This window comes from Streptomyces sp. yr375 (genome assembly GCF_900110755.1).
GTDB lineage: Bacteria > Actinomycetota > Actinomycetes > Streptomycetales > Streptomycetaceae > Streptomyces.
Map to the genome: position 1 here is coordinate 56,317 of NZ_FOFF01000006.1, position 56,949 is coordinate 113,265.

The window sequence follows — 56,949 nt, forward strand, 5'->3', positions numbered from 1 at the left end:
CGCGGAAGAAGTCCGTGTACGCCGCCGCCAGCACCCGCAGTGGGAAGAACACCGGGCCGCGCAGGGTCCGGGCGACGGCGATGAGCATGCCGAGGACCAGCACGGCGACGCCGCAGATCAGCAGCAGCCGGACGTTCAGCCACAGCCCTTCGAGGACCTTGGGGAACGCCTCGCGCGCGTACTGCCCGTTGAAGAAGGTCTCCTTGGTGCGCGGCCAGCCGGGCGCGCCGACGACGACCAGGTACAGCACGACACCCGTGACCAGGGTCGAGAGCGCCGCGATCGCCGTGGCGCGGCGGGCACGCGCGCGTTTGTGGCGCTCGCGCTCCAGCCGCCGCCGCGACGGGGTGTAGCCGTCCGCGGGAGCGCCCTTGTCGCCCTCGGCCAGGCCACCCCCGGTCATGTCGCCCTTGTCGTCCGCGTCTTCCCGGCCGGACTCGTCTTTCGTGACCGTCACTTGAGCACAGGGGCGTCGACGGCGTCCGAGAGCCACTGCTGCTCGATCTTCGCCAGGGTGCCGTTCGCGCGGAGGGCGTCCACGGCGCCGCTGACGCAGGAGGTGAGCGCGCTGCCCTTGTCGAGCACGAGGCCGAACTGCTCCGGCGCGGCGCCCTGGTTCTGGAACTGGCCGACGATCTCGGCGTCCGTCACCTCGGCGGCGGTGATGTAGAAGGCGGTGGGCAGGTCGACCACGATGGCGTCGACCTGGCCGTTCTTCAGCGCGGACTTGGCCTGGTCGTTCTTGGCGTAGACGGCGGCCTGCCGGGTCGGCTTCACCAGGTCGTCGATGTAGTCAAGGCTGGTCGTGCCGACCTGGGCGCCGAGCTTGAGGCCCTTGAGGTCCGCGACGGTCGTCGCCTTGGCGGCCTTCGTGCCCTTCAGGGCGATGACGGCCTGGCGCACGTCGTAGTAGCCGGACGAGAAGTCCACGGCCTTCTTGCGCTCGGCGCTGATCGACACCTGGTTGATGTCGAAGTCGAAGGTCTTCTCGCCCGGCGCGAAAGCCTTGTTGAACGGCACGCTCTGCCAGACCACGGCGCTCTTGTCGTAACCGAGCTGCTGCGCGACGGCGTACGCGATGGCCGACTCGAAGCCCTTGCCGTTGGCGGGCTTGTCGTCCTTGAACCACGGCTCGTACGCGGGCTCGTCGGTCGCGATCGTCAGCTTGCCGGAGGACTGGGTGGCGAGTTTGCCCTTGGCGCAGGTGTTCGCGCTCGAACCGGAAGGCATGGCAGCCGTTTTGTCCTCAGGCTGCGGAGCGCAGCCGACGGCGGTCGCGAGCAGGGCTACGGTGGCGCCGGCTACGGCGCGGCGCAGAACACGTGGGGCGAGGTGCATGGCGGGAGAGTGGCAGCGAAATCCCTGTTTGTCGAGGTCACACCATCAGGTGTCCGCATTCTGGGAACGGGTGTTGCGTTCTCGTGAACACGATGCACACGGGGCGCGCATTCGACGACACACGCCAACACGCGCCCCCTGTAGGGACGGCGGGGAAGACCGCCGTCCGCGAACTCACCACCCGCGCGCGTGCCACTCCGGAAGGTGCGGCCGCTCGGCGCCCAGCGTGGTGTCGTCGCCGTGTCCCGGATAGACCCAGGTCTCGTCCGGCAGCGCGTCGAAGATCTTCGTCTGGACGTCGTGGATCAGGCTGGCGAACGCCTTCGGATCCTTACGGGTGTTGCCCACGCCGCCGGGGAACAGGCAGTCGCCGGTGAACACATGGGGGTGGCCGTGCGGGTCGTCGTAGACCAGGGCGATCGAACCGGGCGTGTGCCCGACCAGATGGCGCGCGGTGAGTTCCACGTTCCCCACCCGGATGACGTCGCCGTCGTCGACCGGGACGTCGGTCGGTACGGGGATGCCGTCGGCGTCCTCCCGGCCGGCGTAGGTACGCGCGCGCGTGGCCGCCACGATCTCGGCGAGCGCCTGCCAGTGGTCGCCGTGCTGATGGGTGGTGACGACGGACGCGATGCCGTCGTCACCGATCGTGCGGAGCAGGGCCTCCGCGTCGTTGGCCGCGTCGATCAGCAACTGCTCGTCCGTGGCCCGGCACCGCAGCAGATAGGCGTTGTTGTTCATCGGGCCGACCGCGATCTTGGTGATCATCAGGTCCTTGAGCTCGTGCACGTCCGCCGGTCCGCCGACCGTCACCTCTCCGCTGTACGTCATGACGGCAGCCTATAGCGGAGGGAGGGCCGGCAGGGGCCCTCCTTCGACAGTCAGTGCGGATCCGTCGCGGCGCCCGGCGAGCCAGCCCAGGAGGTCCGCGGGGGAGCCGGTGACGGTCACCTCGGGATCGCCGTCGGGATCGCCGGCCTTCCGGCCCGTGTGCCACGCGCGCGTGCCGTCCGTCAGGCGCGTCGGCGGTACGTCGGAGTGCCCGGCGAACCGCTCTGCCAGGAACTCGGTCTCCCGCGCGGTGAACTTCTCGGGCAGGTCCTCCAGCTCGTAGCCGATGCCCAGGTCCACGTGGTGCAGCTCGACCTCGACCCACCGCCGGAACGGCAGGCGGGCCGCCGAGTCGACGACCCCGTTGCGCAGCAGTACCGTGCGCGACCAGTCCGCGGGCGCCGCCCCCGCCGCCTGGAAACGGGCCCCGCTCTCCCGTACGTCCGCGAGCTGGACGTCCAGGGGGCGCGGGGCGTCCCGCTCGATGTCGGCGTCGCGGACCTGCGCGTCGGCGTACATGGGGCGGCCCTCGAGGACGTTCACGAGAGCGTCCGCGTTTCGCGCGACATGGGCGAGGACGTGACCGCGGCTCCAGCCGGGCAGCCGTGACGGCTCGGCCACCGCCGCGTTGTCCAGTCCGGCGACCGCGGTGAGCAGCCGCTCGGTCGCGCCATGTACAGACTCCAGGTCATGAGCGTGATCAATCATGCTGCTGACCCTAGCCCCGCCACCCCTTCGGGTGAAGGTGGCCGACCAGAGCCCAAAATCGAATGCACGTGCTATATGGTCGGTGGCGGCGTCGGGCATGCTGGAAGGCCGGGGATTGTTGTGAACCGGTGAATCCCGACCGGCGTTGTCAGTGGCTCCCCCTAGTCTGAGAAGGACGGGGGCCCTGCCCCTGTCCTTCTCTCAAGAAAGGTGCGGACCGGCGTGGCCGACCGTCTCATCGTCCGTGGCGCGCGCGAGCACAACCTCAAGAATGTCTCGCTCGACCTGCCACGCGACTCGCTCATCGTCTTCACGGGCCTGTCGGGGTCGGGCAAGTCCTCGCTGGCCTTCGACACCATCTTCGCCGAGGGCCAGCGGCGCTACGTCGAATCCCTCTCCTCGTACGCCCGCCAGTTCCTCGGCCAGATGGACAAGCCGGACGTCGACTTCATCGAGGGGCTGTCCCCGGCCGTCTCCATCGACCAGAAGTCGACCTCGCGCAACCCGCGCTCCACCGTCGGCACCATCACCGAGGTCTACGACTACCTGCGCCTGCTCTTCGCGCGCATCGGCAAGCCGCACTGCCCCGAGTGCGGCCGGCCGATCGCGCGGCAGTCGCCGCAGGCCATCGTCGACAAGGTGCTGGAGCTGCCGGAGGGCAGCCGCTTCCAGGTGCTGTCGCCGCTGGTGCGCGAGCGCAAGGGCGAGTTCGTCGACCTGTTCGCCGACCTCCAGACCAAGGGCTACTCCCGCGCGCGGGTCGACGGCGAGACCATCCAGCTCTCCAACCCGCCCACGCTGAAGAAGCAGGAGAAGCACACCATCGAGGTGGTCATCGACCGCCTCACGGTGAAGGGGTCCGCCAAGCGCCGCCTCACCGACTCGGTGGAGACCGCCCTCGGCCTCGCCGGCGGCATGGTCGTGCTCGACTTCGTCGACCTCCCCGAGGACGACCCCGAGCGCGAGCGCATGTTCTCGGAGCACCTGTACTGCACGTACGACGACCTGTCCTTCGAGGAGCTGGAGCCCCGCTCCTTCTCCTTCAACTCGCCCTTCGGCGCCTGCCCCGAGTGCTCCGGCATCGGCACGCGCATGGAGGTCGATGCCGAGCTGATCGTTCCGGACGAGGACAAGTCCCTCGACGAGGGCGCCATCCACCCCTGGTCGCACGGCCACACCAAGGACTACTTCGGCCGCCTGATCGGCGCCCTCGCGGACGCGCTCGGCTTCCGCACCGACATCCCCTTCGCGGGCCTGCCGCAGCGCGCCAGGAAGGCCCTGCTGTACGGCCACAAGACGCAGATCGAGGTCCGCTACCGCAACAGGTACGGCCGCGAGCGCGTGTACACGACGCCCTTCGAGGGCGCTGTCCCGTTCGTGAAGCGCCGGCACGGCGAGGCCGAGAGCGACGCCAGCCGTGAGCGCTTCGAGGGCTACATGCGCGAGGTGCCCTGCCCCACCTGCGAGGGCACGCGCCTCAAGCCGCTGGTCCTGGCGGTCACGGTCATGGACAAGTCCATCGCCGAGGTCTCCGGCATGTCCATCAGCGACTGCGCGGACTTCCTGGGCGAGTTGAAGCTCAACGCCCGCGACAAGAAGATCGCCGAGCGGGTGCTGAAGGAGGTCAACGAGCGACTCAAGTTCCTGGTCGACGTCGGCCTGGACTACCTCTCCCTCAACCGCGCGGCCGGCACGCTCTCCGGCGGCGAGGCCCAGCGCATCCGCCTGGCCACCCAGATCGGCTCCGGCCTCGTCGGCGTGCTGTACGTCCTCGACGAGCCGTCCATCGGTCTGCACCAGCGCGACAACCACCGGCTGATCGAGACCCTCGTCCGGCTGCGCGACATGGGCAACACGCTCATCGTCGTCGAGCACGACGAGGACACCATCAAGATCGCCGACTGGATCGTCGACATCGGCCCCGGCGCAGGCGAGCACGGCGGCAAGGTCGTGCACAGCGGCTCCCTGAAGGAGCTGCTCGCCAACCCCGAGTCGCAGACCGGGCAGTACCTGTCCGGCAAGAAGGTCATCCCGCTGCCCGACATCCGGCGCCCACGCGACCTGTCCCGGCAGCTCACCGTGCACGGCGCCCGCGAGAACAACCTCCAGGACATCGACGTCTCGTTCCCGCTGGGCGTGTTCACCGCGGTTACCGGCGTCTCGGGATCCGGTAAGTCGACGCTGGTCAACGACATCCTGTACACGCACCTGGCCCGCGAACTGAACGGCGCGAGGAACGTTCCGGGACGCCACACGCGCGTGGACGGCGACGACCTCGTCGACAAGGTCGTGCACGTCGACCAATCGCCCATCGGCCGCACCCCCCGCTCCAACCCGGCCACCTACACGGGCGTCTTCGACCACGTCCGCAAGCTGTTCGCGGAGACCACCGAGGCGAAGGTCCGCGGCTATCTCCCCGGCCGCTTCTCCTTCAACGTCAAGGGCGGCCGCTGCGAGAACTGCGCGGGCGACGGCACCATCAAGATCGAGATGAACTTCCTCCCGGACGTCTACGTCCCGTGCGAGGTCTGCCACGGCGCCCGCTACAACCGGGAGACCCTGGAGGTCCACTACAAGGGCAAGTCCATCGCCGACGTCCTGAACATGCCGATCGAGGAGGCCACCGAGTTCTTCGAGGCCGTCCCCGCGATCGCCCGCCACCTCAACACCCTGAAGGACGTCGGCCTCGGCTACGTCCGGCTCGGCCAGTCCGCGACCACGCTGTCCGGCGGTGAGGCCCAGCGCGTCAAGCTCGCCAGCGAGCTCCAGCGCCGCTCCACCGGCCGCACGGTCTACGTCCTGGACGAGCCGACGACGGGTCTGCACTTCGAGGACATCAGCAAGCTCCTGAAGGTGCTCGCCGGCCTCGTCGACAAGGGCAACACGGTCATCGTCATCGAGCACAACCTCGACGTGATCAAGACCGCCGACTGGGTCGTCGACATGGGCCCCGAGGGCGGCGCAGGTGGCGGTCTCGTCATCGCCGAGGGCACGCCCGAGGAGGTCGCCGGGGTGTCGACCAGCCACACCGGCAAGTTCCTGCGGGACGTCCTCGGCGCCGACCGGATCAGCGACGCGGCTCCGGCGAAGGCCCCGGCCCCGCGCAAGACGGCGGCGAAGAAGACGGCCGCGGCGCGGAAGACGGCGACCGCGAACAACACGGCGACCAGGAAGGCCGCCGGGGCGACGACGAAGGCGACCCCGGCGAAGAAGACGACCCGGGCCCGCAAGGCCTGACGAGTACATGGGCCGCAAGGCCTGACGGGCTCGACAGACGGACGGCGCCCTACGGGAACTCCCCGCAGGGCGCCGTCCGTTGTCCCAGCAGTCCGTTTGTCCCGGCAGCGCCAGTTGCCCCGACAGCCGCTAGAAGACGCCGAGTTCGTAGCCGTACGGCGGTTCCGCGCCCGCTCGGGAGCAGGTGATCGCCGCCGCGCGGGCCGCGTACCGCAGGAGGTGCCGCCAGCCGGCGGTGCCCATGAGCTGGAGCGCTGCCGGCGACAGCGCGTCGAGCACCGAGAGGCCGTGCAGCAGGGCCGCGTTCACGGTGTCCCCGGCCCCGATGGTGTCCACGACGTCCGCCTCCTCAGCCGGTACCGGGTGTACGACGCCGTCCCGGGTGAAGGCGGTCAGTCCGTCGCCGCCCTGGGTGATCACGACGGCCGAGGGACCGGCGGACAGCCAGTCGCGCGGGTTCCCGCCCAGCCACTCGGCGTCCTCCTCGGAGAGCTTGAGCAGGGACACCGAGGGCAGCCAGCTCTTGAAGCGGGCCCGGTAGGCGTCGGCGTCGCGGATCAGCCCGGGGCGGATGTTCGGGTCGAGCGTGGTGAACAGGCCTTGCGCCGCGGCGGACCGCAGCAACTCCTCGTACGCGCTCGCACCCGGCTCCAGGACGAGCGAGCAGGTGCCGAAGGACACCGCGCGGGTCCCCGTGGGCAGCGCTGCCGGGACCGTGAACAGGCGGTCGGCGGTGCCGTCGACGTAGAAGGAGTAGGCGGCCGAACCGTTCCCGTCGATCGTGGCGACCGCGAGGGTGGTCGGCTCCGGACCGCGCTGCACCGTGGACACGTCCACGCCCGACTCCCGCAGCCTGCCGAGCAGCGCCTCGCCGAAGGCGTCCCGCGAGGTGCGGGAGCAGAAGGCCGTGGGGGAGCCGAGGCGGCTCAGCGCGACGGCCGTGTTGTAGGGGCCGCCGCCGAGCGCCGGCTGTAATCCCGCGAGGGCACCCGTGCCCTGCGGTACCAGGTCGATCAGGGCCTCACCGGCGACGACGATCACAGGACGGTTCCTTTCGCATGCTTCTCGCGGTTCGCGTGCCGCCCGGACGGCGCGGGCCGCTCCTCGGCAGGGTCGTCCGGGCAGCCGCACGACGTGCGGTGGACGAAGGAGCAGGCGAGCCGCACGGTCCGCGCCGGGCGGGCGGGTGCGCCGAGGCGTTCGAGGAGCGTCCGGACGGCGAGGGCGCCCAGCTCCCTGCCGGGCCGGGCGATGGCGGTGAGCCGGGGGGAGAACAGGTCCGCCCAGGGGAAGTCGTCGAGGCAGCACAGCGCGATGTCCTCGGGCACGGACAGGCCGCGTTCGCGCAGGATGCGCAGGGCGCCGATGGTCATCGCGTGGTCGCCGGTGACGAGCGCGGTCGGCGGCGCGGCCAGGGCGAGCAGGGCCGCGGTGGCCCGTTCGGCGCCGGCCGGCTCGCCGTCGCCGTGGGCCACGAGGCGCTCGTCGTAGGGGAGCCCGGCGGTGGCGAGGCCGTGCCGGTAGCCGCTGATCCGTTCGCCGGTGGCGCCGAGGCCGGAACGGCCTGCGACCAGGGCGATGCGGCGGTGGCCGCGTGCGGCGAGGTGGGCGACGAGTCGGGCCGTCGGTTCCGCGTTCTCGGCGCAGACCTGGTCGAAGCGCGGAACGCCGTCCGCCGGGGTGTCGACCACGCGGTCGAGGAGCACGGTCGGCACGGCGTGGCGGGTGAGGTAGGCGAGAAGCCCGCGCGGGTCCGCGGACGGAGCGACGATCAGGCCGTCGACGCGGCGCTCGTGCAGCAGCCGGACGGCCCTGCGCTCGTGCTCGGGGTCGTCGTGCGGATCGGCGATCAGCAGACCGTACCCCTGCTCCAGGGCGGCCGCCTCGACACCCTGGAGGATCTCCGTGAAGCAGGGGTTGCCGATCGCCGACACCGCCAGCCCGATGGAGCGGGTGCGGGAGGTCACCAGGGAGCGGGCGAGGGTGTTGGGCGTGTACCCGAGCGCGTCGACGGCGTCCAGGACGGCCTGGCGGGTGTGGGGCAGCACCGGACGGGTGTCGTTCAGCACGTGCGAGACGGTCGCGACGGACACTCCCGCGTGCTGTGCGACGTCGGCCATGGTCGGCATCGTGCTCGTCCCGCCCCTCGGACCTCGCGGCCCCTCACCGGCTCAGCGGCTCACCGGCCTTCCGGCCACTGACCTTCCGGCGGGAAGCTATCCCATGCGGAGGCGGACGTAAACGCTTACGTAAACGTTTGCGAGCCCTCGAACGGACGGCCGACCCATCCACGGTCTGGTCCACCGCCGAGCCGCTCCCCGCTCCGCCGGTCCGTCGCCGCTCCACAGGTCCGTCGCCGCTTCGCCGCTCACTCCCAGTCCCAGCCGATGCCCACCATCCCCGACCGCACCCGTGGCTCGACGAGGTGGACCGAGCGGTGGCGGCCGCTGAACGACAGTTCCTGGCGGCCGCCGCGCGGGGCCGCCGCCGAGTGCTGGGTGAACCGGTGGCAGCGCACCGGCAGGGCGTGCTCGTCGAAGCGGATCTGGAGGGCGTACTGACCGCCCGCCGAGCCGAAGTCGCGGACGTACTCGCGGGACGCGTCGGCGGTGCCGTCCTCGACGCCGTAGCGGAAGAGGAAGGTGTCGCCGGCCCGCAGGCGGGTGTCGAAGAGCAGCTCGGCCACGAGCACGCCGGTGTCGTGGTGGCGGCGGACGCGGCCGGCCCGGCAGTTCTCCAGGGCGTGCACCGTCATCCGGTCCGGCGCGCATCCGGGGTCGCCGTGGTGGACGGCGACGAAGCGGTCGACGCCGTCCCGGTGGGCGCGCACGATGTGCTGCGACTCGCGTCCCAGGAGCTCGCGGCGCGCCCCGATGCGGACCCGCTCGTGGTGCCCCAGGGTGTGCAGCCCGCCATCGATGGGGCACTCCAGTTCGCCGAGCAGTTGTTCGAGGATGCCGGAGGCCGCCAGGAGCGAGCGGTAGGAGCGGCCCGCGGCGGACTGCCCGGCCGCCGTGCCGTGGTCCGTGCCGTCGGGCTCCGCGAGCAGCCGGATCAGGGACTCGTCCGGCAGGTGCAGGATCTCCTCCAGCGCGCGGACGGCCCGCAGCGACTCGGGGCGCTGCGGACGCCGGGCGCCCTGCTGCCAGTAACTCAGGCTCGTCACGCCCACCTTGACCCCGTAACGCGACAGATGGTGCTGGACACGCTGCAACGGCAGTCCGCGGGCGGCGATCGCGGCACGCAGCGCCACATGGAAGGGGCCGCCGCGCAGAGCCGTCTCCAGGACCGCCGCGGCGGTGTCGACGGCGGCGTCCGCGTGCTGAATGGCGTGCGGCATGCAGGGGCCTTTCTGTGAATGCTCACGACGGCTGGTCGGACCGTACGTGTGGGGGGTCGGGGTCCTGCCTGCGACGCCGAAGCTCCTTCACCTGTCCGTGCGGCGGCCTTCAAGGCCCCGAGTTCCCCCGCATTGAAGCGTGTTGACCAAGTCCGGACAACACCTGATGTCGTGGTGACACGTGCACGTGGCCGAGTCGGTGCCCCCGGGCCGCGCCGCCCGTGCCCCACTTGTCCACAGCCCCCGCCGGACGCCCCGCCGGACGCCCCGCCGGACGCCCCGCCGGGCGTCACGTCGGACACCCCGGCGGTTGTCCACAGCCCCGCCGGACTGTCACCGCGCGCCAGTAGGGTGTGAGACATGGCCGACCCCTCCAGCTACCGCCCCAAGCCGGGACAGATCCCGGACTCCCCCGGGGTGTACCGATTCCGCGACGAGCACCGCCGGGTGATCTACGTCGGGAAGGCCAAGAGCCTGCGCCAACGCCTGGCGAGCTACTTCCAGGACCTGGCGGGCCTGCACCCGCGCACCCGCACGATGGTCACCACGGCCGCGTCCGTGGAGTGGACGGTGGTGTCCACGGAGGTCGAGGCGCTGCAACTGGAGTACTCCTGGATCAAGGAGTACGACCCCCGGTTCAACGTCAAGTACCGCGACGACAAGAGCTACCCGTACCTCGCGGTCACGATGAACGAGCGGTTCCCGCGCGTGCAGGTGATGCGCGGTCAGAAGAAGAAGGGCGTCAGGTACTTCGGGCCGTACGCGCACGCGTGGGCGATCCGGGACACGGTCGACCTGCTGCTGCGCGTCTTTCCGGTGCGCACCTGCTCCGCCGGTGTCTTCAAGAACGCCACCCGCACCGGCCGGCCCTGTCTGCTCGGCTACATCGGCAAGTGCTCCGCGCCCTGCGTCGACCGGATCTCCGCCGACGACCACTGGGAACTCGCCGACGAGTTCTGCGACTTCATGACCGGCCGCACCGGCACCTACCTCCGCCGCCTGGAGAAGCAGATGACGGAGGCGGCCGACGAGATGGAGTACGAGCGGGCCGCCCGCCTGCGCGACGACATCGAGGCCCTGAAGAAGGCCATGGAGAAGAACGCGGTCGTGCTCGCGGACGCGACCGACGCCGACCTGATCGCGGTCGCCGAGGACGAGTTGGAGGCGGCCGTCCAGATCTTCCACGTCCGCGGCGGCCGGGTGCGCGGCCAGCGCGGCTGGGTCACCGACAAGGTCGAGGACGTCACGACCGGCGCCCTCGTCGAGCACGCCCTCCAGCAGTTGTACGGCGAGGAGCGGGGCGACTCGGTCCCCAAGGAGGTCCTGGTCCCCGCCCTGCCCGACCCCGTCGAACCCGTCCAGGAGTGGCTCACCGTGCGCCGCGGGTCCAACGTGTCGCTGCGCATCCCGCAGCGGGGCGACAAGAAGGCCCTGATGGAGACCGTCGAGCGCAACGCGCAGCAGGCGCTCGTCCTGCACAAGACGAAGCGGGCCTCCGACCTCACCACGCGCTCGCGTGCCCTGGAGGAGATCGCCGAGGCCCTCGACCTGGACAGCGCCCCGCTGCGCATCGAGTGCTATGACATCTCCCACCTCCAGGGCGACGACGTCGTGGCCTCCATGGTCGTCTTCGAGGACGGACTGCAGCGCAAGAGCGAGTACCGCCGCTTCCAGATCAAGAGCTTCGAGGGCCAGGACGACGTCCGCTCCATGCACGAGGTCATCACCCGCCGCTTCCGGCGCTACCTCGCCGACAAGGAGCGCACCGGCGAGTGGGTCGACGAGGAGCCGGGGGCGGGGTCCGGCGACGGCCCCGGCCAGGATCCGGGCGACCTCGGCCAGGGCGGCGTCCCCGGCCTGAAGGACGACGAGGGCCGCCCCAAGCGCTTCGCCTACCCGCCCCAGCTCGTCGTCGTCGACGGCGGACAGCCGCAGGTCGCGGCCGCCCGGCGGGCGCTGGACGAGCTCGGCATCGACGACATCGCCGTCTGCGGCCTCGCCAAGCGCCTGGAGGAGGTCTGGCTGCCGCACGACGACGACCCGGTCGTCCTGCCCCGCAGCAGCGAGGGCCTCTACCTGCTCCAGCGCGTCCGCGACGAGGCCCACCGCTTCGCGATCACCTATCAGCGCACCAAGCGGGCCAAGCGCCTGCGCGCCGGCCCGCTGGACGAGGTGCCGGGTCTCGGCGAGACCCGCAAGCAGGCGCTGATCAAATACTTCGGCTCGGTGAAGAAGCTGCGCACCGCGACGATCGACCAGATCTGCGAGGTCCCCGGCATAGGCCGCAAGACGGCCGAGACCATCGCCGCGGCCCTCGCCGGGGCGGCACCGCCCGCCCCCGCCGTGAACACGGCGACCGGAGAGATTATTGAAGACGAGGAACCCGACACCACGGCGGGTTCCCCCGGAGATCCCGTGACGGCGGGCGCCCCGGAAGAACGACCGGGGCAGGAGACATGACCGAGCACGAGACACACCCCACAGCCCAGCGAGAACAGGCCCCCGCGGCCCCCGACAGCCCCAGCCCCCAGCAAGAAGCACGTCAGGAAGACGGAGCACAGGTGAGTACGGACGTCACACCGCCCGGGATCCCCGAGGCGGCCATCCCCGAGCTGGTGATCATCTCCGGTATGTCCGGGGCCGGCCGCTCCACGGCGGCCAAGTGTCTGGAGGACCTCGGCTGGTTCGTCGTCGACAACCTCCCGCCCGCCCTGATCCCCACCATGGTGGACCTGGGCGCCCGCTCCCAGGGCAACGTGGCGCGGATCGCGGTCGTCGTCGACGTCCGAGGCCGGCGCTTCTTCGACAACCTCCGGGAGTCCCTCGCCGACCTGGAGGCGAAGAACGTCACCCGGCGCATCGTCTTCCTGGAGTCCTCCGACGACGCCCTGGTGCGCCGCTTCGAAGGAGTGCGCCGCCCGCACCCCCTCCAGGGCGACGGCCGGATCGTCGACGGGATCGCCGCCGAGCGCGAGCTGCTGCGGGAGCTGCGCGGCGACGCCGACCTGGTGATCGACACCTCCAGCCTCAACGTGCACGAGCTGCGCGCCAAGATGGACGCCCAGTTCGCGGGCGACGAGGAGCCCGAGCTGCGGGCCACCGTGATGTCCTTCGGCTTCAAGTACGGCCTGCCGGTCGACGCCGACCTGGTCGTGGACATGCGCTTCCTGCCCAACCCGCACTGGGTCCCGGAGCTGCGCCCCTTCAGCGGGCTGCACGAGGAGGTCTCGGCGTACGTCCTCAACCAGCCCGGCGCGAAGGAGTTCCTCGACCGGTACGCGGAGCTCCTCCAGCTCGTTGCCGCGGGCTACCGCCGGGAGGGCAAGCGCTATGTGACCATCGCGGTCGGCTGTACGGGCGGCAAGCACCGCTCGGTGGCCATGTCGGAGAAGCTCGCCGCGCGCCTCGCGGCCGAGGGCGTGGAGACGGTGGTCGTGCACCGGGACATGGGACGGGAATGACAGGACGTACTCCGCGGCTCGGCCGGCTGCGCAGGGTGGCGCCGGACGGGCGCGTGAGCCGGCCGGTCGAGGCCCGCGGCGGCAAGCCGCGCCGCCGCGGCACCCAGCCCAAGGTCGTCGCCCTCGGCGGCGGCATGGGCCTGTCCGCCTCGCTCACCGCGCTGCGCCGGATCACCGGCGACCTCACCGGCGTCGTCACGGTCGCCGACGACGGCGGCTCCAGCGGCCGCCTGCGCGACGAGCTGGGCGTACTGCCGCCCGGGGACCTGCGCAAGGCGCTGGCCGCCCTGTGCGGCGACGACGACTGGGGGCAGACCTGGGCCCGTGTCATCCAGCACCGCTTCCAGTCGCAGGGCGAGATCAACGGCCACGCGGTGGGCAACCTGCTGATCGTCGCCCTGTGGGAGCAGCTCGGCGACCACGTGCAGGCCCTGGACCTGGTCGGCAAGCTGCTCGGCGCGCAGGGCCGGGTGCTGCCCATGTCCGCCGTCCCGCTGGAGCTCCAGGCGCTGGTCAAGGGGCACGACCCGGAGCGCCCGGACGACGTCGACACCGTCCGGGGACAGGCCACGGTGGCGCTGACCCGCGGCGAGGTGCAGTCCGTGCACCTGGTGCCGAACGACCCGCCGGCCGTCCCGGAGGCGGTGGCCGCCGTCCTGGACGCGGACTGGGTGGTGCTCGGGCCCGGCTCCTGGTTCTCCTCGGTCATGCCGCACCTGCTGGTGCCCGATCTGCTGACCGCCCTCATGGAGACGAAGGCCCGCCGGGTGCTCTCCCTGAACCTCGCCCCGCAGCCCGGAGAAACCGACGGCTTCTCCCCGCAGCGTCATTTGGAGGTTTTGGGACGACACGCCCCTAAACTCACCCTGGACGTGGTGCTGGCCGACGAGGCCGCCGTGCCCGACCGCGACTCGCTGACCGACGCCGCCAAACGGTTCGGGGCCGCGGTCGAGCTGGCGCCGGTGGCCCGGCCCGACGGGACCCCGAGGCATGATCCGGAGCTGTTGGCCGCCGCGTACGACCGTATTTTTCGGATGCATGGAAGGATCGGCCCATGGCGATGACGGCAGCGGTGAAGGACGAGATCTCCCGGCTCCCCGTCACCCGGACCTGCTGCAGAAAGGCGGAGGTCTCCGCCATTCTGCGGTTCGCCGGCGGCCTCCACCTGGTGAGCGGGCGGATCGTGATCGAGGCGGAGCTCGACACCGCGATGGCGGCCCGGCGGCTCAAGCGGGACATTCTGGAGATCTTCGGGCACAGCTCGGAGCTGATCGTGATGGCCCCGGGCGGTCTGCGCCGAGGCTCGCGCTACGTGGTGCGGGTGGTCGCGGGCGGCGACCAGCTCGCCCGGCAGACCGGGCTGGTCGACGGCCGCGGCCGCCCGATCCGGGGCCTGCCCCCGCAGGTGGTCTCCGGTGCGACCTGTGACGCGGAGGCGGCCTGGCGCGGGGCGTTCCTGGCGCACGGCTCGCTCACCGAGCCCGGCCGCTCCTCCTCCCTGGAGGTGACCTGCCCGGGCCCGGAGGCCGCGCTCGCGCTGGTCGGCGCAGCCCGCCGGCTCTCCATCGCGGCGAAGGCGCGCGAGGTGCGCGGCATCGACCGGGTCGTCGTCCGCGACGGCGACGCGATCGGGGCGCTGCTCACCCGGCTGGGCGCTCACGAGTCGGTGCTGGCCTGGGAGGAGCGCCGGATGCGCCGCGAGGTGCGCGCCACGGCGAACCGGCTCGCCAACTTCGACGACGCCAACCTGCGCCGCTCCGCGCGGGCCGCCGTCGCCGCCGGGGCCCGCGTCCAGCGCGCCCTGGAGATCCTCGGCGAGGAGGTGCCCGAGCATCTCGCGGCGGCCGGCCGGCTGCGCATGGACCACAAGCAGGCCTCCCTGGAGGAGCTGGGCGCGCTCGCCGACCCGCCGCTGACGAAGGACGCGGTCGCCGGCCGGATCCGCCGGCTGCTGGCGATGGCCGACAAGCGCGCCTCCGACCTGGGCATCCCGAGCACCGAGGCCAACCTCAGCGAGGAGCTCGCCGACAACCTGGTCGGCTGACGACCTGTCAGATTCGGCTGACAACCTGTCAAAACGCCGGTGGCGTCGCCTGATCGGGTGACGCCACCGGCGTTTGTGCGGCCTTGAGGCGCTCTTGACTGGATCATCGACTGTCATGAGCCTGGCAGGGTTCGCTGCTGTGGCGAACTGACGCTTGGGGGGTTCATGAGACGAAGAGCGAGATCGATCCTCGCTGTCGGCGCCCTGCTGCTCGGTGGAGCGGCGCTCGCGCCCATCGCTCAGGCACAGCCCGCACCCGCACACGCACCGAAACCCGACCCGGACGAGGTCAAGGTGTTCCGCGCCGAGGTCACCAGGCAGCAGGTGCCCCTGCTGCTGGCGGCCGGCCAGGACGGCCATGAACTCGGTGAGCAGGCGCCCGCGAAGGGCACCGCCACGGTCGAGGTCTACCTCACCGACCAGCAGGCGAAGAAGCTCCGGAAGCAGGGCGTCGAGCTCACCGAGCACACGCTCTCGGCCAAGGCGGAGAATCGCGTGGAGGCCGCCGCCGAGGGCGTGTTCCGCCCCTACAGCGGCAGCGGCGGCCTACAGGAGGAGATCCTGCGCACCGCGCAGGAGAACCCGGGCCTCACCAAGGTCGTCTCCATCGGCAAGACGCTGAACGGCCAGGACATCCTCGCGCTCAAGCTGACCAGGAACGCGAAGAAGTCCGCGGACGGCTCCAAGCCCGCGGTCCTGTACATGTCCAACCAGCACGCGCGCGAGTGGATCACCCCGGAGATGACCCGGCGGCTGATGCACCACTATCTGGACAGCTACGCGACCGACCGGCGCATCAAGAAGATCGTGGACTCCACCGAGCTGTGGTTCGTCCTGTCGGCCAACCCCGACGGCTACGACTACACCTTCCAGGACCCCGCGAACCGCCTGTGGCGCAAGAACCTGCGGGACGTCAACGGCGACGGCGTGATCTCCACCGGCGACGGCGTCGACCTCAACCGCAACTTCCCCTACAAGTGGGGCTACGACGACGAGGGTTCGTCCCCCAACCCCACCAGCCAGACCTACCGCGGCGCGAGCCCCGGCTCCGAGCCCGAGACCCGGGCCCTGGACGCCTTCGAGAAGCGCATCGGCTTCGCCTACGGCATCAACTACCACTCCGCCGCCGAACTGCTCCTCTACGGCGTCGGCTGGCAGGTCGCCACCGACACCCCGGACGACGTCGTCTACAAGGCGCTCGCCGGCACCCCCGACAACTCCGCGGTGCCCGGCTACCACCCGCAGGTCTCCTCGGAGCTGTACACGACGAACGGCGAGGCGGACGGCCACGCGACGAACGTCAACGGCCTGGGGATGTTCACCCCCGAGATGTCGACCTGCCAGACCGCCTCGAACCTCGACCCGAACGACCAGTGGAACGCCGCGGACTGCCAGTCGGGCTTCAACTTCCCCGACGACGAGAAGCTGATCCAGGACGAGTTCGCCAAGAACGTCCCGTTCGCGCTCGCCGTCGCCGAGTCCGCCGCGCACCCCGACACGCCGACGTCCTCGGTGGGCCTGAGCGCGGCCGACTTCACCCCGGCGCCGTTCACCACGTCGTACGCGCGCGGTGCGGACCAGGAGGTCTCCGTCGTCGTACGGAAGGCGATCCGGGACAAGGAGCTCAAGTACCGCGTCAACGGCGGCCGCACCCACGACCAGGCGCTCAAGGCCTGGCAGGGCGGCGAGATCTACGGCGGGGAGGACAACCTCTACTTCGACGAGTACCGGGCCAAGGTGCGGGACGGCGTGCCGGGCGACAAGGTCGAGGTGTGGTTCACCGGTGAGACCAAGGCGGGCAGGAAGGTCTCCAGCTCGCACTTCACCTACACGATCGCCGCCCGCCCCAAGGCCGACACGCTCGTCGTCGCCGAGGAGGGCGCGGCCGCCACGCAGGCGCAGACCTACGTCGACGCGCTGAAGGCCAACGGCCGCAAGGCGGTCGTCTGGGACGTCGCCGCCCAGGGCGCGCCCGACGCGCTCGGCGTGCTGAGCCACTTCGGCACGGTCGTCCACTACACGGGCGCGAACGTCCCCGGCAACCCCACCCAGCTCGAACTGCGCGCCTTCCTCAACGAGGGCGGCAAACTGATCGAGGCGGGCGAGCAGGCCGGCGGCGATGTCGACCTCGGCGACGGCACCCCGTCGGACGACTTCAGCCAGTACTACCTGGGCGCCTACTCCCGTACGTCGACCCCCGGCGCCACCGGATTCACCGGCTTCGGAAAGCTCGGCGGCCTCAGCGGCGCCCTCGGCGCGGCGCCCGGCAACCCGCTCGACAAGGCCGGCACCTACGGGGTCACCTCGGACGAACTGCCCGCCGCCGCATACCCGCAGTTCGCGAGCGCGGGCGCCGGACAGTTCGCCGGCACGGTCAACCCGTACGGCCCGTACGCGGGCGCGTACATGGCCGCCGCCGTGCACACCGACGACGCCTACAAGCGCCTCACCCGCACCATCGACCTCACCGGTGTCGGCGCGGCGAGCGCGCCGGCCCTGCGCACCCGGCTCCTGTGGGACACCGAGCCGGGCTACGACAACGCGATCGTCGAGATCCACACGGTCGGCGCCGACGACTGGACCACGCTCCCCGAGGCGGGCGGCGCCACCACCACCGCCGTCCCCACGGACTGCGGGGGCGGCTTCTACGTCGGCGAGCACCCGTGGCTGCGGCACTACCTCACCGTCGGCTCCAGCACCTGCACCGCGACCGGAACGACCGGTTCCTGGAACGCCCTCACCGGCGCCGCCAGCGGCTGGCAGCAGGCGAGCTTCGACCTGAGCGCGTACGCCGGCAAGCGCGTCGAGGTGTCGATCTCCTATGTCACCGACCCCGGCAGCGGCGGCCACGGCGTCCTCGTGGACGACGCCTCGCTGGTCGTCGGCGGCGCGGCCACCGAGACCGAGGGCTTCGAGACGTCGCTCGGCGCCTGGCAGGCCGCCGGTCCGCCCGCGGGCAGCCCGGCCGTCCTGAAGGACTGGGCGCGCACCGGCGTCCTGTTCCAGACGTACGGCGCGGTCACCACCGACGACACCGTGCTGCTGGGCTTCGGCCTGGAACACGTCACCGCGGCGGCCGACCGCAAGGCGCTCATCGGAAAGGCGCTGGCCTCACTTGAGAGCTGATACGGCGAAGTCAACATCGCATGATCGTTCGTAATCAAATCGAGTGATCAGGTCTTCCGGTCCGGGCGGTCCGTACCCCTACTGGCGGGTACGGACCGCCCTGCCGTGTATGGGCGACTCAATGTCACTCCGGCCCTCCCGGAGAGGTAGGGTCGTGGGTGGTCGGGGACATCCCAAATACAGCTCGCCGGCACCGCATAGCCGGCGTACCAACGAGGAGATCGGTTCGTGACGATCCGCGTAGGCATCAACGGCTTTGGCCGCATCGGTCGTAACTACTTCCGCGCGCTGCTGGAGCAGGGTGCTGACATCGAGATCGTGGCTGTCAACGACCTGGGTGACACTGCGACTACGGCTCACCTGCTCAAGTACGACACCATCCTGGGCCGCCTCAAGGCCGAGGTGTCGCACACCGCCGACACGATCACGGTCGACGGCCACACCATCAAGGTGCTCTCCGAGCGCAACCCCGCCGACATTCCGTGGGGCGAGCTCGGCGTCGACATCGTCATCGAGTCGACCGGCATCTTCACCAAGAAGGCCGACGCCGCCAAGCACATCGCGGGCGGCGCCAAGAAGGTCCTCATCTCGGCTCCGGCCAAGGATGAGGACATCACCATCGTGATGGGCGTCAACCAGGACAAGTACGACGCGGCCAGCCACCACGTCATCTCCAACGCCTCCTGCACCACCAACTGTGTGGCGCCGATGGCCAAGGTCCTCGACGAGAACTTCGGCATCGTCAAGGGTCTGATGACGACGGTCCACGCGTACACCAACGACCAGCGCATCCTGGACTTCCCGCACTCGGACCTGCGTCGCGCCCGCGCCGCCGCCGAGAACATCATCCCGACCACGACGGGCGCCGCGAAGGCGACCGCCCTGGTCCTCCCGCAGCTCAAGGGCAAGCTCGACGGCATCGCGATGCGCGTCCCGGTCCCGACCGGCTCGGCCACCGACCTGGTCGTGACGCTCCAGCGCGAGGTCACCAAGGACGAGGTCAACGCCGCGTTCAAGAAGGCCGCCGAGGACGGCGACCTCAAGGGCTACCTCGCCTACACCGAGGACGAGATCGTCTCCTCGGACATCGTCGGCGACCCGGCCTCCTGCACCTTCGACTCCTCCCTGACCATGGTCCAGGAGGGCAACTCGGTGAAGATCCTCGGCTGGTACGACAACGAGTGGGGCTACTCCAACCGCCTCGTGGACCTCACGGTCTTCGTCGGCGGCCAGCTCTGATCGACAGATCAGACACCTCGATGTGAGTGCAGGGCTCGAGCGGCGCAGGGACGCGCCGTCCGAGCCCTGCCGCACGTACAGAACAGCCCTCTCACGATCACGAGCGATCTCCAGCACCACGAGCCCTCCTCAGGAGTCCCCGTAATGAAGACGATCGACGAACTTCTCGCCGAAGGCGTCGCAGGCAAGCGGGTGTTCGTCCGCGCCGACCTCAACGTGCCGCTGGAAACCGGCGGCGACCCCGCCGGCACCGTGGCCATCGCCGACGACGGCCGGATCCGCGCCGTGCTGCCCACCGTCAAGGCCCTCGCGGACGCGGGCGCCAAGGTGGTCGTCGCCTCGCACCTGGGCCGGCCCAAGGGCGCGCCGGACCCGGCGTTCTCCCTGGCCCCCGCCGCCGCCCGGCTCGCCGAACTCCTCGGCTCCGCCGTGGCGTTCGCGACCGACACGGTCGGCGAGTCCGCCCGCTCCACGGTCGCCGCGCTGGCCGACGGCCAGGTCGCCGTCATCGAGAACCTGCGCTTCAACCCGGGCGAGACCGCCAAGTACGACACCGAGCGCGGCGAGTTCGCCGACCGCCTCGCCGCCCTGGCGGACGTCTACGTCGGCGACGGCTTCGGCGCGGTGCACCGTAAGCACGCCTCCGTCTACGACCTTCCGGCGCGCCTGCCGCACGCCGCCGGCTTCCTGATCGCCACCGAGGTCGGCGTCCTGAAGAAGCTCACCGAGGACGTCAAGCGGCCGTACGTCGTCGCGCTCGGCGGCGCCAAGGTCTCCGACAAGCTGGCCGTCATCGACCAGCTCCTCGGCAAGGCCGACCGCATCCTCATCGGCGGCGGCATGGCCTACACCTTCCTCAAGGCCAAGGGCCACGAGGTCGGCATCTCCCTCCTCCAGGAGGACCAGGTGCCGGTCGTGAAGGAGTACATGGACCGCGCGGAGAAGACCGGCGTCGAGCTGGTCCTGCCCGTCGACGTCCTCGTGTCGCCCTCGTTCCCGGACCTGAAGGCCAAGGCCCCGACGAACCCCACCACTGTCGCCGCGGACGCGATCCCCGCCGACCAGGAGGGTCTGGACATCGGTCCCGCGACCCGCAAGCTGTACGCCTCGAAGCTCGCCGACGCCGCCACCGTCTTCTGGAACGGCCCCATGGGCGTCTTCGAGCACCCCGACTACGCCGAGGGCACCAAAGAGGTCGCCCAGGCCCTCGTCGACTCCCCGGCCTTCACGGTCGTCGGCGGTGGCGACTCCGCCGCGGCCGTCCGCCTGCTGGGCTTCGACGAGAACGCATTCGGCCACATCTCGACCGGCGGCGGCGCCTCCCTCGAATACCTCGAGGGCAAGACGCTCCCCGGCCTCGCCGCACTGGAGGACTGACCCCGTATGACCACTCGCACGCCGCTGATGGCGGGCAACTGGAAGATGAACCTCAACCACCTCGAGGCCATCGCCCACGTCCAGAAGCTCGCCTTCGCCCTGGCCGACAAGGACTACGAGGCCGTCGAGGTCGCCGTCCTGCCGCCCTTCACCGACCTGCGCTCCGTGCAGACCCTGGTGGACGGCGACAAGCTCAAGATCAAGTACGGCGCCCAGGACATCTCGGCGCACGACTCCGGCGCCTACACCGGCGAGATCTCCGGGCCCATGCTCGCCAAGCTGAAGTGCACGTTCGTGGCGATCGGCCACTCCGAGCGCCGCCAGTACCACAACGAGACCGACGACCTCGTGAACGCCAAGGTCAAGGCCGCCTACAAGCACGGCCTGACCCCGATCCTGTGCGTCGGCGAGGAGCTGGAGGTCCGCGAGGCGGGCAACCACGTCGCCCACACCCTCGCCCAGGTCGAGGGCGGTCTGAAGGACCTCCCGGCCGAGCAGGCCGAGTCCGTCGTGATCGCCTACGAGCCCGTGTGGGCCATCGGCACCGGCAAGGTCTGCGGCGCCGAGGACGCGCAGGAGGTCTGCGCCGCCATCCGCGCCAAGCTCGCCGAGCTCTACACCCAGGAGCTGGCCGACAAGGTCCGCATCCAGTACGGCGGCTCCGTGAAGTCCGGCAACGTCGCCGAGATCATGGCGCAGGCCGACATCGACGGCGCGCTGATCGGCGGGGCCTCGCTCGACACCGACGAATTCGTCAAGATCGTGCGCTTCCGCGACCAGTGATCCGCCGGTGATCCCACACTGATCCGAGCTGCGAGTATGCGGTAGCGGCGATCCGTCGTACTCTTGCGGGGGCATGGCGGGTGACGCTATGCCCCCGTTGATCATCCGAGTCGTCATCCGAATCCGAGGAAGTTGGTCCAGCCGTGGTTTTGGGGTTCTCGATCGCCCTGATCGTCTTCAGCCTGCTGCTGATGCTGCTGGTGCTGATGCACAAGGGAAAGGGCGGCGGCCTCTCCGACATGTTCGGTGGCGGCATGCAGTCCTCCGTCGGCGGTTCCTCGGTCGCCGAGCGCAACCTCGACCGCATCACCGTGGTCATCGGTGTGCTGTGGTTCGCCACCATCATCGTCCTCGGCATCGTGATGAAGTCGAACACCTGAGCAGACCCGCCAGGCACACATTCCGGTACGTAACGCCCCATGTTCGGTACGCGCGGTTGAGCGCGGCCTATCATGGGGCTTGCGTCTTTGTGTGGGAGCTGTAACTCCAATCACTGGACGCGTGTTGTGCCTTACGTAGACTGAGGCGCTCGCAGTGAAGCGAAACGCCGACTCGCTTTGCGGCACCATCACGCAGGGAGTTACGACCGTGGCAAGTGGCAACGCGATCCGAGGAAGCCGGGTCGGGGCGGGGCCGATGGGCGAGGCCGAGCGGGGCGAGTCCGCGCCGCGTCTGCGCATCTCCTTCTGGTGCTCCAACGGACACGAGACGGTGCCCAGCTTCGCCAGCGACGCGCAGGTTCCCGAGACCTGGGACTGCCCGCGCTGCGGCTTCCCCGCCGGACAGGACCGGGACAACCCCCCGGCCCCGCCGCGCACCGAGCCCTACAAGACGCACCTCGCCTACGTGCGGGAGCGGCGCAGCGACGCGGACGGCGAGGCGATCCTCGCCGAGGCGCTCGCCAAACTGCGGGGCGAGATCTAGAAGTTGAGACCGGCCAGGTGCCTCGAGGCACCTGGCCGGAGTCGTTTCGCGGCGGGGCCGCCGGCCGTGGGCGGGGCGATTGTCAGTGGTGCCCTTTACGGTTTTCGTAGTGGTTCTCGCGTGAGCGGTGAACCGGCGAAACCGTGAGGGGGAGTCATGGCGGCGGTCGGTACGGGGGGCGTCGGGCCCGCGTGGCGTGGCGGGTTCGGGCGGCTGTGGAGCGCCGCCGTGATCTCCCGGTTCGGGGACGCGCTGCGCACGACCGCGTTACCCCTGCTCGCCGTCCAGCTCACCGACGAGCCGCTGGTCATCGCCTCCGTGACCGCCTGCGGCTACCTCCCGTGGCTGCTGTTCGGGCTGCTCGGCGGGGCCGTCGCCGACCGGGTGGACCAGCGGCGCGCGATGTGGGCCGTGGACACCGTGCGCGGACTGCTCGTCGCCGCCTTCGCCCTCGCCGTGGGCCTCGGCCACGCCTCCGTCCCCCTGCTGCTCGCCCTCGCCTTCCTGCTGACCACCCTTCAGACGCTCTTCGACAACGCCGCCACGGCCCTGCTGCCCTCCCTGGTGGCCGCCGAGGCCCTCGGCGGGGCCAACGCCCGCCTGATGACCGGGCAACAGCTCGCCGGTGGACTGCTCGCCGGCCCTTTCGTGCCGCTGCTGCTCGGCGTCGGAGTCTTCCTGCCGTTCGCCGCCGACGCGGGCACCTATCTGCTGGCCGCCGCCCTGGTGGCGTCCCTGCGGATACGGCCGCCCGAGCGGCCCCCGCGCCCCGCCGGCGACACCCTGCGCGCCGAGATCGGCGCGGGCCTGCGCCACCTGTGGCGCGACCGCGTCCTGCGCCCGATCTGCCTGGCCACCCTGCTGTGCAACATCGGCATGGGCGCCCTGATCGCCACCCTGGTGCTGCATGTCACGCGCCGGCTGCACGCGGGCACCACCGGGTTCGCCGCCGCGATGACGGTGTACGCGCTCGGCAGCCTCGCCGGCGGCTTCCTCGCCCGGCGCATCGCGCGCCACACCGGCGGCCGGGCCCGCGCCCTGCTGCTCTGCGGGGTCGTCCAGACGGTGTCGCTGCTGCTCATGGGCACCGTCCGGCACCTCGGCGCGCTGCTCGCGGGCATGCTGCTGCTCGGCCTGATGAACATGGTGTGGAACGTCAACCAGGTGACGCTGATGCAGCAGCGCAGTCCGGCGGCCATGGTGGGCCGCATCGCCGCCGCCTTCCGGACGGCCTCCACCTCCGGCGCCCCCGTGGGCGCTCTGCTCGGCGGGGCGGCGGCCCGCGCCTTCGGCCTCGGCGCGCCCGCCCTGCTCGCGGCCCTGCTCTTCGCACTCGCCGTCGCCGCGTTGATACCGGCGGCCACGGCGGACGTACCTGTGGGTGCCCCGCGGGGCGAGGCCACGACGGCTGACGTCACCTCCTGATCAACTAGGTTGGGAGCGGCGGGGCAAGACGCGCTGAACAGCATGGACAGGCGAGGAAGGGCTGAAGTCCGACATGAACGCAGACGGCCGTACGAGGCTTGACCAGACGCCCGAGTGGGCCGCTCTGGCCCGACACCGCGAAGAGGCCGGCGAGGTGCGGCTGCGGGAGCTGTTCGCCGCCGAGCCCGGGCGCGGCACCGGATACACGGTGCGGGTCGGGGACCTGCACATCGACTACTCCAAGCACCTCGTCACCGACGAGACGCTGCGGCTGCTGCGCGAGCTGGCCGTCGCCACCGACGTCTTCGGCCTGCGGGACGCCATGTTCCGCGGCGAGAAGATCAACACCACCGAGGACCGCGCCGTCCTGCACACCGCGCTGCGCGCCCCGCGCGACGCGGTGATCGAGGTCGACGGGGAGAACGTCGTCCCGGCGGTGCACGCCGTCCTCGACAAGATGGCCGACTTCGCGGGCCGCGTCCGCTCCGGCGCCTGGACCGGCCACACCGGCCGGCGCATCAGGAACGTGGTCAACATCGGCATCGGCGGCTCCGACCTGGGTCCGGCGATGGCCTACGAGGTGCTGCGCGGCTTCACCGACCGCGACCTCACGGTCCGCTTCGTGTCGAACGTGGACGGCGCCGACCTGCACGAGGCGGTCCGCGACCTGGACCCGGCCGCGACGCTGTTCATCATCGCGTCCAAGACGTTCACCACCATCGAGACGATCACCAACGCCACGTCGGCCCGGTCCTGGCTGCTCAGGGGCCTGGACGGGGACGAGAAGGCGGTCGCGAAGCACTTCGTGGCGCTGTCGACCAACGCGGAGAAGGTCGCCGGGTTCGGTATCGACACGGCGAACATGTTCGAGTTCTGGGACTGGGTCGGCGGCCGTTACTCCTTCGACTCGGCGATCGGCCTGTCGCTGATGATCGCCATCGGCCCGGACGGCTTCCGCGAGCTGCTCGACGGGTTCCACCTTGTCGACGAGCACTTCCGCACCGCGCCCGCCGAGTCCAACGTGCCGCTGCTGCTGGGCCTGTTGGGCGTCTGGTACGGCAACTTCCACGACGCCCAGTCGCACGCCGTGCTGCCCTACAGCCACTACCTCTCCAAGTTCGCCGCCTACCTCCAGCAGTTGGACATGGAGTCCAACGGCAAGTACGTCGGCCGGGACGGCAAGGAGGTCGACTGGCAGACCGGGCCGATCGTCTGGGGCACGCCGGGCACCAACGGGCAGCACGCCTACTACCAGTTGATCCACCAGGGCACGAAGCTCATCCCGGCCGACTTCATCGGCTTCGCCGAGCCGGTCGCCGAGCTGAGCGACGAACTCAAGGCGCAGCACGACCTGTTGATGGCCAACTTCTTCGCCCAGACGCAGGCGCTGGCCTTCGGCAAGACGCCCGACGAGGTGCGCGCGGAGGGCGTGCCGGAGGAGCTGGTGGCGCACAAGACGTTCAAGGGCGACCACCCGACGACCACGATCCTGGCCCGCGAGCTGACCCCGTCGGTCCTCGGCCAGCTCATCGCGCTCTACGAGCACAAGGTGTTCGTGCAGGGCGCGGTGTGGAACATCGACTCCTTCGACCAGTGGGGCGTGGAGCTCGGCAAGGTCCTCGCCAAGCGCGTCGAACCCGCCCTGACCGAGGGCGCGCAGGTGCCGGGCCTGGACGCCTCCACCACGGCCCTGGTCGCCAAGTACCGGGAGCTGCGCGGCCGTTAGGCGATGCGGTGAAGGAGAGGGAAGCGGGCGGCGGGAGTCCGTCCGCTTCCCGTAAAATCCGCGAGGATCACGCGGCGACGACTCGGGGGAGTAGCAGGTGGCAGGCACGCGCGGTAACTGGATGAGCGACAGGCTGTCGATGCGGTCGATCCTTCAGCCGAAACAGGTGGCGCAGGCGTTGTACCACCCGGCGTGGATCCCGCCGTCGGTCGATCCGTCCGTGGACCGGCTCAAGAAGGCACGCATCATCGCCGGAGCCGTCGCCGCGTTCGGCGTGTACACCTTCGTACAGCGCAAGTTCGCCTTCGAGGAAGTGCTGGAGAACATGCTGACGGCGTCCGTCGTCGTGCTCTTCATCACGCCGCTCACGGTCGGCGTCATGCTCTTCGTGTGGCGGCGCACCGGGACCGTCCGCCAGATGCGGGGGCCGCTGTTCAACTCGCTCAAGCTGCTGCTGTTCTTCATCGGCTCGGTCGTCGGGCTGGTGTTCCTGTGGAAAAAGACCATGACGCTCGGCGGCTTCTGGCTGGTGCCGCTCGGCTTCGCGGCGCTCTGGCTGACCGGCATGGTGATCTACGGAGCGGTGCAGGTCTCCGGCAACTTCTTCGGCACCGCCGCCGTCCACCGCTCCCTGCCGCCGCTGCTCGCGACGGTGACGACCTGGCTGATGGCCGTCCCCGACCTGGTCACCGGCGACCTGCACGGGCTGAGCCTCACCATGGGCATCGTCTTCATCCTGGGCGCACCGGTCACGGTCACCGGGATCGCCCTGCTGGAGATGCGCCGCCTCAAGCGGCGGTACGGCATCCGGCTCGCGGCCCACCCGGTCACCCTGCCCCCGACGCACGCGGCACCCCCGCCCCCGATCCCGCCGCAGGGCGCCCCGTACGGCAACCCGTACGGGGCGCCGCCGCAGCACCCGTACGGCGGCGGCCCCTACCAGCCCTACAACGGACGGAACCCGTACGGCGGTTGACCGTACGGGTTCCGGGGTGGCGCAGACGCGTCAGAAAGACGCGTCAGGGGGACGCGGGAGGGTACAGCGACCGCGGCAGCCGGGCGGCCGCCGCCGCGTCCAGCAGCCACAGGGTTCGGGCGCGGCCCTGCGCGCCCGCCGCCGGGGCCTGGATCTCGCCCGCGCCGGACAGGGCGATCGCCGCGGCCTGTGCCTTGTCCTCGCCGGCCGCGAGCAGCCACACCTCACGGGCCGCCCGGATCGCCGGGAGGGTGAGGGTGACCCGGGTCGGCGGCGGCTTGGGCGCGCCGCGGACGCCGACCACCGTGCGCTCGGTCTCCCGCACGGCCGGCAGCTCGGGGAAGAGCGAGGCCACGTGGGTGTCCGGGCCGACGCCCAGCATCAGGACGTCGAAGGTGGGCACCGCGCCGTGGTTCTCGGGGCCGGCCGCGCGGGCCAGCTCCTCGGCGTAGGCCGCCGCGGCGGCCTCCACGTCGGTGCCGTACGGACCGTCCGACGCGGGCATGGCGTGCACGCGCTTCGGGTCCACCGGGACAGAATCCAGCAGGGCCTCGCGGGCCTGCGTGACGTTGCGCTCCGGGTCGTCCTCGGGCAGGAAGCGCTCGTCGCCCCACCACAGGTCGAGCCGGCCCCAGTCGACGGCGTCCCGGGCGGGCGCCGCCGCCAGCGCGGCCAGCAGGCCGTTGCCGTTGCGGCCGCCGGTGAGGACCACGGACGCCTGGCCCCGGGAGGCCTGCGCGTCCACGATCTTCGTGATGAGGCGGGCCGCGGCGGCCTGCGCCATCAGCTCCTTGTCGCGGTGCACGACCAGTTGAGGGGTGCTCACTGCGGATCCGCTTTCTTCACCGGCGGCATCTGCGCCGGAGTCGGCCGGTCGGCGTCCCCGTCGCCCGAGGCCGGGCTGAGGGCCAGGCGAGTCGGCGCGGCCGGTGCGGTCGGCGGGACCGGAGAGGCAGGTGCGGTCGGCGTGACCGGTGCGGTCGGCGGGACCGGAGAGGCAGGTGCGGTCGGCGTGACCGGTGCGGCCGGCGTGACCGGAGCGGCCGGTGTGGTCGGTCGGCTCGCGGTGGACGGGTCCGGTACCGCGCGGACCGGGAGGGACGGCGCGGGCTGCGCGGCGGCCTCGGCGCGCACCGCCACCCGCTCCGCGGCCGACAGGATCCCGCCGAGCCGGTCCACGCCGAACCGCAGCGCGGACGCGTACGTGTCGTCGGGGTCGAGCCTGCGCAGCTCCTCCGCGAGCAGCTCGGACGTCTCGCGGCGCTTGAGCGCCACCGTGCGGTCCGGCTGGCCGGGCAGCGCCAGCGTGGCCATCGCGCCGTCCGAACGGTGCAGCGTGATGGGGCCGCCGGTCGTCTCCAGGCGTACCTGGGTCAGACCGGGACCGGCCGAGACCGCGCGCCGGACGTGCACATGGAGCCGGTCGGCGAGCCACATCGCGAGCAGTTCCACGCTCGGGTTGGACTCCTCGCCCGCCACCTCGGCGGACACGATCTCGCTGCTGACCTGGTCCAGGGCGGCGGCCAGCATCGAACGCCACGGGGTGATCCGGGCCCACGCCAGGTCGGTGTCGCCCGGCTCGTAGCTCTCGGCGCGGGAGCGGAGTTCGTCGACGGGCTTCTCCGCCGCGTAGCTGTCGGTGACGCGGCGCTGGCCCAGGGCGCCCAGCGGGTCGCCCGCCGGGTCGCGCGGGGCGTCCACCGACCACCAGACCACCACCGGCGCGTCCGGCAGCAGCAGCGGCAGCACCACGGACTGGGCGTGGTCGGAGACCTCGCCGTACAGCCGGAGGATGACCGTCTCGCCGCTGCCCGCGTCCGCGCCGAGGCGGACCTCGGCGTCGAGGCGGGACTGGGTGCGGCCCCGGGAGGAACGGGAGACCCGCTTGATGACGACGAGTTTGCGCGAGGGGTGCTCGTGCGACGCGTCGTTCGCGGCCTTCAGGGCGTCGTAGGCGTTCTCCTCGTCCGTCACGACGACGAGGGTGAGCACCATGCCGACGGCCGGCGTGCCTATCGCGCGGCGGCCGAGCACCAACGCCTTGTTGATCTTGCTGGCGGTGGTGTCCGTCAGGTCTGTCTTCATGGCCGGCGCCAGCTCCGTCCGTCTCGCTCGAGCATCTCGTCGGCCTCGACGGGCCCCCAGGTGCCCGACGGGTACTGCGCGGGCTTGCCGTTCTTGTCCCAGTACTGCTCGATCGGGTCGAGGATCTTCCAGGACAGCTCCACCTCTTCCGTGCGGGGGAAGAGGTTCGAGTCGCCCAGCAGCACGTCGAGGATGAGGCGTTCGTACGCCTCGGGGCTGGACTCGGTGAAGGACTCGCCGTAGGCGAAGTCCATGGACACGTCCCGGATCTCCATGGAGGTGCCGGGCACCTTGGAGCCGAAGCGGACCGTGATGCCCTCGTCGGGCTGGACGCGGATGACGATCGCGTTCGCGCCCAGCTCCTCGGTGGCCGTGGAGTCGAAGGGGGAGTGCGGGGCGCGCTGGAAGACGACCGCGATCTCCGTCACCCGGCGGCCCAGCCGCTTGCCGGTGCGCAGGTAGAAGGGGACGCCCGCCCAACGGCGGTTGTCCACGCCCAGCTTGATGGCCGCGTAGGTGTCGGTCTTCGACTTGGCGTCGATGCCGTCTTCCTCGAGGTAGCCGACGGCCTTCGCGCCGCCCTGCCAGCCGGCCGCGTACTGCCCGCGCACGGTGTCGCGGCCCAGGTCCTTCGGCAGCCGTACCGCGCCGAGCACCTTGGTCTTCTCGGCGGCCAGCGCGTCCGCGTCGAAGGAGGCGGGCTCCTCCATCGCGGTCAGCGCCATGAGCTGGAGCAGGTGGTTCTGGATGACGTCACGGGCGGCGCCGATGCCGTCGTAGTAGCCGGCCCGGCCGCCGATGCCGATGTCCTCGGCCATCGTGATCTGTACGTGGTCCACGAAGGACCGGTTCCAGATCGGCTCGAACATCGTGTTGGCGAAGCGCAGCGCCAGGATGTTCTGGACCGTCTCCTTGCCCAGGTAGTGGTCGATGCGGAAGACCTGGTCCGAGCCGAAGACCTCGTGGACGACCCGGTTCAGCTCCTCGGCCGAGGTCAGGTCGTGGCCGAACGGCTTCTCGATGACCGCGCGCCGCCAGGAGCCGTTCTTCTGGTCGGCCAGCCCGTGCTTCTTCAACTGCTGGATGACGACCGGGAAAGCGCCCGGCGGCACGGAGAGGTAGAAGGCGAAGTTGCCGCCCGTCCCCTGCGCCTTGTCGAGCTCCTCGATCGTGCCGCGCAGCCGCTCGAACGCGTCGTCGTCGTCGAAGGTGCCCTGTACGAAGCGCATGCCCTGGACGAGCTGCTGCCAGACCTCCTCGCGGAAGGGCGTACGGGCGTGCTCCTTGACGGCGTCGTGGACCTCCTGTGCGAAGTCCTCGTGCTCCCACTCCCGGCGGGCGAAGCCGACCAGGGAGAAGCCCGGCGGCAGCAGCCCCCGGTTGGCGAGGTCGTACACGGCGGGCATCAGCTTCTTGCGGGACAGATCGCCCGTGACGCCGAAGATGACCAGACCCGACGGCCCCGCGATACGCGGGAGCCGTCGGTCGGCGGGGTCACGGAGCGGATTCGCTCCGGCACCGGTGAAAGGCGACAAGTGATCAGCCCTCCGAGGGGGCGAGGCGCTCCAGCTCTGCCTCGGTCGACTTGAGCAGGTCGTTCCAGGACGCCTCGAACTTCTCGACGCCCTCGTCCTCCAGCAGCTGCACCACGTCGTCGTAGGAGATCCCGAGCTTCTCGACGGCGTCGAGCTCGGCGCGGGCCTGCTCGTAGGTGCCGGCGATCGTGTTCCCGGTGATCCCGCCGTGGTCCTCGGTGGCGAAGAGGGTCGCCTCCGGCATGGTGTTGACCGTGTTCGGCGCCACCAGGTCGTCCACGTACAGGGTGTCCTTGTACGCGGGGTCCTTCACACCGGTGGAGGCCCACAGCGCGCGCTGCTTGTTCGCGCCCGCGCTCTCCAGCGCGGCCCAGCGGGCGCTCGCGAAGACCTCCTCGTACGCCTGGTAGGCGAGGCGGGCGTTGGCGACGCCGGCCTTGCCCTTGGCGGCCTTGGCCTCGGGGGTGCCGAGCGCGTCGAGCCGCTTGTCGATCTCGGTGTCCACGCGGGACACGAAGAAGGACGCCACGGAGTGGATCAGCGCCAGGTCAAGGCCCTTGGCCTGCGCCTTCTCCAGGCCCGCCAGGTAGGCGTCCATGACCTCGCGGTAGCGCTCCAGCGAGAAGATCAGCGTGACGTTGACGCTGATGCCGTTGCCGATGACCTCGGTGATGGCCGGCAGGCCCGCCTTCGTCGCCGGGATCTTGATCAGCGTGTTGGGGCGGTCGACCAGCCAGGCGAGCTGCTTGGCCTCGGCGACGGTCGGCGTGGTGTGGTGCGCCAGGCGCGGGTCGACCTCGATGGACACCCGGCCGTCCTGGCCGCCGGTGGCGTCGAAGACCGGGCGCAGGATGTCGGCGGCGTCGCGGACGTCCGCCGTCGTGATCATGCGGATGGCCTCTTCGACGGTGACCTTGCGGGCGGCGAGGTCGGTGAGCTGCTGCTCGTAACCGTCGCCGGACGAGATCGCCTTCTGGAAGATGGACGGGTTGGTGGTGACGCCCACGACGTGCTGCTGGTCGATCAGTTCGGCGAGGTTGCCGGACGTGATCCGCTTGCGCGACAGGTCGTCCAGCCAGATCGCCACGCCTTCTTCGGAGAGGCGCTTGAGTGCGTCTGTCATGGAATTACATCTCCTACGTGTCGTATGTGAGCGTCAGCGCTGGGCGGCGGTGAGCGATTCCCGGGCCTGGGCGGCCACGTTCTCGGCAGTGAAGCCGTACTCCTGGAAGAGGACCTTGCCGTCGGCCGAAGCACCGAAGTGCTCCAGGGAAACGATGCGGCCGGCGTCCCCGACGTACTTGTGCCAGGTCAGACCGATCCCCGCCTCGACGGAGACCCGGGCCTTGACCGACGGGGGCAGGACGCTGTCCCGGTACCCCTGGTCCTGCTCCTCGAACCACTCCACGCACGGCATGGACACGACCCGCGTCGGCACCCCGTCGGCTTCGAGCCGCTCGCGCGCGTCGACGGCGACGTGCACCTCGGAACCGGTCGCGAGGAGGATCACCTCGGGCGTCCCCGTCGAGGCCTCGGACAGGATGTAACCGCCCTTGGCCGCGTCCTCGTTGGTCTCGTACGTCGGCACGCCCTGGCGGGTGAGGACCAGACCGTGCGGGGCGCCCTTGCCGAAGACCTTCGTCCAGCGCTTGAGGATCTCGCGCCAGGCGATCGTGGTCTCGTTGGCGTCGGCCGGGCGCACGACGTTCAGGCCCGGGATCGCGCGCAGCGACGCGAGGTGCTCGACCGGCTGGTGCGTCGGGCCGTCCTCGCCGAGGCCGATGGAGTCGTGCGTCCACACGTACGTCACCGGCACGTGCATCAGCGCGGACAGGCGCACGGCGTTGCGCATGTAGTCGGAGAACACGAGGAACGTGCCGCCGTAGATACGGGTGTTGCCGTGCAGCGCGATGCCGTTCATCTCCGCGGCCATCGAGTGCTCGCGGATGCCGAAGTGGACCGTGCGGCCGTAGGGGTTGGCCTCCGGCAGCGGGTTGTCCGCCGGGAGGAACGACGACGTCTTGTCGATCGTCGTGTTGTTGGAGCCCGCGAGGTCGGCGGAGCCGCCCCACAGCTCGGGGATGACCGCGCCGAGCGCCTGGAGCACCTTGCCGGACGCGGCGCGCGTGGCGACGCCCTTGCCGGGCTCGAAGACCGGGAGCTTCTCCTCCCAGCCGGCCGGCAGCTCGCCCGCGGCGACGCGGTCGAACTCGGCGGCGCGCTCGGCGTTGTCGTCGCGCCAGAGCTGGAAGGACTTCTCCCACTCCGCCTTCGCCTGCGCGCCCCGCTCCAGGGCCTGCCGGGTGTGGCCGATGACCTCGTCGGCGACCTCGAAGCTCTGCTCCGGGTCGAAGCCGAGGACCCGCTTGGTGGCCGCGACCTCGTCGTCGCCGAGCGCCGAGCCGTGCGCGGCCTCGGTGTTCTGCGCGTTCGGCGCGGGCCAGGCGATGATCGAGCGCATCGCGATGAAGGACGGCTTGTCCGTCACCCGCTTCGCGGCCTCGATCGCGTTGTAGAGGGCGTGCGGGTCGAGGTCGCCGTCCGGCTTCGGGGCGACGCGCTGCACATGCCAGCCGTACGCCTCGTACCGCAGAGCGGTGTCCTCGGAGACGGCTGTCTCGGTGTCGCCCTCGATCGAGATGTGGTTGTCGTCCCACAGCAGGACCAGGTTGCCGAGCTTCTGGTGGCCGGCGAGCGAGGACGCCTCGGCGGAGATGCCCTCCTGGAGGCAGCCGTCACCGGCGATCGCGTAGACGAAGTGGTCGAACGGCGACTCGCCGACCGGGGTCTCGGGGTCGAACAGACCGCGCTCGTAGCGGGCGGCCATCGCCATGCCCACGGCGTTGGCGACACCCTGGCCCAGCGGGCCGGTCGTCGTCTCGACGCCCGTGGTGTGGCCGTACTCCGGGTGACCCGGCGTCTTCGAACCCCAGGTGCGGAACGCCTTGAGGTCGTCCAGCTCCAGGCCGAAGCCGGCCAGGTAGAGCTGGGTGTAGAGGGTCAGGGACGAGTGGCCGGCGGACAGCACGAAGCGGTCGCGGCCCACCCAGTCGGCGTCCGCCGGGTCGTGCCGCATCACCTTCTGGAAGAGGGTGTACGCGGCAGGCGCCAGGCTCATCGCCGTACCGGGATGGCCGTTGCCGACCTTCTGTACGGCATCGGCGGCCAGGACGCGGGCGGTGTCGACGGCCCGCTGGTCCAACTCGGTCCACTCGAGGTCTGTGGTGGTCGGCTTGGTGCTCACCCTGGGTCAGGGCTCCTCTCCACATGTCACACATGTCGAATGCCGGTGCACGCGGCGCCCACCGGCTCTCGTCGAGCCTACCCCCGTGCGAACCCGTATTTTTTCGAGTCATTCCAGACTGCCGGGAGTCTTCCCGATCCGCCTGCCGACCGGTGTGTCCGCTGTTCAGCAGGTGAATACGGAGGCGCTCGTACGAGTGCTCAACAGAGTGCCGTCCCACTCTTCCGGAGGCCCCGTCCAACACGACCGCACCCCCGCGAATGTCGGGGTATGGGCAACGTCTACAGTGGCGTGGTACGCGCGAGCTCTCACTCCGTATTCACATGGGGAGGCTCGCTGGGAGTCTCTGTCAGGGGTGTGCGTGACGGCCGTTGAATCCCGTCCAATGGGGATGATCGGGACGAGCCAGAGCCCGAGCCGGCGGCCACTCGGGGCCCGGGTCAAGGCGTTCGTGGCGCTGACGAAGCCACGGATCATCGAGCTGCTGCTGATCACCACCGTCCCGGTGATGTTCCTGGCGCAGCGGGGCGTGCCGGATCTCGGCCTGGTGCTGCTGACCACCCTGGGCGGCTACCTCTCCGCGGGCGGCGCCAACGCGCTGAACATGTACATCGACCGCGACATCGACGCGCTGATGGACCGCACCTCGCAGCGCCCGCTGGTCACCGGCATGGTCAGCCCGCGCGAGTGCCTCGCCTTCGGCATCACCCTCGCGGTGGTCTCGACGCTCCTGTTCGGCCTGACCGTCAACTGGCTGTCGGCCTGGCTCGCCCTCGGCGCGCTTCTCTTCTACGTCGTCGTCTACACGATGATCCTCAAGCGCCGTACCTCGCAGAACATCGTGTGGGGCGGCATCGCCGGCTGCATGCCGGTGCTGATCGGCTGGTCGGCCGTCACGGACTCGATGTCGTGGGCGCCGGTCATCCTCTTCCTCGTCATGTTCTTCTGGACGCCGCCGCACTACTGGCCGCTGTCCATGAAGGTGAAGGACGACTACGCGCGCGTGGGCGTGCCGATGCTGCCGGTCGTCGCCTCCAACAAGGTCGTCGCCAAGCAGATCGTCCTCTACAGCTGGGTGATGGTCGGCGTCTCGCTGCTGCTGACCCCGCTGGGCTACACCGGCTGGTTCTACACCTCGGTCGCCCTGGTGGCCGGCGGCTGGTGGCTGTGGGAGGCGCACGGCCTGCACACCCGCGCCAAGGCCGAGGTGACGGGCGGCAAGCTCAAGGAGATGCGGCTGTTCCACTGGTCCATCACCTATGTGTCGCTGCTGTTCGTCGCGGTCGCGGTGGACCCCTTCCTGCGCTGAGCACTCCGTGAGGGCGGCCCGGCGGCCCGTAGTGGTCAAGGCCACGCGGCCCGCCGGTCGCCGCCGGGACTACCCGTCGGTAGCATCCTGGTCATGGCAGACAGCAAGCAGGTTGACGAGGGCACCGACGCCAAGCAGCAGGCCAAGGCCGAGCGCCGGGCGGCCCGGCTGGCCAAGCAGATCAGTGCCTTCACCAAGGCGCACGGCGGGGCCGAGAGCCAGGTCGCGTACATCGGCGAGCGCGGCGCGCGCATCGTCCTCGTCGGCGAGGACGGCGGCTGGGGCGACCTCGTGGCCCCCTCGGTCGCCCTCGCCGAACAGGCCGTCGCGAAGGCCGGGATCACCGCCCACGAGTCCTTCGACGGCGAGTTCGCGGCGAAGGTGCGGACCGGGCCGTACGAGTGGACGCGGATGGCGGGCATCCAGGTCGGCGGACCGAAGAACGGCTGACCCGCTTCCCCGATTCCCCGACTTTTCCCCCGACCGAGCGGCGTTTTCCGCAACACCTCCACCCGGCTCACCCGTTAGGACCTTTACGAGTACGAGGTCCAGTTTCGGGGAGTCCGGATGATCGAAACGCCGTCCTTGGTGGACCAGTACTGCCACGGCGTCCTGAGAACGGAGCTGGGTCTCGGCACCTTCGAGGCCCAGTTGTCGCGCTCCGAGGGCCCGCCCGCCTCGGGCACGACGTTCTTCGACACGCAGACGGGGTTCGCGGTACGCCGCTGGTGCCCGCCGCTGCTCGGCCTGGAACCGCACGCCCCGCCCGCCCGCTATCTCGCCCGGCGTCGAGAACTCGGCGTACTGGAATCGGGGCGCCGGCTGCTGCGCGGCAGCGGCATCACCACCTACCTGGTCGACACGGGCCTGCCCGGCGACCTCACCGGACCGGCCGAACTGGCCTCGGCCGGGGCCGCCGAGGCCCGCGAGATCGTGCGCCTGGAACTCCTCGCCGAACAGGTCGCCGACACCTCCGGCACCGTCGAGTCGTTCCTCGCCAACCTCGCCGAGGCGGTCCACGGGGCCGCCGCGAACGCCGTGGCCTTCACCTCCGTCGCGGGCGTCCGGCACGGCCTCGCCCTCGCGCCCGAGCCGCCCGGGCCGGGGGAGGTGCGGGGCGCGGCCGGCCGCTGGCTGGCCGCCCGCCGGGTCGGCGGCGAACTGAGCGACCCGGTGCTGCTACGGCACCTGCTGTGGATCGCCGTCGCCTCGGGACTGCCCCTGCAACTGCACGCGGGGCTCGGAGCGCCCGAGGCGCGCGTCGACCGCACCGACCCCGTGCTGCTCACCGACTTCGTCCGCGCGACGGCAGGCCTCGGCACCGACCTCGTCCTGCTGCACGCCTACCCCTACCACCGCCACGCCGCCCACCTCGCGGGCGTCTTCCCGCACGTCTACGCCGACTGCGGCGCGGCCCTCGTCCGCACCGGTGCCCGCGCCGCGACGATCCTCGCGGAGATCCTGGAACTCGCCCCCTTCGGCAAGATCCTCTTCTCCAGCGGCGCGCGGGGCCTGCCCGAACTGCACGTGGTCGGCGCCCGCCTCTTCCGCGAGGCCCTGGCCCGCGTCCTGGGCACCTGGGTCGCCCAGGACGCCTGGTCCCTGTCGGACGCCCAACGGGTGGCCGGCCTGATCGCGGCGGGAAACGCCCGCAGGGTGTACGGCCTGGGCTGAGGCAAGGGCCCGCCTGATCTCCGAACGGTGAGTGACTCGCCGGCGTGCCTCACACGGATGTGTCGGCCGTCGCCCTGGTCGCCGGGATGGGCAGGTCGAGCTTCGGGGTGGGGCGTTCGCGGAGGGACAGCAGGATGCGGAGTACCGCGATCCATACCAGGCAGGAGCCGAGCATGTGGATGCCGACCAGGGTTTCGGGGAGGTCCGTGAAGTACTGGACGTAGCCCACCGCGCCCTGGAGGAGCAGGACGGCGAACAGGTCGCGGGTGCGGTTCAGGGCGTCCTTGGGGGAGTCGACCGCCTTCAGGACGAACCACAGGGCGAAGGTCAGGGTCACGACGATCCAGGCGAGGACGGCGTGCAGCTTGCTCACCGTCTCCCAGTCCAGCGGCATCCGCTCGACCTCGCTGGAGTCGCCCGCGTGCGGACCGGACCCGGTGACCACCGTGCCGACGGCGATCAGCAGCGCCGACGCGACGACCAGGAACCACACCAGTTGCCGCACGGACGTGCCGACCAGCGGCTCGGGCGCGCCGTCGCCCTCCCGGGTGCGCTGCCACATCAGCGTGGCGACGGCGGTGAGCGCCGAGGCCAGCAGGAAGTGCGCGGCGACCGTGTACGGGTTCAGCCCGACGAGGACCACGATGCCGCCGAGGATCGCGTTGCCCATCACGAGCCAGAACTGCGCCCAGCCCAGCCGGGTCAGGCTCCGGCGGTACGGCTTCTCGGCGCGCGCGGCGACGATCGCCCAGCCGACGGCCGCGCACAGCACGTACGTCAGCATCCGGTTGCCGAACTCGATCGCGCCGTGGAAGCCCATCTCGCTGGTCGCGGTGAGCGAGTCGGCGGTGCATTTCGGCCAGGTCGGGCAGCCGAGGCCGGAACCCGTGAGCCGGACTGCGCCGCCGGTGACCACGATGACCACCGACATCACGAGCGCGGACAGGGCCGCCCGCCGCACCGTCCGGGGGGTCGGGGTCCAGCGTTCGGCGATGAAGGCGAGCGGGTTGCGCACGGCGGCTACGGCGTCGGCACGGGTCAGGTTCGGCACGCGCACCATCGTAGGCGGCCGCTTGTGCACGCTTTCACGAGGGTCCCCCGTGCTCCCTCGCGCCCACTTGTGCCCCTCTGCGTCCCTACTCCCAGCGGAAGAAGCGGCCCGCCGCCGTGAGGCCGACGACCGCCCAGGCCGCCAGGATCCCCAGGTCGGCCCAGGGCATGCCCGCGCCGTGCTGGAGGACGTCGCGCAGGCCGTCGGAGAGGGCGGCGATGGGCAGCAGGCCGAGCGCGTCCTGCACGGCGGGCGGGAACTTGTCGAGCGGGACGATCACCCCGCCGCCCACCAGCAGCAGCAGGAAGACCAGGTTGGCCGCGGCGAGCGTCGCCTCCGCCTTCAGGGTGCCCGCCATCAGCAGCCCGAGGCCCGAGAACGCGGCCGTGCCGAGGACCAGGAGCAGCACGACGGCCACCGGGTCGCCGTGCGGGTGCCAGCCCAGCGCGAAGGCGATCACCGTCAGCAGGAGCACCTGGAGGATCTCGGTGACCAGGACCGACAGCGTCTTCGCCGTCATCAGGCCCCAGCGCGGGAGCGGCGAGGAGGCGAGCCGCTTCAGGACGCCGTAGCGGCGTTCGAAGCCGGTCGCGATGGCCTGGCCGGTGAAGGCCGTGGACAGCACGGCGAGGGCGAGGATGCCGGGGGCGAGGAAGTCCACCGCCCTGCCCGCGCCGGTGTCGACGATGTCCACGCTGCTGAACAGGACCAGCAGCAGGGTCGGGATCACGACGGTGAGCAGCAGTTGCTCGCCGTTGCGCAGCAGCATCTTCGTCTCCAGCGCCGCCTGCGCCCCGATCATGCGGGGGAGGGGCGCGGCCCCGGGGTCCGGCGCGTAGGTGCCGGGGGTGGTGGAGCCGGAGGAGGCGGAGGGGGCGGAGGTGGTGGTCATGAGCGCAGCTCCTTGCCGGTCAGCTCAAGGAAGACGTCTTCGAGGGTGTGCCGTTCGACCGAGATGCGGTCCGGCATCACCCCGTGCTGCGCGCACCACGAGGTGACCGTCGCCAGCAGTTGCGGGTCGATCTTGCCCGTGACGCGGTAGGAGCCCGGGGTCAGCTCGGCGGCGGCGCTGTCGGCGGGCAGGGCCTTGAGCAGGGAGTTCACGTCGAGACCGGGGCGGCCGGTGAAGCGCAGGGTGTTCTCCGCGCCGCCGCGGCACAGCTCCTCGGGGGAGCCCTGGGCGATGACCCGGCCGGCGTCGATGATCGCGACGTCGTCGGCGAGCTGCTCGGCCTCGTCCATGTAGTGCGTGGTCAGGATGGTTGAGACGCCGTCCGCGCGCAGGTCCCGTACGAGGTCCCAGGTGGCGCGGCGGGCCTGCGGGTCGAGGCCGGCCGTCGGCTCGTCCAGGAACACCAGCTCCGGGCGGCCGACGACGGCCATGGCCAGCGCGAGCCGCTGCTGCTGGCCGCCGGACAGCCGCCGGTACGTCGTACGGCCGCAGGAGCCGAGGCCGAGGCGCTCGACGAGGGCGTCGACGTCCAGCGGACGCGCGTGCAGCTTCGCCATGTGGCGGAGCATCTCGTCGGCCCGCGCACCGGAGTACACACCCCCCGACTGGAGCATCACCCCGATCCGGGGGCGCAGGTCGGAGGCCTGTCTCACCGGGTCGAGGCCGAGGACGCGCACGGTGCCGGAGTCCGCGGTGCGGTACCCCTCGCAGGTCTCGATCGTGGTCGTCTTGCCGGCGCCGTTGGGTCCGAGGACGGCGGTGACGCCCGGCCGGGCCGTCAGGTCGAGGCCGTCCACCGCCGTCTTCGTCCCGTACCGCTTCACCAGGGCCTGGACCCGGACGACAGGCTCAGTTCGCATGGCTCAAGAGTCTAGGTTCGCGGGCGGGGGCGCGGACCGGCGGGTACGGGAAGTGGCCACGTACCACCGGTGGCCCGGGCGGGCGCGTCCCCGGGCGGGTTCAGAACTCCTCCTCGCGGGGCCGGTGCAGCGGCAGCCACCGCTGCGCGTACGCCACGGCCGCCGCGACCGGAAACAGCCGTACGTCGGCCGCGCCCACCCTTCCCCGTACGACGTCCAGGTCGCGGTCGCGTTCGAAGTCGTGGCCGAGTTCGTCGAACCGGTCGGAGTCGATCGACACCTCGGTGACGACCTCCCACGCCCCGCCGGGCCCGGGCCTGCCGATCGCGACACGCGGGGCCGGTATCCGGTATTCGGCCAGGTGGAAGCTGGTGCAGGTGGCGTAACCGGCGCCCAGGAGCAGGACCCGGGCACCCGCCCGCTCCAGGTGGGCCAGCGGGCTGCGCTCGCCGAGCCGGCAGTCGGGGGCGTGTCCCTCGACGATCTCCGCCGCCCGCGCCCCGAGCGCCGCGAACGAGGTCTGCGGGTGGGCGCTGCGCAGCGCGCCGGGCCAGGTCCGTACGGTCTCCGGGAGCACGCCGATCCCGCGCGTGGGGGTGACGAGCGGGTCGTACGCCGGCATCGTGGCGCGGATCGGCGCCCACCACTCCTCGGGCACCGGCGGATTGGCCCACAGGGCCGGGTCGGACAGGTCGCCGGACTGGGCGGGGACCACCAGCGTGCCGTCCGGACCGAGCGCGTCGAGCAGCCCCTGGACGACGGCGACCGCGCCGCCGTTGACCCAGCCGAGGGAGCGCAGCGACGCGTGCACGAGGAGCGTCTCACCGGGGCGTACGCCGAGCGCGCGCAGCTCCGCGGCGAGGCTGGCGCGGGTGACGAGTGGGCCGGTCGGAGGGGGTGTCGGGGGGTGGGTCGGACGTGGTGTCGGCATGGTCGGGCAGTCTTCACGACAGCCCCGCGCCGGGCCACCGAATTGATCGATCAAAGATCATTCCCGCAGGTCAGATTAGGTTTACCTAAGTGATGCACCGCACCCGGGGTGGCGAGGACCCGGCTTGCCTGCCCCTGAGGAATTACGCAACAATGGCGTTGTGAAAAACGTTGGCGCGGCCCCGCAGGAGGAGCTCGCGACCGGTGAGCGCTCCACGCGCAACCGTGTCGCGCGGTCCATCCTGGACCACGGCCCGTCGACCGTCACCGACCTGGCCGGACGCCTCGGGCTCACCCCCGCCGCCGTCCGCCGCCACCTCGACGCACTGGTCGCCGACGGCGTCGTGGAGGCCCGCGAGCAGCGGGTGTACGGAGCGCGGACCCGCGGCCGCCCGGCCAAGGTCTTCGCTCTCACCGACTGCGGCCGTGACGCCTTCGACCAGTCCTACGACACGCTCGCCGCGGACGCCCTGCGTTTCATCCAGGACCGCTTCGGCGGGGACGAGGCGGTCGTCGCCTTCGCCCGCGCCCGGATGGCCGGACAGGCCGCCGCGTACCGCAAGGCGGTCGAGGCCGCCGCCCCCGACGGGCGGACCGAAGCCCTGGCCAAGGCCCTGAGCGCCGACGGGTACGCTGCTACGGCGCGCAGCGCACCGGTAGGTGAGCAGCTCTGCCAGCACCACTGCCCCGTCGCCCATGTAGCCGAAGAGTTCCCGCAGCTCTGCGAGGCGGAGACCGAGATCTTCTCCCAGTTGCTCGGCACGCACGTCCAGCGACTGGCGACCATCGCCCACGGCGACGGCGTGTGCACCACGTTCATCCCCAAAGTTTCCACAGCGACCCACCACGCATCCGCAAGCACCGCCGGGAGGAACCCCGCATGACGCTCCCCATCGAGGAGACCGCCCACCCCGAGCTCGAGGGTCTGGGCAACTACGAATACGGCTGGGCCGACTCCGACGTGGCTGGTGCCTCTGCCAAGCGCGGCATCAACGAGGACGTCGTCCGCGACATCTCCGGCAAGAAGTCCGAGCCGGAGTGGATGACCAAGCTCCGCCTCAAGGGTCTGCGCCTGTTCGAGAAGAAGCCCATGCCCAACTGGGGCTCGGACCTCTCGGGCATCGACTTCGACAACATCAAGTACTTCGTGCGCTCCACGGAGAAGCAGGCGGAGTCCTGGGAGGACCTGCCCGAGGACATCAAGAACACGTACGACCGGCTCGGCATCCCGGAGGCGGAGAAGCAGCGCCTCGTCGCGGGCGTCGCCGCCCAGTACGAGTCCGAGGTCGTCTACCACCAGATCCGTGAGGACCTGGAGGAGCAGGGCGTCATCTTCCTCGACACCGACACCGCGCTGAAGCAGCACCCGGAGCTCTTCAAGGAGTACTTCGGCACCGTCATCCCGGTCGGCGACAACAAGTTCGCGTCGCTGAACAGCGCGGTGTGGTCCGGCGGCTCCTTCATCTACGTGCCGAAGGGCGTGCACGTCGAGATCCCGCTCCAGGCCTACTTCCGTATCAACACGGAGAACATGGGCCAGTTCGAGCGGACCCTGATCATCGTCGACGAGGGCGCGTACGTGCACTACGTCGAGGGGTGTACGGCCCCGATCTACAAGTCGGACTCGCTGCACAGCGCCGTGGTCGAGATCATCGTCAAGAAGAACGCCCGCTGCCGCTACACGACCATCCAGAACTGGTCGAACAACGTCTACAACCTGGTCACCAAGCGCGCCGTGGCGTACGAGGGCGCGACCATGGAGTGGATCGACGGCAACATCGGCTCCAAGGTGACGATGAAGTACCCGGCCGTCTACCTGATGGGCGAGCACGCCAAGGGCGAGACCCTCTCCATCGCCTTCGCGGGCGAGGGCCAGCACCAGGACGCCGGCTCCAAGATGGTCCACATGGCGCCGAACACGTCCTCCAACATCGTGTCGAAGTCCGTTGCGCGTGGTGGCGGTCGTACGTCCTACCGTGGTCTCGTCGAGATCGGCGAGGGCGCCCACGGCTCCAAGTCCAACGTGCTGTGCGACGCGCTGCTCGTCGACACCATCTCCCGCTCCGACACGTACCCCTACGTGGACGTCCGTGAGGACGACGTGTCCATGGGCCACGAGGCCACCGTCTCCAAGGTCTCCGACGACCAGCTCTTCTACCTGATGAGCCGTGGTCTGAGCGAGTTCGAGGCGATGGCGATGATCGTGCGCGGCTTCGTCGAGCCCATCGCGAAGGAGCTGCCCATGGAGTACGCCCTCGAGCTCAACCGGCTGATCGAGCTCCAGATGGAAGGCGCGGTCGGCTAACCGTCGACTGCTGTACCCATCAAGCCACTCACGCAAGAAAGCGAGCAGACCGACAGCCATGGCTGAGGCTCAGAACATCCCGGTGGGGTCTACCACCGCCGGCCAGATCGCGGTGGCCGCCGAGTCGACCGTCGCCACGCGCATGAGCGCGCCCCCGTCCTTCGACGTGGCGGACTTCCCGGTCCCCCACGGCCGCGAGGAGGAGTGGCGGTTCACGCCGCTGGAGCGGCTGCGCGGGCTGCACGACGGCACCGCCGCCGCGACCGACGGGGCCGTCAAGGTCGCCGTCGAGGCCCCCGAGGGCGTCACCGTCGAACTCGTCGACCGTGACGACGCCCGGCTCGGCCGGGCCGGCACCCCCGTGGACCGGGTCGCCGCCCAGGCGTACTCCGCGTTCGAGAAGGCCGGCGTGATCACCGTCCCCAAGGACCTGGTGCTCACCGAGCCGATCCGCGTCGCGGTGCACGGCGAGGGCGGGGTGTCCTACGCCCACCAGGTCATCGAGCTGGGCGCCTTCGCCGAGGCCGTCGTCGTCCTCGACCACACCGGTGACGCCGTGGTCGCCGCCAACGTCGAGTACGTCCTCGGGGACGGCGCGAAGCTGACCGTCGTCTCCATCCAGGACTGGGACGACAAGGCCGTGCACGTCGCCCAGCACAACACCCTCATCGGGCGCGACGCCACCTTCAAGTCGGTCGTCGTGACCTTCGGCGGCGACCTCGTCCGCCTCCACCCGCGCGTGACGTACGCCGGTCCCGGCGGCGAGGCCGAGCTGCTCGGCCTGTACTTCACGGACGCCGGCCAGCACCAGGAGCACCGCCTGCTGGTCGACCACAACGTCCCGCACTGCAAGTCCAACGTCGTCTACAAGGGCGCGCTGCAGGGCGAGGCCGCGCACGCGGTGTGGATCGGCGACGTGCTCATCGAGGCCAAGGCCGAGGGCACCGACACCTACGAGCTCAACCGCAACCTGGTGCTGACCGACGGCGCCCGGGTCGACTCCGTGCCGAACCTGGAGATCGAGACCGGCGAGATCGTCGGCGCCGGCCACGCCTCCGCCACCGGCCGTTTCGACGACGAGCAGCTCTTCTACCTGATGGCCCGAGGCATCCCGGCCGACGAGGCCCGCCGCCTCGTGGTCCGCGGCTTCTTCGCCGAACTGGTCCAGCAGATCGGTGTCGACGACATCGAGGAGCGGCTGCTCGCCAGGATCGAGACCGAGCTGGAAGCCACCGTCTGATGGCCGACGACCGTGTTCCGTTCCTTCGCGCCTGCGGGCTGAGCGAGCTGGCGGAGGACACCCCGAAGCGGGTGGAACTCGACGGCACGCCGGTCTCGGTCGTCCGTACCGAGGGCGAGGTGTTCGCCATCCACGACATCTGCTCGCACGCGAACGTCTCGCTCTCCGAGGGCGAGGTGGAGGACTGCCAGATCGAGTGCTGGCTGCACGGCTCCAGCTTCGACCTGCGCACCGGCAAGCCGTCCGGCCTTCCCGCGACGCGCCCCGTCCCCGTATATCCCGTAAAGATCGAAGGGGACGACGTGCTCGTCTCCCTCACCCAGGAGTCCTGAGGCACCCATGGCAACGCTTGAAATCCACGACCTGCACGTCACCGTCGAGGCCGACAACGCCACGAAGGAGATCCTCAAGGGCGTCGACCTGACCGTGAAGCAGGGCGAGACGCACGCCATCATGGGCCCCAACGGCTCCGGCAAGTCGACCCTCGCCTACTCGCTCGCGGGCCACCCCAAGTACACGGTCACCAGCGGCACCGTCACCCTCGACGGCGAGGACGTCCTCGAGATGTCCGTCGACGAGCGCGCCCGCGCCGGCCTGTTCCTGGCGATGCAGTACCCGGTCGAGATCCCCGGCGTCTCGGTCTCCAACTTCCTGCGCACCTCCGCCACCGCCGTCCGCGGCGAGGCCCCCAAGCTGCGCACCTGGGTGAAGGAGGTCAAGGAGGCCATGCAGCGCCTCAACATGGACCCCGCCTTCGCCGAGCGCAACGTCAACGAGGGCTTCTCCGGCGGCGAGAAGAAGCGCCACGAGATCCTCCAGCTCGAACTGCTGCGGCCGAAGGTCGCGATCCTCGACGAGACGGACTCCGGTCTGGACGTCGACGCCCTGCGCATCGTCTCCGAGGGCGTCAACCGCGTCCGCGAGACCGGCGAGGTCGGCACCCTGCTGATCACGCACTACACGCGCATCCTGCGCTACATCAAGCCCGACTTCGTGCACGTCTTCTCCGACGGCCGGATCGCCGAGTCCGGCGGCGCCGAACTCGCCGACAAGCTGGAGAACGAGGGCTACGAGGCTTACACGAAGGGTGGCGTATCCGCGTGACGCAGTTGCCGGGCCTCCTCACTGTGCCTAATCTCCTGGGCGAGGCGCTCCGCAAGGACTTCCCGATCCTCGACCGGGTGATCCATGACGGCAAGAAGCTCGTGTACCTGGACAACGCGGCGACCTCCCAGACGCCCCGTCAGGTGATCGACACGCTCTCCGAGTACTACGAGCAGCACAACGCCAACGTGCACCGTGGCATCCATGTGCTCGCCGAGGAGGCCACGGCGCTGTACGAGGGCGCGCGCGACAAGGTCGCGACGTTCATCAACGCGCCCAGCCGTGACGAGGTGATCTTCACGAAGAACGCCTCCGAGTCGCTGAACCTCGTGGCGAACATGCTGGGCTGGGCCGACGAGCCCTACCGCGTGGACCACGAGACCGAGATCGTCATCACGGAGATGGAGCACCACTCCAACATCGTGCCGTGGCAACTGCTGTCGCAGCGCACGGGCGCGAAGCTGAAGTGGTTCGGCCTGACCGACGACGGCCGGCTCGACCTGTCGAACATAGACGAGGTCATCACCGAGAAGACGAAGATCGTCTCCTTCGTGCTGGTCTCCAACATCCTGGGCACGGTCAACCCGGTCGAGAAGATCGTGCGCCGCGCGCAGGAGGTCGGGGCCCTGGTCCTGATCGACGCCTCGCAGGCCGCGCCGCACATGCCGCTGGACGTACAGGCCCTCCAGGCCGACTTCGTGGCCTTCACCGGCCACAAGATGTGCGGCCCGACCGGCATCGGCGTCCTGTGGGGCCGCCAGGAGCTGCTGGAGGACCTGCCTCCGTTCCTCGGCGGCGGCGAGATGATCGAGACGGTGTCGATGCACTCGTCGACCTACGCCCCGGCACCGCACAAGTTCGAGGCGGGCACCCCGCCGATCGCGCAGGCGGTGGGCCTGGGAGCGGCGATCGACTACCTCTCCGCGATCGGCATGGACAAGATCCTCGCCCATGAGCACGCGCTCACCGAGTACGCGGTGCAGCGCCTGACGGAGGTCCCCGACCTGCGGATCATCGGCCCGGCGACGGCCGAGGACCGGGGGGCGGCGATCTCCTTCACGCTCGGCGACATCCACCCGCACGACGTGGGCCAGGTGCTGGACGAGCAGGGCATCGCGGTCCGCGTCGGCCACCACTGCGCCCGCCCGGTCTGCCTGCGGTACGGAATTCCCGCGACCACGCGAGCGTCGTTCTATCTGTACTCCACGCCGGCCGAGATCGACGCTCTGGTCGACGGCCTGGAGCACGTACGGAACTTCTTCGGCTGAGGGGTTGGCGAGGGATCGCATGAAGCTGGACTCGATGTACCAGGAAGTCATCCTGGACCACTACAAGCACCCGCACGGGCGTGGTCTGCGCGATGGCGACGCCGAGGTGCACCACGTGAATCCGACCTGCGGCGACGAGATCACCCTGCGTGTGAAGTACGACGGCACGAAGATCGAGGACGTCAGTTACGAGGGCCAGGGCTGTTCCATCAGCCAGGCGTCGGCCTCCGTGCTGAACGACCTCCTCGTCGGCAAGGATCTCGCCGAGGCGCAGCGGATCCAGGAGACGTTCCTGGAGCTGATGCAGTCCAAGGGGAAGATCGAGCCCGACGACGCGATGGAGGAGGTGCTGGAGGACGCGGTCGCGTTCGCCGGCGTCTCCAAGTACCCGGCCCGGGTGAAGTGCGCGCTGCTGAGCTGGATGGCGTGGAAGGATGCGACGGTCCAGGCCCTGGGCTCGGACGCCGCCGAAAGGAAGACGGCATGAGCGAGACCATTGAGATGAAGCCGGCCTCGGAGGACGAGGTCCGCGAGGCGCTGTACGACGTGGTCGACCCCGAACTGGGCATCGACGTCGTCAACCTCGGCCTGATCTACGGCATTCACATCGACGACGCGAACATCGCGACGATCGACATGACCCTGACGTCGGCGGCCTGCCCGCTGACGGACGTCATCGAGGACCAGGCGAAGTCCGCCACGGACGGCCTGGTCAACGAGTTGCGCATCAACTGGGTCTGGATGCCGCCGTGGGGCCCGGACAAGATCACGGACGACGGCCGCGAGCAGCTTCGGGCGCTCGGGTTCAACGTCTGAGGCTGCCGTCCGGCGGAAGCGGAAACACGGAAAAGCGGCGAGGTCCCTATGGACCTCGCCGCTTTTCCGGTACGGCTTGTTACGACAGAGCGTCGACGAACCGGAACGCCGAGTCGGAGACGTACTGGTTGTCGTACTGGTACGGGTCCAGGCGGAGCTGGAAGTCCTTGTGCCGCAGGTATCGGCCGGGGTAGTTCACCGACTCCAGCATGACCGCGCCGGAGAAGCCGGAGGCGCGGGAGCAGAAGGTGGCGTCCTTCTTGAAGATGGCCTTGCCGTCGTTGCGGTCGGCGCGCAGGACGAAGTTGTAGTGGCGCAGGTAGCTGCCGCTTGCCGTGACGAAGGAGTAACAGGAGCTGTCCGCCAGGCCCTTGACCACGGTGAAGGTGGAGTCCGCGCGGGACTCCGAGCCGCGCACCGGGTCGAGTTTCACCAGGCCGCCGCTCACATGCCAGTAGCGGTCCGGGTAGTTGACCGAGCGGACCGACCGCTTGTAACTGGTGGGCGGCTTGGGGCGGGTGGGCTTCTTCGTCGGTGACGCGGAGGGCTTGGCCGAGGTGTGCGGAGCCGAACTGCCCTGCGGTCTGGGGGAGGAGGGGGCCTGCGGCGACGCGGACGCGGGCGTGCTCTTGCCGTCGCCCTTGGCGCCACTCGTGCCGTCGCCCCCGGGTGTCGTCGACGGGGTCGGGGAGGGGGTGGCGAAGGAGATCAGGCCGCCGCCCGCCGTCTCGTCGTCCGACAGCGTCTGGCCCTTGCGGGCTTCCGGCTTCTGGTCAACGGGCTTGTCGTTCAGGGCGATTGCGGTCACGCACGCCAGGACGGTGGCGACGGCGAGACCGCCCGCCAACCAGAGGCGCCGTGTTCCGGGTGCCCGGGAGGTGTCCGGGGCCCAGCCGCTTTCCCAGCGTTGGTCCTGGGGCGGCCGGGACTTGTTTTCTGGCATGCGCTGTTCCTCCAGCGGCACCCCTGGCGGCTGCCGCGGCTGCGATGGCCCGGTGTGTGAACGGTGAAACAGTAGTGGAACCTGTGGCCCGCGTTCATCCGTTTGGGCGAGGGCTTTCCATAACACTTTCGATTCCGCGACTCATCTGTACGGCTATGCGTGTATACGCATCGTTGGGGTCCGGATGCTCATCGGCAGTCGGTTCTCGTGGTTCGCGAGGGGAACGGGCGAGGTCGGCGGGCCCGCGGACCGCTCCCTGAGACACCGCTGTGCGGGTTGGCCTCCGCGGCCTTCCGCCGGTTAGGTTGCCTTTTATGACCGACACGACTGTCCCTCGCACCACCGGCGCCGCGGCCGCCGGCCTCGCCACGATCGCCGCCGACGGCACCGTTCTCGACACCTGGTTCCCCGCGCCCGCGCTCCTCGCGGAGCCCGGTCCGTCCGGCACCGAGCGGCTGTCCGCCGAGAAGGCCGTGGAGCTGCTCGGCGAGGGTGCGGCGAAGGCGATCGGTCCGGACGCCCGGCGGGGCGTCGAGGTGGTCGCGGTCCGCACGGTCATCGCCTCGCTGGACGACAAGCCGCTCGACGCGCACGACGTCTACCTGCGTCTGCACCTGCTCTCGCACCGGCTCGTGAAGCCGCACGGGCAGAGCCTGGACGGCATGTTCGGCCACCTCGCCAACGTCGCCTGGACCTCGCTCGGCCCGGTCGCCGTCGACGACGTCGAGCAGGTCCGGCTGAACGCCCGCGCGGAGGGCCTGCACCTCCAGGTCACCTCCATCGACAAGTTCCCGCGCATGACGGACTACGTCGCCCCGAAGGGCGTCCGGATCGCCGACGCCGACCGGGTCCGCCTCGGCGCGCACCTCGCCGCGGGCACCACCGTCATGCACGAGGGCTTCGTCAACTTCAACGCGGGCACGCTCGGCACGTCGATGGTCGAGGGCCGCATCTCCGCGGGCGTCATCGTCGGCGACGGCTCGGACATCGGCGGCGGCGCGTCCACGATGGGCACGCTGTCCGGCGGCGGCAACGTGATCATCTCCATCGGCGAGCGCTGCCTGATCGGCGCCGAGGCGGGCGTCGGCATCGCGCTGGGCGACGAATGCGTCGTCGAGGCCGGCCTCTACGTCACCGCCGGCACCCGGATCACGATGCCCGACGGCCAGATCGTCAAGGCCCGCGAACTCTCCGGCGCCTCGAACATCCTCTTCCGCCGCAACTCGGTCACCGGCGCGGTCGAAGCCCGCCCGAACAACGCGGTCTGGGGCGGCCTGAACGAGATCCTGCACAGCCACAACTGACACCGAGCGCCCGGCCCGTCTGACAGAGCGCCTTCCCGCTGCCCGCGGAAGGGCGCTCCGTCATGTGGCCGGTCAAGTCATACGGCAGTCACGCGGGCAGGCCCGCCGCGAACTCGCCCAGTGCCGTGAAGTCCTCGTCCCGTAGGCCGAGGCGTGGGTTCACGTGGTGGAGGAGCGCCGGGGTCGGGTGGTGGGCGGTGACGTATGCCGTGTCGGTGGGGGACTGTTCGTCGTCCACCCAGGCGAAGGGGCGGCCCGCCGCGTGGGCGACGATCGTCTCCGTCTTCCAGTGGACGCCGTCGGGCCGGTGGGCGAGGAGGGCCGCGCCGAAGTCGACGTACGGGAGTTCGGGCAGGCCCAGTACGGGTGCGATCCAGTGGTTGGCCTCGGCCATCCAGGTCGTGGCCCAGCACAGGTCGTAGGGGAGGCGGAGCAGCGCCGCGCCGTGGTCGGGGTGCAGCCAGACGCGCAGTGGCCGCTCGCGGCCTACGTGCGCCCTGATCGTCGTGTAGCCCGCCGGGCGCTTCGTGGGCTTGGCGGCGTACGGGTTCAGGGGGCCGTCGACGTCGAGGTAGAGCAGCGGGCGGCTCATTCGGTCAGCCTACGGGAGTGTGGCGAGGCGGTCGTGGGCTGCGCGTAGGGCTGTGGTCGTTGGGCGGTCGGCGGGGCGTAGGGGTGCGCGGACCGGGCCGGCCGGGAGGTTCAGGTCGTTGAGGAGGGCCTTGGTGGTGACGGTGCCGGGCAGGCCCGAGGCCATCATCAACTCCACCAGTTCCGTTGCCTGTTGTTGGAGACGGGCGGCCTCCGTCGTCTCGCCCGCCTCGAACGTGTCCAGGACGGCGCGGAGTTGGGCCGGGAGCACGTTCGCGACCGTGCTGACATAGCCCGCCGCGCCTACCGCGTACAGCGCGAGGTTGTGCTCGTCGCAGCCCGCGTAGTACGCCAACTCGGTGCGCGAGAGCACCTTTTGGGCGCCGAGGAAGTCGTAGGAGCAGTCCTTGACCGCGACGATCCTGGGGTGTTCGGCGAGGCGGATCAGGGTGTCGGGCTCGATGCGGGTGCCGGTGCGGGCGGGGATGTCGTACAGCATGACCGGCAGTCCGGAGGCGTCGGCTACGTCACGGAAGTGTGCCTCCAGGGCGTCCTGCGGGGGCCTGCTGTAGTACGGGCTGACGACGAGGACGCCGTCCGCGCCGGCCTTCTCGGCGGCGCGGGTGAGGTCGACGGTGTGCCGGGTGTCGAAGGTGCCCACGCCCGTGACGATCGAGGCCCGCCCGCCCACCGCCTCCCGTACCGCCGCCACCAGCTCCGCCTTCTCGGCGTCCGTGGTGGTCGGCGACTCACCCGTCGTGCCGGAGAGCACCAGCCCGTCGCAGCCGCCCGCCATCAGACGCTCGGCCAGCCGCCGCGCACCGTCGAGGTCGAGCCCGCCGGAGGCCGTGAAGGGCGTGATCATCGCGCAGAGGGCGCGTCCGAAGGGGGCGGGCCGTCGGAGCGGGGGAGGGGGCGTCGTGGTCATGGGGGTAGTGTCGGCCCGGTCATCGAGAAGCTCCACTTAATTTTTGTGGATGGTATTGGTAAGGGGTGCTTACGGGTCCTCCCTCCCTGGGGGTGGGTAGTGCTGGTCCGCCTGGGGTACCCGGGAGTGCCCGGGAGTGCCCGGGAGTTTCGGACGGGTACCAGGGAAGGGTGCACCGATGACGGACAGGACAGTGGCGGAGCTGCGTCGGCAGATCGAGCACACCAGGCACCAACTGGAGGCCACCGTGGAGGAGTTGGCCGCCAAGGCGGACGTACGCGGTCGTGCCGAGACCCGCGCCGCCGACCTCATGGACCGCGCCGGCGCGATGACCGTGCAACTGCGCAGCACGGCGCGTCATCCGAGGCCGATCGTGGTCATGGGCGCGGCGGGTGTGGTCGGTGTGGTGGGGGTGGCGTTCGTCGTGGTGGGGGTGCTCTGGAAGCGGCGGGGTGGCGGGTGCTGAGCGCAGGGGCGTAAGCGGTGCCTGCTCTGCCGCTCACTCTCCCGCCGAACATTTGATTCCCCTGGACAAAAAAAGTTTTCGGTGAGACGGTGGGGGCATGTTGGACGTCACCGTGATCGAGGATCCCGAGGCCGCAGCCGTCTCCCTGGACCCCATACGGGCCAGGCTGCTCGCGGAGCTGGCGGCCGGGCCCGCGTCGGCCGCGATGCTGGCCGGCAAGGTCGGGCTGCCCCGGCAGAAGGTGAACTACCACCTCAAGGCGCTGGAGCGGCACGGGCTGGTCGAGCTGGCCGGTGAGCGCCGCAAGGGGAACGTCACCGAGCGGCTGATGCGGGCGACCGCCGCGTCGTACGTGATCTCACCGCTCGCGCTCGCCGCCGTGCAGCCGGATCCGGACCGTTTCCGGGACCAGCTCTCCGCGCGCTGGCTGCTCGCGCTCGGCGCCCGGCTGGTGCGCGACGTCGGCTCGCTGATCACCGGCGCGGCGAAGGCCCGCAAGGGGCTGGCGACGTACGCGCTGGACGGCGAAGTGCGTTTCGCCTCGGCGGCGGACCGGGCCGCGTTCATCCAGGAGCTGACGGCGGGGGTCGGCGCTCTGATCCACAAGTACGACGCCCCCGACGCCGAGGGGGGCCGCGATCACCGGATCGTCGTCGCCGTCCACCCGACGCTCAAGCCGCCGCAGGACCCCGAACTCGTCGAACACCCCGAACTCACCGAGTCGTAGGGCCACTTGTCCACGTGAGGAGCACAGTCATGTCCAAGGAATTCGAGATCGCCCGCGAGTTTGAGGTCGACGCCACTCCGGAGGAGGTGTGGGAGGCGGTCACGAACGGCACCGGGGGATACCTGTGGCCGATGGAGGCACCGGAGCCCCGAGTGGGCGGCGCGGCGGCCTTCGGGTCGAAGGTCACCGCCTGGGACCCGCCGCACCACCTCATCATCCGCAGCGAGGACGTCGGTTTCTCCGTCCAGAGCCGGAACCAGCTCGAGCATGTCATCGAGTCGCGCGACGGCGGCCGGCGTGCCTGGGTGCGGTACGTGCACAGTGGGATCTTCACCGACGACTGGGACAACCAGTACGACGGGGCGAGCAAGCACACCGACTTCTACCTGCACACCCTGCGCGAGTACCTCACGCACTTCGCGCCCCGCCCCGTCGCCTTCGCCCAACTCGACGGCGGCGAGGCGTCCGTCACGCCCACCGCGCTCACCGCGGTCGGGCAGGCCCTCGGACTGGCGGACGACACGGCGACCGGCACCCGCGTCACGGTGCGCGGCCCACGGGACTTCGACGCCGTACTCGACTACCGCGACCCGTACTTCATCGGACTGCGCACCGAGGACGCCCTCGTGCGGATCTTCGGGCGCAACCACTGGGGCGCGCCGGTCGGCGTCAGCATCCACGACTTCGCCGCGGACGCCGACGCCAAGGCGACCGAGACCGCCTGGCAGGACTGGCTGAACGGAGTGTTCAGCCGGCCCAGTTGACAGTCCTACGGGTATCGCTACGGCTCGAAGCGCAGTACCTGCGGGTCGTGGTCGCTGATCTGGTCGTGGAACTCCGAGTTGATGTGCACGCTGTCGTACGTGAAGTCGCCGCACCGGATCGACGGGCTCACCAGGATCTGGTCCAGGACCTGCTGGTTGCCCTGGTAGTCGTAGGTGTAACGCTCGTTCTTGGGCAGCGACTTGATCGCCGACCACAGCGCGCCGTCGCTCTCCAGGAGCTGCGCGGTGCCGGAGAACTCGAAGTCGTTCATGTCGCCCAGGGCGATGACGTCCGCGTTCTTCTGCACGTCCAGGATGCTCTTGACGAACGCGTTGACCAGCGTCGCCTGTTGGTGGCGCTGGATCTCCGAGCTGCGCACCACCGGCTGGTACTGCGCGGTCAGACCCTGGTCGCCGCCCTTGGAGTTGAGGTGGTTGGCGATCACGAAGACCGTCCGGCCACGGAAGACGAACTCGCCGGCGAGCGGCTTGCGGCTGTTGTTCCAGGCCGTGTTGGCCGGGTCGACGCGGCCCGGCGAGGCGGTGAGCTGCGCCTTGCCGTGCACCGTGGTGACACCGACCGCGGTGGTCGAGTCGCCGCCCGCGCGGTCGGTGAAGGACACCCGCTCGGGGTTGAACAGGAACACCTGACGGATGTTTCCGCCCGGCTCGCCGCCGTCGGCGTTGTTGACCGGGTCGATCGAGCGCCAGTCGTACGTCGGGCCGCCCGCGGCCACGATCGCGTCGATCAGCTTGTTCACGGTCACGTCGGCGGCGGTCGTGCCGTCGTTCGTCGCGCCGTTGTCGTCCTGGATCTCCTCCAGGGACACGATGTCGGGCGACTTCAGGTTGTCCACGATCGCGGCGGCGTGCTCCTCGAACGTGGCGTCGGACGGGTCGAGGTTCTCGACGTTGTACGTCGCGACCGCGAGCTCGTCCTTCTTCTGCCGCTTCGTCGACTCCCGCTTCAGCCCCTCGCTCTTGAGCGTGCCGAGTTGGCTCGCGACGAGCGTGTAGCCGCCGAACTGGTTGTAGTCCAGCGGGCCGGACGTGACGCCGGTGAGCTTGTCGCCGACGTTCGCGACCGGGAAGTCGGCCGTCGCGCCCAGCGACTGGATCTGCAGCCGGCCGGTGTTCTGCGAGGTGTACGAGCCGTACAGGGCGCCACCGCGGCGGCTGGTGTTCTCGTGCGGCTTCACCGTGACCCACAGCTCGCTGTACGGGTCGGTGGCGGTCACCACGCGCGCGTCCGAGACCTGGACGTTCATGCCCTCCAGGGACTCGTAGTAGTCCAGGGCGTACTTCTTGGGCTGAAGGGTGAGCGCGTTGATCGAGTTGTTCGCGAGGGTGTCGCCGGCCGGCGTGTACGCGCCCGGGACCGACTTCGCGTTCACGATGGTCGCGGCCGGAACCGCGTTGCCGCTGGACACGACCGTCACCGTCGGCTTGGTGATCTCGGTGATCGACTGGTTGCCCGTCGAGGTACCGCCCGGGACGTACTCCGAGACGGTGCCGGTGACCGTGACGGAGTCGCCGACGGCGACCTTCGGGGCGGAGCTGGTGAAGACGAAGACGCCCTCACTGGTGGCCGGGTCGGCGTCCGGGTTCGGATCCTGGATCCAGAACCCCTTGGACGAGCCGTAGGTGCGGACGCCGGTGACGATTCCGGCCACACCCGTGACCGCCTTGCCGGCGTACGGCGATATCCGGGTCGTGCCCTGGATGTCGTGAATGGCCACGGTGTCCGCCTGCGCGGGCACGGTGAGGGCGACGGTGGAGGCCGCGGAACAGACGGCGGCGACGGTGAGCGCGGCGAGGCGCGCGGACTTCTTGCTCGGCAACGGAATCCCTCCGGGGACGTACGTGAGCGCCGGGACGAGGATGGAGCTGGAGGTGGAACGAGGGTCGTGCAGGTGATGGGGGGCCGCGACCGGTGGAGCGGAACGCGACGCGCGTAGAAAATTACAGTGCACAGATGTCCAGTGGATTTCTACGCGCGTCAATCTCCTGCCTGGTCAGGCCCCTTGTCAAGGTTTCAGCCATGGACGCGGCCTGACGAGTAGATGAACCGGGCGGCATGGGTCCATATCCGTCTAGGCTGAGTGGCCCAGTGCCCCCGTGCCCGTGCCCCCGGCGGGCCGGTCGCACCACGCGCCCGAGGAGAACCAGCCGATGTCAGACAGCTCCCCCCTGCCGCCGGTGCGGTTGCACCCCGAAGCGGAGCTGGCGCGCGACGCCCTGTCCACGCCGTTGCTCTCCCGGGCCGCCCGGCTGGCCCGCTGGGCCGGTCCCGGCACCCGGGTCGACGCCGGCGGCCAGCTCGTCGAGGAGCAGTTGGCGGCCGCCGCCGAGGCGCTCGGACTGACCGGGGACGACGCCGCGGCCGAGGCGAGCGAGGCGTGGCGGCTCGCCATGGACACCGGCCTCGTGGAGGTCGTCGACGAGCAGGCCGACACCGTCACGACCGGCGAGGACCTGGCGCTGCTCACCGGCGGCTCCCCGCACGACGTCCTCGCCGTCTGGCTCGGCGCCCTGGAGTCCGTGATCGCCGACGCGGCCGTGCCCGACCTCGACGCGCTGATCGACGTCATGGACGAGGGCGGCGCGGTCGACTTCTCCAAGCTGGACTGGGATCCCGAGGCCGAGGCCGACTTCCTCGACGGCGTGCTCGGCAACCTCTACCTGCTCACCGCCAGCGAGGACGGCCCCGGCGACGCCCCCGTCCCGCTTCCCGCGCTCGCCGCCTCGATGATCATCCCCGGCGACATGAACGAGCCCACCAACGACGTCCTGGAGCAGGTCTCCGACGCGATGATGCGGCTCGACGACCCGTTCCGGCTGCTGGACCCGATCGGCCTGGTCGTCTACCAGCCCGTCGACGAGGCGCTGTTGGGGGACACGGAAGGGGACGCGGGCGACCGGGCGGGCGCGGGAGCGGGTGAGGCGGCCGAGGTGCCTGTCGCTGCGGTCGACGAGGCCGACGTCTCCCGGTACGGCATGGTCCGGCTCACCCCGCTCGGGGTGTACGGGCTGCGGGCCCGGCTGCTGGAGTCCGGCTTCGCGGCACCGGCCGTCGGCGACCTCGCCGACAAGGGCGCCGACGCCCTCCTCGACGGCAGCGCCGGCTACGGCTCACGCGCGGCCCTCGCCGAGACCGAGCAGTGGCTCGTGCGCCGCGAACCCCTCGCCGCCGCAAAGGAGTTGCTGGCCGCCGCCCGTGGCTCGGACCCCGGCGCCCCGCTGCGCAGGCTGCGCTGCCAGCAGGCCCTGTCGCTCCTCGGCGCCCCGGCCGAACCCGCCGTGCGCCACGTCCTCGACGACGCCGAACTCGGCGGCCTCGCCCGCGTCTGGCTGAGCGAACTCGGCGCGACGGACGTCCCCGCCCCCTCCGAGGACCTGGTCTTCTGGCTCACCATCGACACCCTGGCCGCGCAACTCGCCGCCGAGGGCAACTCGGACGAACTCCAGGCCCTCGTCGAGGGGTTGGCCCAGCAGCACAGCGGTTTCTTCGCGGCGGCCTGGCGCGTCGACCACCCGGCGACCCCGGACGTCCTGGAGGCGATGGGCCGCCTGCACCCGGACAAGCGCATCGCGAAGGAAGCCCGCAAGGCGGCGTTCAAGGCACGGTCACAGCAAGGCGGTTGACGCTTCCCGGGGGCTTGCTTCTTTGGGCTTCCGTGGCCTGATCCGTACGGTTTCTTGGAAACGGGTCCACCGAAGTCGCCCCCCGTTCAACTCCCGTTCAGGCATGGGCGGGACGGTGTCGCCGAACCGAGCTCCGTCCCACTCCACGGCACTTCCGAGTCTCAGGAGACACCATGTCGCTCACCCGCAGGGACTTCGCCAGGCAGTCCGCGATCACCGGAGCCGGGGTCGCGCTGGCGGGCAGCGTCGGCGCCCTCGCCACCGCGCCGAACGCCCTCGCGGCCACGGACATCGAGCACGGGGACATCGAGCCCGTGGACGCCGAGCCTGCGGACGTCGAGCCGGTGACGGCGGCGGGGCAGCACGGGGTCGGCTACGGGCCGTTGCTCGCCGACCCCGACGGCATCCTCGCGCTGCCCGCCGGCTTCTCGTACCGCGTCATCACCCACAGCGGGAAGACCACGCTGGAGTCCGGCGAGATCACGCCGTCCAACCACGACGGCACCGCCGCCTTCCGCGGCCCGCGCGGCGCGACCCTCCTCGTCAACAACCACGAGCTGAAGGGCCCGCGTTCGAGCTGGCAGTACCCGGTCCCGCTCACCGAGGGCCTCGTCTACGACCCGGCGGCGGCCGGCGGCTGCACGGTCGTCGAGGTGCGCCCCGGCGGCCGGGT

51 protein-coding genes (2 of these 51 cut by a window edge) are annotated in these 56,949 nt (G+C 70.6%); 31 read left to right on the top strand and 20 right to left on the bottom strand.

Features of this window, described 5'->3' with window-relative positions; translation table 11 throughout:
- From BMZ82_RS08895 to BMZ82_RS08910, 4 genes are all read right to left on the bottom strand, one after another.
- On the bottom strand, positions 1–457 hold the 5' end (the start) of the coding sequence (locus tag BMZ82_RS08895; RefSeq protein WP_093773518.1) for an amino acid ABC transporter permease. It extends 491 nt beyond the left edge of the window; the window shows 457 of its 948 coding nt (coding positions 1–457); its start codon is at positions 455–457; the stop codon falls past the left edge of the window.
- A complete protein-coding gene (locus BMZ82_RS08900; RefSeq protein WP_093773520.1) occupies positions 454–1,338 on the bottom strand; it encodes an ABC transporter substrate-binding protein in 885 nt (294 codons plus the stop codon). The genes BMZ82_RS08895 and BMZ82_RS08900 overlap by 4 nt, the downstream gene beginning before the upstream one ends.
- Positions 1,339–1,512: 174 nt before the next feature.
- Entirely contained in the window at positions 1,513–2,169 is a 657-nt protein-coding gene (locus BMZ82_RS08905) for an MBL fold metallo-hydrolase (RefSeq protein ID WP_093773522.1), read from the bottom strand.
- A 9-nt stretch (positions 2,170–2,178) separates the two neighbouring features.
- Positions 2,179–2,877 carry a maleylpyruvate isomerase family mycothiol-dependent enzyme gene (locus tag BMZ82_RS08910; protein ID WP_093773524.1) on the bottom strand — a complete coding sequence of 233 codons (699 nt, stop codon included), beginning with the start codon at positions 2,875–2,877 and terminating at the stop codon, positions 2,179–2,181.
- Between the two features lie 222 nt (positions 2,878–3,099).
- Here BMZ82_RS08910 and uvrA point away from each other — a divergent pair, with 222 nt between their 5' ends.
- A complete protein-coding gene (uvrA, locus tag BMZ82_RS08915) occupies positions 3,100–6,114 on the top strand; it encodes an excinuclease ABC subunit UvrA (protein WP_093773851.1) in 3,015 nt (1,004 codons plus the stop codon).
- Positions 6,115–6,243: 129 nt separating this feature from the next.
- Here uvrA and BMZ82_RS08920 read toward each other — a convergent pair whose 3' ends face one another.
- From BMZ82_RS08920 to BMZ82_RS08930, 3 genes are all read right to left on the bottom strand, one after another.
- Positions 6,244–7,155, bottom strand: a complete 912-nt coding sequence (locus BMZ82_RS08920; RefSeq protein ID WP_093773526.1) for a carbohydrate kinase family protein — start codon at positions 7,153–7,155, stop codon at positions 6,244–6,246.
- Positions 7,152–8,243: a LacI family DNA-binding transcriptional regulator gene (locus BMZ82_RS08925; protein WP_093773528.1), complete on the bottom strand. Its 1,092-nt coding sequence runs from the start codon at positions 8,241–8,243 to the stop codon at positions 7,152–7,154. Before BMZ82_RS08925 ends, BMZ82_RS08920 begins: the two co-directional genes overlap by 4 nt.
- A gap of 239 nt (positions 8,244–8,482) precedes the next feature.
- On the bottom strand, positions 8,483–9,454 hold the full coding sequence (locus BMZ82_RS08930; protein ID WP_093773530.1) for a hypothetical protein: 972 nt from the start codon (positions 9,452–9,454) through the stop codon (positions 8,483–8,485).
- 360 nt (positions 9,455–9,814) lie between these two features.
- Between BMZ82_RS08930 and uvrC the strand changes: the two genes are divergently transcribed.
- The 13 genes from uvrC to BMZ82_RS08995 all read left to right on the top strand — a co-directional run bounded on the left by uvrC (position 9,815) and on the right by BMZ82_RS08995 (position 26,535).
- A complete protein-coding gene (uvrC, locus tag BMZ82_RS08935) occupies positions 9,815–11,914 on the top strand; it encodes an excinuclease ABC subunit UvrC (RefSeq protein WP_093773532.1) in 2,100 nt (699 codons plus the stop codon).
- Positions 11,911–12,915 (top strand): RNase adapter RapZ, encoded by a 1,005-nt coding sequence (rapZ, locus tag BMZ82_RS08940; protein ID WP_093773534.1) that lies wholly within the window; start codon positions 11,911–11,913, stop codon positions 12,913–12,915. Before uvrC ends, rapZ begins: the two co-directional genes overlap by 4 nt.
- Positions 12,912–13,979, top strand: coding sequence for a gluconeogenesis factor YvcK family protein (gene yvcK, locus BMZ82_RS08945; protein WP_093773536.1), 1,068 nt, complete (start codon positions 12,912–12,914; stop codon positions 13,977–13,979). Before rapZ ends, yvcK begins: the two co-directional genes overlap by 4 nt.
- The gene (whiA, locus tag BMZ82_RS08950) at positions 13,970–14,959 is read left to right on the top strand and encodes a DNA-binding protein WhiA (RefSeq protein ID WP_093773538.1); all 990 of its coding nucleotides are present in this window, start codon (positions 13,970–13,972) and stop codon (positions 14,957–14,959) included. Before yvcK ends, whiA begins: the two co-directional genes overlap by 10 nt.
- 165 nt (positions 14,960–15,124) lie before the next feature.
- Entirely contained in the window at positions 15,125–18,085 is a 2,961-nt protein-coding gene (locus BMZ82_RS08955) for a M14 family metallopeptidase (RefSeq protein WP_093773540.1), read from the top strand.
- Between the two features lie 228 nt (positions 18,086–18,313).
- The gene (gene gap / locus BMZ82_RS08960; RefSeq protein ID WP_093773542.1) at positions 18,314–19,324 is read left to right on the top strand and encodes a type I glyceraldehyde-3-phosphate dehydrogenase; all 1,011 of its coding nucleotides are present in this window, start codon (positions 18,314–18,316) and stop codon (positions 19,322–19,324) included.
- A gap of 144 nt (positions 19,325–19,468) precedes the next feature.
- Positions 19,469–20,701 (top strand): phosphoglycerate kinase, encoded by a 1,233-nt coding sequence (gene pgk, locus BMZ82_RS08965; protein ID WP_093773544.1) that lies wholly within the window; start codon positions 19,469–19,471, stop codon positions 20,699–20,701.
- 6 nt (positions 20,702–20,707) lie between these two features.
- Entirely contained in the window at positions 20,708–21,484 is a 777-nt protein-coding gene (tpiA, locus tag BMZ82_RS08970) for a triose-phosphate isomerase (protein WP_093773546.1), read from the top strand.
- Positions 21,485–21,627: 143 nt separating this feature from the next.
- Complete coding sequence (gene secG / locus BMZ82_RS08975; protein WP_093773548.1) at positions 21,628–21,864, top strand: preprotein translocase subunit SecG; 237 nt, start codon at positions 21,628–21,630, stop codon at positions 21,862–21,864.
- 208 nt (positions 21,865–22,072) lie between these two features.
- A complete protein-coding gene (locus BMZ82_RS08980; protein ID WP_082412914.1) occupies positions 22,073–22,408 on the top strand; it encodes an RNA polymerase-binding protein RbpA in 336 nt (111 codons plus the stop codon).
- A gap of 156 nt (positions 22,409–22,564) precedes the next feature.
- Entirely contained in the window at positions 22,565–23,833 is a 1,269-nt protein-coding gene (locus tag BMZ82_RS08985) for an MFS transporter (protein ID WP_093773550.1), read from the top strand.
- Positions 23,834–23,906: 73 nt separating this feature from the next.
- On the top strand, positions 23,907–25,559 hold the full coding sequence (pgi, locus tag BMZ82_RS08990; RefSeq protein WP_093773552.1) for a glucose-6-phosphate isomerase: 1,653 nt from the start codon (positions 23,907–23,909) through the stop codon (positions 25,557–25,559).
- 121 nt (positions 25,560–25,680) lie between these two features.
- The gene (locus tag BMZ82_RS08995) at positions 25,681–26,535 is read left to right on the top strand and encodes a hypothetical protein (protein WP_093773554.1); all 855 of its coding nucleotides are present in this window, start codon (positions 25,681–25,683) and stop codon (positions 26,533–26,535) included.
- A gap of 43 nt (positions 26,536–26,578) precedes the next feature.
- Here BMZ82_RS08995 and pgl read toward each other — a convergent pair whose 3' ends face one another.
- The 5 genes from pgl to tkt are packed head-to-tail and all read right to left on the bottom strand — an operon-like array spanning position 26,579 to position 33,399.
- Positions 26,579–27,361, bottom strand: a complete 783-nt coding sequence (pgl, locus tag BMZ82_RS09000; RefSeq protein ID WP_093773556.1) for a 6-phosphogluconolactonase — start codon at positions 27,359–27,361, stop codon at positions 26,579–26,581.
- Positions 27,358–28,620 carry a glucose-6-phosphate dehydrogenase assembly protein OpcA gene (opcA, locus tag BMZ82_RS09005; RefSeq protein ID WP_093773558.1) on the bottom strand — a complete coding sequence of 421 codons (1,263 nt, stop codon included), beginning with the start codon at positions 28,618–28,620 and terminating at the stop codon, positions 27,358–27,360. Before opcA ends, pgl begins: the two co-directional genes overlap by 4 nt.
- A complete protein-coding gene (gene zwf, locus BMZ82_RS09010; RefSeq protein WP_093773560.1) occupies positions 28,617–30,155 on the bottom strand; it encodes a glucose-6-phosphate dehydrogenase in 1,539 nt (512 codons plus the stop codon). The genes opcA and zwf overlap by 4 nt, the downstream gene beginning before the upstream one ends.
- Positions 30,156–30,159: 4 nt before the next feature.
- Positions 30,160–31,278, bottom strand: coding sequence for a transaldolase (gene tal / locus BMZ82_RS09015; protein ID WP_093773562.1), 1,119 nt, complete (start codon positions 31,276–31,278; stop codon positions 30,160–30,162).
- A gap of 33 nt (positions 31,279–31,311) precedes the next feature.
- A complete protein-coding gene (gene tkt, locus BMZ82_RS09020) occupies positions 31,312–33,399 on the bottom strand; it encodes a transketolase (protein WP_093773564.1) in 2,088 nt (695 codons plus the stop codon).
- Positions 33,400–33,790: 391 nt separating this feature from the next.
- Here tkt and BMZ82_RS09030 point away from each other — a divergent pair, with 391 nt between their 5' ends.
- The 3 genes from BMZ82_RS09030 to BMZ82_RS09040 all read left to right on the top strand — a co-directional run bounded on the left by BMZ82_RS09030 (position 33,791) and on the right by BMZ82_RS09040 (position 36,382).
- Positions 33,791–34,708, top strand: a complete 918-nt coding sequence (locus tag BMZ82_RS09030; protein WP_177244434.1) for a heme o synthase — start codon at positions 33,791–33,793, stop codon at positions 34,706–34,708.
- A 93-nt stretch (positions 34,709–34,801) separates the two neighbouring features.
- The gene (locus BMZ82_RS09035) at positions 34,802–35,158 is read left to right on the top strand and encodes a hypothetical protein (RefSeq protein WP_093773566.1); all 357 of its coding nucleotides are present in this window, start codon (positions 34,802–34,804) and stop codon (positions 35,156–35,158) included.
- Positions 35,159–35,275: 117 nt separating this feature from the next.
- The gene (locus BMZ82_RS09040) at positions 35,276–36,382 is read left to right on the top strand and encodes an amidohydrolase family protein (RefSeq protein ID WP_093773568.1); all 1,107 of its coding nucleotides are present in this window, start codon (positions 35,276–35,278) and stop codon (positions 36,380–36,382) included.
- 49 nt (positions 36,383–36,431) lie between these two features.
- Here the strand turns inward: BMZ82_RS09040 and BMZ82_RS09045 are convergent, their stop codons facing one another.
- From BMZ82_RS09045 to BMZ82_RS09060, 4 genes are all read right to left on the bottom strand, one after another.
- Complete coding sequence (locus BMZ82_RS09045; RefSeq protein ID WP_093773570.1) at positions 36,432–37,442, bottom strand: COX15/CtaA family protein; 1,011 nt, start codon at positions 37,440–37,442, stop codon at positions 36,432–36,434.
- 76 nt (positions 37,443–37,518) lie between these two features.
- Positions 37,519–38,325 carry an ABC transporter permease gene (locus BMZ82_RS09050; protein WP_093773572.1) on the bottom strand — a complete coding sequence of 269 codons (807 nt, stop codon included), beginning with the start codon at positions 38,323–38,325 and terminating at the stop codon, positions 37,519–37,521.
- Entirely contained in the window at positions 38,322–39,245 is a 924-nt protein-coding gene (locus BMZ82_RS09055) for an ABC transporter ATP-binding protein (RefSeq protein ID WP_093773574.1), read from the bottom strand. The genes BMZ82_RS09050 and BMZ82_RS09055 overlap by 4 nt, the downstream gene beginning before the upstream one ends.
- 100 nt (positions 39,246–39,345) lie before the next feature.
- Complete coding sequence (locus tag BMZ82_RS09060) at positions 39,346–40,176, bottom strand: AAC(3) family N-acetyltransferase (RefSeq protein ID WP_093773576.1); 831 nt, start codon at positions 40,174–40,176, stop codon at positions 39,346–39,348.
- A 160-nt stretch (positions 40,177–40,336) separates the two neighbouring features.
- Here BMZ82_RS09060 and BMZ82_RS09065 point away from each other — a divergent pair, with 160 nt between their 5' ends.
- The 8 genes from BMZ82_RS09065 to BMZ82_RS09100 are packed head-to-tail and all read left to right on the top strand — an operon-like array spanning position 40,337 to position 46,908.
- A complete protein-coding gene (locus tag BMZ82_RS09065) occupies positions 40,337–41,059 on the top strand; it encodes a helix-turn-helix transcriptional regulator (protein ID WP_093773578.1) in 723 nt (240 codons plus the stop codon).
- Complete coding sequence (gene sufB / locus BMZ82_RS09070; protein ID WP_093773580.1) at positions 41,056–42,480, top strand: Fe-S cluster assembly protein SufB; 1,425 nt, start codon at positions 41,056–41,058, stop codon at positions 42,478–42,480. The genes BMZ82_RS09065 and sufB overlap by 4 nt, the downstream gene beginning before the upstream one ends.
- 58 nt (positions 42,481–42,538) lie before the next feature.
- The gene (gene sufD, locus BMZ82_RS09075; RefSeq protein ID WP_093773582.1) at positions 42,539–43,720 is read left to right on the top strand and encodes a Fe-S cluster assembly protein SufD; all 1,182 of its coding nucleotides are present in this window, start codon (positions 42,539–42,541) and stop codon (positions 43,718–43,720) included.
- Positions 43,720–44,052 (top strand): non-heme iron oxygenase ferredoxin subunit, encoded by a 333-nt coding sequence (locus BMZ82_RS09080; RefSeq protein WP_093773584.1) that lies wholly within the window; start codon positions 43,720–43,722, stop codon positions 44,050–44,052. Before sufD ends, BMZ82_RS09080 begins: the two co-directional genes overlap by 1 nt.
- Positions 44,053–44,059: 7 nt before the next feature.
- Positions 44,060–44,824, top strand: coding sequence for a Fe-S cluster assembly ATPase SufC (gene sufC, locus BMZ82_RS09085; RefSeq protein ID WP_093773586.1), 765 nt, complete (start codon positions 44,060–44,062; stop codon positions 44,822–44,824).
- Complete coding sequence (locus BMZ82_RS09090; RefSeq protein ID WP_093773588.1) at positions 44,821–46,092, top strand: cysteine desulfurase; 1,272 nt, start codon at positions 44,821–44,823, stop codon at positions 46,090–46,092. Before sufC ends, BMZ82_RS09090 begins: the two co-directional genes overlap by 4 nt.
- Positions 46,093–46,111: 19 nt before the next feature.
- Positions 46,112–46,579 carry a Fe-S cluster assembly sulfur transfer protein SufU gene (gene sufU / locus BMZ82_RS09095; RefSeq protein WP_093773590.1) on the top strand — a complete coding sequence of 156 codons (468 nt, stop codon included), beginning with the start codon at positions 46,112–46,114 and terminating at the stop codon, positions 46,577–46,579.
- Positions 46,576–46,908, top strand: coding sequence for a metal-sulfur cluster assembly factor (locus BMZ82_RS09100; protein ID WP_093773592.1), 333 nt, complete (start codon positions 46,576–46,578; stop codon positions 46,906–46,908). The genes sufU and BMZ82_RS09100 overlap by 4 nt, the downstream gene beginning before the upstream one ends.
- Positions 46,909–46,987: 79 nt before the next feature.
- On the opposite strand, the gene BMZ82_RS09105 is transcribed toward BMZ82_RS09100, so the two are convergent.
- A complete protein-coding gene (locus BMZ82_RS09105) occupies positions 46,988–47,851 on the bottom strand; it encodes an AbfB domain-containing protein (RefSeq protein WP_093773594.1) in 864 nt (287 codons plus the stop codon).
- Positions 47,852–48,165: 314 nt separating this feature from the next.
- Here BMZ82_RS09105 and dapD point away from each other — a divergent pair, with 314 nt between their 5' ends.
- On the top strand, positions 48,166–49,155 hold the full coding sequence (gene dapD / locus BMZ82_RS09110) for a 2,3,4,5-tetrahydropyridine-2,6-dicarboxylate N-succinyltransferase (protein WP_093773596.1): 990 nt from the start codon (positions 48,166–48,168) through the stop codon (positions 49,153–49,155).
- Positions 49,156–49,243: 88 nt separating this feature from the next.
- Here dapD and BMZ82_RS09115 read toward each other — a convergent pair whose 3' ends face one another.
- Both BMZ82_RS09115 and dapA read right to left on the bottom strand, forming a co-directional pair.
- Positions 49,244–49,747, bottom strand: coding sequence for an HAD domain-containing protein (locus BMZ82_RS09115; protein ID WP_093773598.1), 504 nt, complete (start codon positions 49,745–49,747; stop codon positions 49,244–49,246).
- Between the two features lie 9 nt (positions 49,748–49,756).
- A complete protein-coding gene (dapA, locus tag BMZ82_RS09120) occupies positions 49,757–50,674 on the bottom strand; it encodes a 4-hydroxy-tetrahydrodipicolinate synthase (protein WP_093773600.1) in 918 nt (305 codons plus the stop codon).
- Between the two features lie 178 nt (positions 50,675–50,852).
- On the opposite strand from dapA, the gene BMZ82_RS09125 reads away from it, so the two are divergent.
- The 3 genes from BMZ82_RS09125 to BMZ82_RS09135 all read left to right on the top strand — a co-directional run bounded on the left by BMZ82_RS09125 (position 50,853) and on the right by BMZ82_RS09135 (position 52,631).
- Positions 50,853–51,140 carry a DUF3618 domain-containing protein gene (locus tag BMZ82_RS09125; protein ID WP_093773602.1) on the top strand — a complete coding sequence of 96 codons (288 nt, stop codon included), beginning with the start codon at positions 50,853–50,855 and terminating at the stop codon, positions 51,138–51,140.
- 97 nt (positions 51,141–51,237) lie between these two features.
- The gene (locus BMZ82_RS09130) at positions 51,238–51,867 is read left to right on the top strand and encodes an ArsR/SmtB family transcription factor (protein WP_093773604.1); all 630 of its coding nucleotides are present in this window, start codon (positions 51,238–51,240) and stop codon (positions 51,865–51,867) included.
- A gap of 29 nt (positions 51,868–51,896) precedes the next feature.
- A complete protein-coding gene (locus BMZ82_RS09135) occupies positions 51,897–52,631 on the top strand; it encodes an SRPBCC family protein (protein WP_093773606.1) in 735 nt (244 codons plus the stop codon).
- A 17-nt stretch (positions 52,632–52,648) separates the two neighbouring features.
- Here the strand turns inward: BMZ82_RS09135 and BMZ82_RS09140 are convergent, their stop codons facing one another.
- The gene (locus BMZ82_RS09140; RefSeq protein WP_093773608.1) at positions 52,649–54,472 is read right to left on the bottom strand and encodes an endonuclease/exonuclease/phosphatase family protein; all 1,824 of its coding nucleotides are present in this window, start codon (positions 54,470–54,472) and stop codon (positions 52,649–52,651) included.
- A gap of 331 nt (positions 54,473–54,803) precedes the next feature.
- Here BMZ82_RS09140 and BMZ82_RS09145 point away from each other — a divergent pair, with 331 nt between their 5' ends.
- Positions 54,804–56,276: a hypothetical protein gene (locus tag BMZ82_RS09145; protein WP_093773610.1), complete on the top strand. Its 1,473-nt coding sequence runs from the start codon at positions 54,804–54,806 to the stop codon at positions 56,274–56,276.
- 173 nt (positions 56,277–56,449) lie between these two features.
- A protein-coding gene (locus tag BMZ82_RS09150) for an alkaline phosphatase PhoX (RefSeq protein ID WP_093773612.1) crosses the window boundary here: on the top strand, positions 56,450–56,949 show its 5' portion. It continues 985 nt past the right edge of the window; the window shows 500 of its 1,485 coding nt (coding positions 1–500); the start codon lies at positions 56,450–56,452; the stop codon falls past the right edge of the window.

Coding starts and splice junctions, on each gene's coding strand:
- BMZ82_RS08900 (WP_093773520.1), bottom strand. CDS start 1,338: ATGCACCTCGCCCCACGTGTTCTGCGCCGCGCCGTAGCCGGCGCCACC.
- BMZ82_RS08905 (WP_093773522.1), bottom strand. CDS start 2,169: ATGACGTACAGCGGAGAGGTGACGGTCGGCGGACCGGCGGACGTGCAC.
- BMZ82_RS08910 (WP_093773524.1), bottom strand. CDS start 2,877: ATGATTGATCACGCTCATGACCTGGAGTCTGTACATGGCGCGACCGAG.
- BMZ82_RS08925 (WP_093773528.1), bottom strand. CDS start 8,243: ATGCCGACCATGGCCGACGTCGCACAGCACGCGGGAGTGTCCGTCGCG.
- BMZ82_RS08930 (WP_093773530.1), bottom strand. CDS start 9,454: ATGCCGCACGCCATTCAGCACGCGGACGCCGCCGTCGACACCGCCGCG.
- uvrC (WP_093773532.1), top strand. CDS start 9,815: ATGGCCGACCCCTCCAGCTACCGCCCCAAGCCGGGACAGATCCCGGAC.
- rapZ (WP_093773534.1), top strand. CDS start 11,911: ATGACCGAGCACGAGACACACCCCACAGCCCAGCGAGAACAGGCCCCC.
- yvcK (WP_093773536.1), top strand. CDS start 12,912: ATGACAGGACGTACTCCGCGGCTCGGCCGGCTGCGCAGGGTGGCGCCG.
- whiA (WP_093773538.1), top strand. CDS start 13,970: ATGGCGATGACGGCAGCGGTGAAGGACGAGATCTCCCGGCTCCCCGTC.
- BMZ82_RS08955 (WP_093773540.1), top strand. CDS start 15,125: ATGAGACGAAGAGCGAGATCGATCCTCGCTGTCGGCGCCCTGCTGCTC.
- pgk (WP_093773544.1), top strand. CDS start 19,469: ATGAAGACGATCGACGAACTTCTCGCCGAAGGCGTCGCAGGCAAGCGG.
- tpiA (WP_093773546.1), top strand. CDS start 20,708: ATGACCACTCGCACGCCGCTGATGGCGGGCAACTGGAAGATGAACCTC.
- BMZ82_RS08985 (WP_093773550.1), top strand. CDS start 22,565: ATGGCGGCGGTCGGTACGGGGGGCGTCGGGCCCGCGTGGCGTGGCGGG.
- pgi (WP_093773552.1), top strand. CDS start 23,907: ATGAACGCAGACGGCCGTACGAGGCTTGACCAGACGCCCGAGTGGGCC.
- BMZ82_RS08995 (WP_093773554.1), top strand. CDS start 25,681: ATGAGCGACAGGCTGTCGATGCGGTCGATCCTTCAGCCGAAACAGGTG.
- opcA (WP_093773558.1), bottom strand. CDS start 28,620: ATGAAGACAGACCTGACGGACACCACCGCCAGCAAGATCAACAAGGCG.
- tal (WP_093773562.1), bottom strand. CDS start 31,278: ATGACAGACGCACTCAAGCGCCTCTCCGAAGAAGGCGTGGCGATCTGG.
- BMZ82_RS09030 (WP_177244434.1), top strand. CDS start 33,791: ATGATCGGGACGAGCCAGAGCCCGAGCCGGCGGCCACTCGGGGCCCGG.
- BMZ82_RS09035 (WP_093773566.1), top strand. CDS start 34,802: ATGGCAGACAGCAAGCAGGTTGACGAGGGCACCGACGCCAAGCAGCAG.
- BMZ82_RS09040 (WP_093773568.1), top strand. CDS start 35,276: ATGATCGAAACGCCGTCCTTGGTGGACCAGTACTGCCACGGCGTCCTG.
- BMZ82_RS09045 (WP_093773570.1), bottom strand. CDS start 37,442: ATGGTGCGCGTGCCGAACCTGACCCGTGCCGACGCCGTAGCCGCCGTG.
- BMZ82_RS09050 (WP_093773572.1), bottom strand. CDS start 38,325: ATGACCACCACCTCCGCCCCCTCCGCCTCCTCCGGCTCCACCACCCCC.
- BMZ82_RS09055 (WP_093773574.1), bottom strand. CDS start 39,245: ATGCGAACTGAGCCTGTCGTCCGGGTCCAGGCCCTGGTGAAGCGGTAC.
- BMZ82_RS09060 (WP_093773576.1), bottom strand. CDS start 40,176: ATGCCGACACCACGTCCGACCCACCCCCCGACACCCCCTCCGACCGGC.
- sufB (WP_093773580.1), top strand. CDS start 41,056: ATGACGCTCCCCATCGAGGAGACCGCCCACCCCGAGCTCGAGGGTCTG.
- sufD (WP_093773582.1), top strand. CDS start 42,539: ATGGCTGAGGCTCAGAACATCCCGGTGGGGTCTACCACCGCCGGCCAG.
- BMZ82_RS09080 (WP_093773584.1), top strand. CDS start 43,720: ATGGCCGACGACCGTGTTCCGTTCCTTCGCGCCTGCGGGCTGAGCGAG.
- sufC (WP_093773586.1), top strand. CDS start 44,060: ATGGCAACGCTTGAAATCCACGACCTGCACGTCACCGTCGAGGCCGAC.
- sufU (WP_093773590.1), top strand. CDS start 46,112: ATGAAGCTGGACTCGATGTACCAGGAAGTCATCCTGGACCACTACAAG.
- BMZ82_RS09100 (WP_093773592.1), top strand. CDS start 46,576: ATGAGCGAGACCATTGAGATGAAGCCGGCCTCGGAGGACGAGGTCCGC.
- BMZ82_RS09105 (WP_093773594.1), bottom strand. CDS start 47,851: ATGCCAGAAAACAAGTCCCGGCCGCCCCAGGACCAACGCTGGGAAAGC.
- dapD (WP_093773596.1), top strand. CDS start 48,166: ATGACCGACACGACTGTCCCTCGCACCACCGGCGCCGCGGCCGCCGGC.
- BMZ82_RS09115 (WP_093773598.1), bottom strand. CDS start 49,747: ATGAGCCGCCCGCTGCTCTACCTCGACGTCGACGGCCCCCTGAACCCG.
- dapA (WP_093773600.1), bottom strand. CDS start 50,674: ATGACCACGACGCCCCCTCCCCCGCTCCGACGGCCCGCCCCCTTCGGA.
- BMZ82_RS09125 (WP_093773602.1), top strand. CDS start 50,853: ATGACGGACAGGACAGTGGCGGAGCTGCGTCGGCAGATCGAGCACACC.
- BMZ82_RS09130 (WP_093773604.1), top strand. CDS start 51,238: ATGTTGGACGTCACCGTGATCGAGGATCCCGAGGCCGCAGCCGTCTCC.
- BMZ82_RS09135 (WP_093773606.1), top strand. CDS start 51,897: ATGTCCAAGGAATTCGAGATCGCCCGCGAGTTTGAGGTCGACGCCACT.
- BMZ82_RS09145 (WP_093773610.1), top strand. CDS start 54,804: ATGTCAGACAGCTCCCCCCTGCCGCCGGTGCGGTTGCACCCCGAAGCG.